The sequence below is a fragment of the Pseudomonas syringae pv. tagetis genome, from assembly GCF_022557255.1.
Taxonomy (GTDB): domain Bacteria; phylum Pseudomonadota; class Gammaproteobacteria; order Pseudomonadales; family Pseudomonadaceae; genus Aquipseudomonas; species Aquipseudomonas caricapapayae.
The window spans coordinates 4,822,746-4,880,416 of record NZ_CP092923.1 but is presented as its reverse complement, the minus strand read 5'-3'; the positions used below and the strand labels follow the sequence as shown (position 1 = coordinate 4,880,416).

Here is a 57,671-nt window from a genome sequence, read left to right as displayed (position 1 = left end):
CGACCAGCGTCAGCGGGACCGCGTGGGCGATTTCCGTGCCCACCAGACGCCGGGTCGGCAACAGCGGATAAAGAATGAACAAGGCCACGGTGCCGAGCGCGCCCGCACCAATGGAGGTCAGTGCGACCATGGTGCCGAGAATCAGGCCGGTGATGACCGTCAGAACTGTCAGGCTCGTACCGCTGAAAAATGAATGCCCGTCCCCGCGACCATGAGCGAAGACCAGCAGCCTTTTCTTGAACAGGACGGCCAAGGCAGTCAGCAGCAGTACATAGCCCAGTGCCTGCTTGATGATCGCGTTGAGAGCTTCAGGCGCAGCATGCAGCGTGCTCAGAAACCACAGCGTCAGCAGCACCGCCGGGACGCTGCCCAGGGTCAGCAGCCCTGTAACCTTCCAGTCGATGTTGTCATTCCTGCGATGTACCAGAACCCCACCGGACTTGGTGATCGCCGCATACAGCAGGTCCGTGCCGACTGCCGTGGCCGGGTTGATGCCGAACCACAACAGAATCGGCGTCATCAGCGAGCCGCCGCCGACCCCGGTCATGCCAACGATAAAACCGACTACCAGCCCTGCAACTACAAAACCCAGACCACCCGCTTCCATATCCAACCTTTTCAAGCAAACGCATCAGGCAAAAAGTGGCGGGCAGCATAACGGCTTGTGTTGCAAACGGTTATGAAGAAGTGTTCTAAGGTTATAACCGTTTGTCGCGCGCGACTGCGGCTTCAGCCGCTTCAGCCGCACTTTGCAGGCGCTGGGTCGGGCCCAGCCAGTTAAGCAGCGCTTCGGCTTCCATGGGCTTTGCGATCAGATAACCCTGACCTTCATCACAGCCCCACTGCTTGACCAGGCGGCGAATCTCGTCTGTCTCGATGCCCTCCGCCACCACGCAGTAGCCGAGCTTCTTGGCGAGACCGATCAATGCCTTGACCAGGCGCTGGTCGGTTTTGTCGGATGCCAGGTTGCGAATCAACGACTGGTCAAGCTTGACCGTCGTCGCGGGTAGTTGCCGCAAGTAATTCCAGTTGCTGTAGCCCGTACCGAAGTCGTCGATCGCCACGTCCATGCCCATTTGACGCATGCGTTCCAGTTGGTGACGCACTTCAGCCGGGTTGTGCATCAGCGCCCCCTCGGTGAACTCCAGCTCAAAGCGGGTGGGATCGATCTTGTGCTGACCCAGCAGGCGGATCATCCGGTCGGTGAAAGCAGGACCGGCGAGGTCCTCCGGAGTAACGTTGATCGCAATACGGAAGTCGAAGCCCTGTTGCTGCCAGCGGGCGGCCTGTTCGATGGCACTTGTCAGCACCCATATACTCAGCGGACGCATCAGCGCGGTTTTCTCGGCCAGCGGCACGAATTCGGCAGGTCCGATCGGGCCGAGTGTCGGATGATTCCAGCGCAGCAAGGCTTCCACCGACGTGCACAGGCCAGAGGCAAGGTCGATTCGCGGTTGATAGACCAGGCGCAGTTGATCGTGAGCGTGCACTGCGGCGGTCAGTGAGCTGAGCAGCTTGAAAGCACGCTGCTGGGCAGCATCGAAGTGCGGTTCATACATCGCCCAGCCCAGATCGCGGTCGCGGGCGTCGTCGGCAGCACTGATGACCATGCGCATCCAGTCCTGTTCTTCGGCGGGGTCGCGGTTCAGGGTCACAACCCCCAGGCCTACCTGCATCTGCACCGGAATACCCCGGCACTCCACGGGCGTCTCGAAGTCTTCGAGGATGGTGCGAAACAGATGCTCGGGTACGCGGTCTCCAGCCAGAAGAAAGCCGAAGCGGGTAGGACTGACCTTGTACAGCGAGCAGGTTGGCGGCAGCAGATGCTCCAGGCGGCCCTTGATCGCCGTCACCAGATCCTGGGAGAAGCTGTAGCCAAGTGCTTTGACGATGTCATTGAGGAAGGCGGAGGTGATCATGTCCACCGCCACCAACTGGTAATCAACGCTGGAGGCCAGTGCCTGATGGATGTCCTCCTGCAGGCGTGAGCGGTTGTACAGGCCTGTCGGCTGATCGATGAAGCAACTGAGGCGCAGGCCGACAATACGCTTCATGACCAGCGACGCGAACCGCTTGAGCATCTGCATCTGATGCTCGCTCATTGGCTCGCGCGGCTTGGTGTCGATCACGCACAGGCTGCCCAGGGCAATGCCGTCATCGGTGATCAGCGGGGCGCCTGCGTAGTAGCGGATATCAGGGTGGCCGGTCACCAGGCTGTTGTTCACGAAGCGTTCGTCCAAGGTCGCATCCGGTATTTCAAACAGCGTGTCGGAAAGAATCGTATAGGCACAGAAGGAAACGTTGCGTGGCGTTTCCCGGGCATTCAAGCCCACCCTGGCGCGAAACCACTGACGGTGCTCATCGACGATGGAGATCAAGGCAATCGGCGTCTGGAAGAACTCGGCGGTCATCGCCACGATTTCATCGAATACGTCGTCGGAGGTGTTTTCAAGTACGCACAGCTCCCGTATGCGCAACAGACGTTGCGTTTCATTCAGAGGAATGGGGGCACTGGCGTTCATAAAAATTCTCGGTGGGTGTTCAATGATGACTATATGACATCACGGAGCTCACTTTAACAGACCAAATCATTTCGGCCACAACCGTGAGTTAACGGTTAATCGGCCGCACGCTGTAATTTTTGAGCAACATCTGTCTTGTAGCCCTGAGAGATAAAGGCTCAGCGCCTTTGTTTGCAGCGTGTTACAAACATTGCCATTCGTCGTCTGATCGTAAATAAGCCTGACCGTCATAGTCCGTAACTATTCGCCTCTATAGCTTCTATCTATATAGATGTGTGGGCTTTGCATCGCGCTGCTGGTTTCCCGCTGCTGTGCGGTGAAACACGCTCATTCTTCAACGCAACGCAGGAACGACAACATGAACATCAAGATCCGGCCTGCCCGGACAGCAGACGCTGACAACATCAGTCGAGTGGTGTTGGCGGCCTTGCGCACCAGCAATGCCAGGGATTACCCGGTCAGTGTGATTGAGCGCGTGCAGTTGAGCTTCAGTCCGGCTGCCATTGAGCAACTCATGCAGCAGCGTTGGATGTTTGTGGCGGTCGCGGGGGAGGTTATTGTCGGCACTGCCAGCCTGGATAATCAGGTTGTGCGCTCGGTATTTGTAGACCCCGAAAAGCATCGGCAGGGGATCGGGAGTTTATTGATGGCAGAGCTGGAGCGTGTTGCCAGGGAGACCGGCGCAGGGCTGCTGGTTGTACCGTCATCCTTGACTGCGCAGGGGTTTTATACGGCGCTGGGTTTCAGGGTAGTGCGAGAGCATCGGGAAGGGGAGGAGCGCACATTGATCATGGAGCGGCAACTGCGCGCCTGAGGCAGTCCATGCCTATGCGGTGACTTCCTGCATTTCCTGCAGTTGATAGTGCGCGTACAGCGTGCTGGCGATCAGTGTGCAGAAGACTTTCAGCGTATCGAGGGTATCGGCATCGTCGAGAGGTGTAGGCAGATTGTCCAGACCGCACAGCGTGCCGAAGAAATCTCCGTTGGGGAAAATGATCGGCAACGAGAAATAGCTCTGAAAGCCATAGAGCTTCGGGATGGGGTGCTCTGCGTAGACCGCATCGGTCGCGACCTCGTTGATCACGATCGGACAATGGTGTTGACGCAACTCATTGCACAGCGTGGTTTCAAGCTTGAGCTCGTGGCCTGCCTCCAGCCCGAATCTGATTTCGTCATACACCGCGCATGCCGTCCAGCTGGTCTCGGTTACTTTGGCAATGGCTGCAAATCTCAGCCCGGTCAGCCGGGTTACCAGCCGTAGCAGGCTGGAAGTGGCTTCGATTTCACTGATGACTGCCAGCTCTGCTGAAGTCAGTTTGTTGTTCAAAATGCGTCACCCTGGTCATAAATGCACTGATGCGGCCTTGGCAGTACGCCTGGCGCTGCCGATCACGCGCAGGAAGTGATCCTGCCATACCTGATCGTGGCTTACATGAAATATCGTGTTCGTCGCCCTTAACTATTTAATGAGTTTAATGGCGCTGTCAATGTTGAGTACTTGCCCAGCGGCGTCTACTAGTACATGTGTACTATATGGATCCTATTTTTGCGTTGATAAAATCGCAGGTTTGCCAGCGCAAGGAATGCCTGAAACACCGTGCAGGTGTGTACAGGTCATTTCTTTTTCTGCCGGGCTGAATTCCATCACTGCGAGCATCGAACACCATGCACAAGACTACTCTGGGCTTCACGGTTGCCATGATTTCCACGCACTTGTACGCAGGTGGTTTTGCGCTCAACGAACAAGGCATAAGCGGCATGGGCACGGCATTCGCAGGTCGGGCATCCGCTGCCGAAGATGCCAGTACGGTGTATGGCAACCCGGCAGGTATGGCGCGTCTGGCAGGCCAGCAGATCACCGGAGGCGTCACCTTTATCGATGCCTCCACGGACATCAGTCAGGCAAGTGGACGTTCAAACGGTAACAATGACGGCGACATGGTGCCTTTCAAGGCCATCCCGTTCGGTTTTTATACACGCAGGCTGAACGAACACTGGGCCTTTGGCTTGGGCGCGTATGTGCCGTTCGGTCTGGCAACGGATTACGAGAGGGGCTTTCAGGGCCGCGCCTTTGCCAGCAAGAGCGATGCGAAAGTACTGACCCTGCAGCCAACATTGAGCTACGCCTTCAATGACCGGGTCTCGGTGGGCTTCGGGCCGACGATCAATCAGTTTGCCGGCTCGCTGGAGTCTGACCTCACACTTAACCCGGCCATCGCCGACAGTAATGTGAAAGTGAAGGGCAAGGATGTCGCGCTGGGCTTCACTGTCGGCGTTCTGGCCAGTCTGACCGATAGCACGCAGGCCGGTCTGACCTATCATTCCAGGGTGCGCTACGACCTTGATTGCCACACCGAGGTCGCCACAGGGGCAGGAACGCCCGCCCAGTTGCTCAGCAGCAATCGCTATGACTGTTCGCTACAGGTCGATACGCCTGAGTCCTACGAGCTGTCGGTCACTCAGAAGCTCACCAACGCCTGGACAGTTTATGCGGGGACAACCTGGACGCGCTGGAGCCGTCTGAAGGACCTGAGTTTCAGCACCGAGAACATCAGCCCTGCGCGCGGCGGCATACTGGCTGCGTCCCTCTCAGGCGCTATCGCTGGCGGACTGGACTGGCATGACACCTGGGCCTACGCGCTCGGTACATCGTATCGACTGGACTCGCACTGGTCGTTGCGCACCGGCATCCGACTGGACCAGTCACCGACCAGCAATACCAACCGTTCGCCGCGTACACCGACCGGTGACCGTACGATCTTCAGCGTGGGCGCGGGTTATGACGTCAGCAAGGAGCTGACACTTGATGTTGCCTACGCCTACCTCAAAGAAGAAAGCGTTGATGTCAGCCGCGCCAACGCGCTGGCCAGTTACAGCGCGCATTATCAGAACCGTGCCAGCTTTTTGGGCCTGGGGGCCACCTATCGTTTTTAACGCAGCCTCACCGAGTGCCGCCATGTTAAGTGCGAAGCCTAGTACATCCGTACTATGGTTTGCCTTTGGTTCGGCCACTTAAGCTATCCCGCTGAATAACACCTGACTTGTCGATGGCAGGCGACGTTGTACCACGTCGCTGGCCGCGTGCGCGTGACCGAAACAGGTCATGCAGCGGTGTAAACGGATCACTAACAACAGACTTGTTTTCAGAGGGAACGCGCATGGGTATTTCTCGCCATTCGGCAAATATAACAAGGTTGGCGGCGGTCATTATCGTCGCGGCGACCCTGGCGGCATGTTCAACGGGGGGCAGCAGCCCGCTCGATACAATTACCGGCGATTACAAATTTGCACCAGAGTATATAAAAGCCAACATCACACCTGACAAATCGACCAAAGAACAGATTCGGCAGGCGTTTGGCGCGCCCTACTCGGCGCAGGACAACGTTGCCAACAACAGCTCCGAGTGGTACTACGACCGTAGCGAATCCGGTCTTAATTCACTGACCAAGATGGCGGCCAAGTACTCCAATCGGTATGGGTCGGGGGACGCCGCATCAACCTTGTTTCAAGGGCAATCCCGTATAGGCGACGCCCAGGAAGTGATGGACGATGCCGGTACGCTTAGCGGTACGCAATCCACTGGAAGAAAAGCAAACATCACGCGAATCGTCATCAGGTTCAAAGGCAATGTGGTCGACTATTTCAGCACTTACTGACAACGGCCCTTTATTAGCAGGTACCTGAAAGCAATGTGTTTGGCCTCGCGGTCAGTGCGCCACCGGGCCGGCCTTGAAGCTCAATAGCAGCGAGCGCAGTTCGACGGGCCTGACCGGTTTCGACAGGACCGGGATGTCAGGATCGTTCAGCGTCTGCCGGACGTGCTGGAGTTCATGGCCGGTAATCACGATGGCCGGTATGCGCCGTCCCTGCAGCCCGCTCAGGTAGGCAATACAGTCGGCCCCCGATGCCGTACGGTCCAGGTCGAAGTCCGTCACCACCAGGTCACAGTCGACACTGATCTCGGGGATGGCGCTGAAGGTCTGTACCTCGCAGCCCCACCTGCGCAGCAACATGGCAGTGGCTTCAAGCACGTTGCGATTGTCTTCGATCAGCATGACTCGCAGCCCGGAAAGCAGGCGTGTGTTCCAGTTGATGTCGAGGCTGTTGACCGGCTGGCTGGCAGCCACGGCCTTCAGGCCGCTGACGATCACCGCGGTGCCGCGCTCCGGCACCGAACTGATATTGACCCGCAGGTTCATGAGCCTGGCAATGCGGCTGACAATACTGAGCCCCAGGCCAACGCCCTCAATGTCACGATCACGTTTCTCGCGGACGCGATAGAACTCGTTGCACAAGTGTGGCAAATGCTCGGCAGGAATGCCGCGTCCCTGATCATACACACCGATGCTGACGGTTCCTTTATGCCGACGACAGCCAATCAATATCGGCTTGCCCGGCGCATATTTGAACGCATTGGAGACAAGATTCTGCAGCAATGTGCGCAGTAACGCGGGGTCGGTCCATACATGACAGTGGCCGCTGTGCACGCGAATATCCACGCCAGCCCATGTAGCGGCTTCGCTGTTCTGAGTGGCCAGCCCGTTGAGCAGTGCATCCAGATCGACGGACTCCGGACGGGGAACGACTTCGCCCTGATTGAGGGTGTAGATGTCCAGCAGCGAGCGAAACAGTTGTTCTACCGCACTCAATGCCCGGTCGATGTTACTTACCAGGCGTTGTTCGTTATCCCCCAGAGGGGCATCGCGCAGGCAGGCGGTGAACAGGCTGATGGAGTGGATCGGCTGGCGCAGGTCATGGCTGGCCTGGGCCAGAAACCTTGATTTGGCCTGGTTGGCCTCCTGGGTTTCTTCAAGCGCCATGTGCAGTCGGCCCAGCAGGAAATAGACAAACAACGGCAGGACCAGCATGGTCAGGATCATCATGACGGCGACAGCATGGTGTTCACGCAGAAACGGCGTGAGCGCGATGATGATCATCAATGAAATCATGGCAAAACCGGTTGCCAGCAACAGGTAGTTGCGGCCATAACGCATGCCGTAGCCGACCGTCATGCTCAGCATCACCGAATACACAGGCAACATGGCTTCGCCACCAACGGAGATGGTCACGATCCCCGCCAGATTGTCGGTGACCAGTGCAAACAGGCGCCGTCTGCTCGAGGCTCCCGGTCGCTGGGCAATGCGGATGATCAAACCCACCGTGACAATGCCGAAGCCCATGCAATAAGCAACGATCACGAACAGCTTGTTCTCTGACATTTCTCCCAGCCCATACGCGATCAGAGCGTAAAGGAGCGAGGTGGCAATGACCGCCATGCGCAATAGCGCCTGAGTCATTTCCAGATCTATTCGCTGAGGCAGTAACGACATTGTGGCTCCCGGCTCAGTGCTGTTTGCCGGCCAGGCTTGAAAACTGTGCAGCGGCGGCCGATCGGGTGGACACGCCAAGTGCCTTCAGCAGGCTGGATACATGAATACGCACGGTAAAGGGTGAAATACCCAGGTCCCTGGCTATTTCCTTATTAGTCTTTCCGGACGCCACAAGCCCCAGCACTTCTCTTTGGCGTACGGTCAGATGGCTGATTGCGCTGGTGTCCAGATCGCTCAGGATCGAGCCTTCGGGCTTGTACTTGACCACCACTTCACCGTCGCGGATTGCGATGATGGATTCGGCAATTTCCAGAGGATCTATGTTTTTGCCAATGAAGCCATCCGCACCCTGAGACATGACCTGTGAAATGGTTTCCAGGTCATCGACCATCGATACCACAATGATCGACGTACGTTTGAACTCACTGCGCAGGCTGCCGATAGTCTGTATGGAAGTAAGCCCCGGAAAGCGCAGGTCGAGCACCAGCGTGTCGACTTCATCACCCTGGCGTGCAAGGGCGAGTACTTCATCCATATTGCCTGCTTCTTCCAGGGTTGCTTCAGGTATCAGCCGCTCGATAGTGCGCAGCATGCCCTCACGAAATAGCGGGTGATCGTCCGCCACGATGATTCTGCAAGGCATACCTCATACTTCCCGTATTCAAGTAGCGCGCATCATACCTGATCGGACGTATTTGTATCGTTAATGAAACAAGTGAAAAGCCACTTTAATCGCTGTCGGGTAGTGGCATTTTGTTATTGTCTTTTTGCCAAAAATGGCACTGGCGCTGTAAAAAGGTGCAGCCGACGAATCGGCTGCCCTGGCGTCACGCCTTTTTATGGATCCCGTTTTAAATCACGTCTTGAAACGCAGTACCAGATCATTCAAGTTGACCGCTAATTGCGAAAGTTCAGTACTGGCGATCAATGTTTGTCGGGTGCCTTCGCTGCTCTGTACTGCCAGGTCACGAATGCTGATCAGGCTTCTATCGACATCGCGCGCTACATGCGCCTGCTGTTCGGATGCGGCAGCGATTTGCAGGTTACGGTTATTGATCTCCAGTACCGAATCGGTGATCTGACGCAACGACTGCCCGGCGTCTTCCGCGGTCTTGCGAGTGCTGTGCACTTCCAGGGTACTTTTTTGCATGGATTCGACCGTGGCGGTAGAGCCGGCCTGAATCGCCGAGATCATCTGTTCGACTTCTTGAGTAGACGTTTGTGTGCGATGTGCCAGAGCGCGTACTTCATCAGCCACCACGGCAAAACCGCGGCCCTGTTCACCAGCGCGAGCGGCTTCGATAGCGGCGTTCAATGCCAGCAGATTGGTCTGTTCCGCAATCCCGCGAATCACGCCCAGCACCTTGCTGATGTCCTGAGCCTGGCCTGCCAGGGCGGTGACTTGGGCAGAAGAGCCTTCGACCAGGCCCGTCAGATTCTGCATGGCGTTCAGTGTTTCGGTAACGCGCTGGTTGCCCAGATCGGCGGAAATGCTCGACTGCTGGGCGGCCTGGGAGGTGGACGTAGCATTACGAGCGACCTCTTCTACGGCAGCACTCATTTCGGTTACTGCGGTGGCCGCCTGCTCGATTTCGCTGTTCTGTTGCTGCAGTGTGCGATCGGCGCTTTCGGTGATCGATGTCATCTCGACGGCGGCAGTGCTCAACTGGGCGGACGCGCCCGATATCTCCTGAATCGTGCTGCGCAGGTTGCCCGACATCGTGTTCAGTGCGTTCATCAAACGTGACGCTTCATCGCTGCCGGTGACGCCCAGTTGCCGGGTCAGGTCGCCTGCGGCGATGTCTTCTGCCAGTTTGAGGGAGATGCCGATCGGATCGACAATACTGCGTGTCAGGGTAACCGCCAGAACCACTGTCAGAAGGCACGCCACGACAACCACCGTCAGTAACACATTGACACTGTGGTTATAAACGGCGGTGGCATCTTTCCCGGAACTCACGGCTTCTTCAGCGTTGTGACCGCGCAGCGTGGAAAGTTTTTCCTGATAGGCGCTGGCCCGTTGAACCTGCTCTGCGTTCGCAAAGGAAACGGCTTTTTCATGATCGGAGCTGTCCATGGCGATGATCTGTTTTACACCGTCGATGTAGGCTCCCATCTTGCTGTTGGCGTCTTCGAATTGCGCACGGTCGGTTTCACCCGAAATCAGATTTTTCCGATAGAACTCGCTGTTCGACCGGAGCGCTTCGATAGCTTCCCGGACTTTGGCTTCCGCAGTGCTGTGTACGGCGGGATCGGTACTGGCCAGCATTCTGATGCTTTCCAGGCGGGCGTGAAGCAGGGCGATCTGAATGTCGTCGACCACCTGAATACTGGGCAGCGAGTTTTCTTCTATGTTCTGTTCGGCCGTGCGCAGATGGTCGATCTGCACGTAGGAGAATCCACCGAGACCAATCAGCAGCAAGGTAATAACGCCAAAAAACAGGGATGCCCTGCGTGAGATATTCAATGATCTGAGGTTCATGATTGCCTCCGGCGGCAAAAAACAGGCGAAAGGGGATACATTCCTTTCCAATAACTGTTTTTCTGCCGAAGCAGGGAGAGCTTTAATAAATAGCGATGAAAGTTATTTCATTATTGACTTGGCTGTATTGAGGGGCTGTTAAGTCATTGTGTGGACTGGAGAAAATCCCGTTGCGCAGTGAATAAAATAAACGGCTTGCCTTGCCCGCTGTCACTAAAGTATTAACTCTAATAATTCAGGTTTTGACGGGCATAACCGCCGGACTGACTGTTACGCCGCCGAGGCGTTACCCGTAACAACCAGTGTGTCCAGAAAACCTGCAACGCGGCCCATGCACGCCATGCGTTCTTCCACGTGAGGCATGTGACTGGACTCTTCGAAAATCGACCAGCAAATATTAGGAATATTATCCACATAGGGTTTTACGACTAGCCGTGTGGCCTCGTCATACTCTCCGGAAATCAGCAGCGTGGGGACCTCAATGGATGACAGGCGATCGACGATGGTCCAGTCCTTCATCGTACCGATGACGTGAAACTCGGTAGGGCCATTCATGGCGTGATACACCGTCGGGTCCGCGTCGATCTGGTCGAAGGTTCGTTTAACCTCCTCCGGCCAAGGGGTGATGCGACAGACATGACGGTCATAAAATGCCCGTGAGGCTTTCAGGTACTCAGGGTCAGTCAACGTTCCTGCCTGTTCGTGCTTGAGTAATGCAGCCTGCACCTCTGCCGGCAATGCCTCGCGCAGTCGATTGGCTTCGCTGACCCAGGTGCGCATGTCAGCAGGTGAGTTGGCAATAATCAGCGCCTTCAGCCCCGTGGGTTTGAGTACCGCATGCTCCGACGCCAGCATGCCACCCCAGGATTGGCCCAGCAGAGCGTAGTTATCCTTGAGGCCCAGATGCTCAAGCAGGTTGTCCAGCTCACGCAGGAACAGATCCACCGTCCAGAACTCATTGCCTTGTCCGGGAAGTCGCGTGGATTTTCCGTTACCCAGTTGATCATAGTGAATCACCGCCCGACCGGTACTGGCGAGGTCCTTGAACGAATCCACGTAATCATGGGTACAGCCGGGGCCGCCGTGCAGGATGACCAAGGGCGCGCGAGGGCCGTGCACATCGCCAGTGATGCGATACCACGTCTGATAGTTGCCAAAAGGGGCAAAACCTTCCTTGATCGTTATCTCTGCCATGTCGCCGGTCCCTGCTGGATAGTTCGGGGCACCATAGCGCGGCGTCTTGCGTCTCATAACTATAGAAAATGATAGGTTTTGGCCAATAAGCCGGTCAGTGGTCGAGTAACCGGTAATGAACCGCACGCACTACAGCCTGCACCCGGTTTTTCGCGCCCAGTTTCTGCATGGCCGAGTTCAGGTGCAGCGTCACCGTGGCGACCGAACGGTTGAGCTGATCGGCGATCTCCCTGGCTGTCAGGCCCTCGGCGGACCAGCTCAGGCATTCGCGCTCGCGCCGGGTAAGCCTGATGGCATTGCAGGAGCGCATCTTCTGGTCAAACAGCGGATAGGCAACTTCCTGAAAAGCGTGAGCGAGCAAGCCGAACTCGGCCAGGCTCTGGCGGGCATCTTCCAGCGCGACGTCGCTGCTGTCGGAGCACAGGCCGGTCAGGGTGGCGAAACCGCCTTTGGGCATGTGAATAGGCACCGTCACGCCACACGTCATGTGTGAATCGTGCAGGTAACGCACCACGGGTTTGTGCATATCGGTGATGAAGGTCTGCAGCACGGTCTCGGCCTTGGGCTGATATGACCATACGAACGGCGAGACGCTGGCAACGGCCAGGTGTTGCACCGGGTCGATCTGGTAATAGCCCTGACTGCACCAGAGTGCATGCCAGTCTGCGGGAGTGTTGCGCAATGAGAGCAGTGAAGGGGTGATCAGTGCTCCATCATGGGACACGGGCACCGGACTGTAATCGTAAATCACTGCATCGAATCCGAGATCCGATGCCAACAGCAGTGCGCAATCCATTTGCTGATCCAGCGTGGATGCAGATTGCAGCCGCGAATTGAAATCCGACAACCTGATATGCATGGCATGACCTCCTTTGTCATTGAGCCTGTGCGGGGTCTTAATATAGCAATTAGCAAGGACAGTGCCACGCCTGCGTCCAATTGATTGCCAGTCCTGTAAAACCTATAAGAATTGCTAGCTGTCTGTCGCCGCAACGCGCGTTAGGGTTGATGCCATAAGCGACGTCCGGAAAGGTGAAGTGCAATGGAGTATGAGATCAGGCCGGAGGCGCGAAAAATAATCGAAGTCGACGGATGGTCAATGTTCGACTACAACTCTGCCTTGCCCTTTTACGTTGAGGGGGTGGCGGCGTACTTTCCGGTCCTGCTGAATTTTCTGTCACAGCATCGGGGCGTCTGATGAATCTGGGTCGTTATCGTTTCATTCTCCAGCGTCCGTTGCAGTTGCTGCCGGTGCTGTTCGGCATCAGCCTGGTGACCTTCGTTCTGGTGCGTTCTATTCCTGGCGATCCGGCGCGCATTCTGCTGGGGGCCCGCTCCACGCCGCAGGCACTGGCCAATATCCGTGCTCAGTACGGGTTGGACGAGCCGTTGTGGACGCAATATGGGTACTTCATGAAAAACCTGTTGCAGGGCGATATGGGCAAGTCGCTGCTGTACAAGATCGACGTGCTCAAATTGATCGTTACCCGGCTCGAGCCCACCTTTTTTCTGGTCTTTGGCAGCGTTCTGCTGGCGCTGTTGATCGCCGTGCCGCTAGCCACGGTCGCGGCACGCAACAAAGGCAGTTGGGGCGATAACCTGATTCGTGTCTTCACCACCACGGGGCTGGGCATGCCGGCGTTCTGGCTGGGCATCATGCTGATCCTGATGTTCAGCGTGCAGCTCGGCTGGTTTCCGGTGTCGGGCTATGGCAGCGACTGGCTGGACAAGGCCCATCACATGGTGCTGCCATGCCTGACCATCGCGCTGGCCCTGTCGGCTGTACTGATTCGCAACCTGCGCGCCAGCATGCTCATGGAGTTGCAGGCCGATCACGTCACCGCGGCTCGGGCACGTGGCGTCAGTGAAGGCGCATTGTTTCGGCGCCACGTATTACCCAATTCGCTGGTGCCCTCGATCAACCTGCTGGCAGTTAACATCGGCTGGCTGATCAGTGGCACCGTGGTTATCGAGAGCCTGTTTGCAATCCCCGGTATTGGCCAGTTGCTGGTACGCGGCATCTTCAGTCGCGATTACATGGTGGTGCAGGGCGTGGCGATGGTGCTGGCCTGTGCCACGGTGATCGTGAACTTCCTCGCCGATGTGGCCACGGTAGCGATAGACCCCCGGGTGAACATCAAATGACCGTCGCCCACGCTCAACCGCGTCCACACTGGCGTTCCCGGTTGCGTCTGCGCTTGCGCAACGGCCGACTGGCGATAGTGCTGGGTGCTTCGTTGCTGGGGTTCTGGCTGATGCTGGCGCTCTTCGCGCCGTGGCTGGCACCTTACGATCCGATCTACCAGAACACGGAAATGCGCATGCTCGCGCCGCACCTGGCGCATCCGTTTGGCACCGACAATTTTGGTCGCGACATTCTGTCCCGAGTCATCTGGGCGGCACGCGTCGATCTGCAGATATGTGTGCTCGGGGTGGTCTTCCCGTTCATGATCGGGACCTTTGTCGGTGCCTTGTCAGGCTACATTGGCGGGCGCTTCGACAACCTGTGCATGCGCGTGATCGACATCGTTCTGGCCTTTCCGTTTCTGGTGCTGATGCTGGCGATTATCGCGATTCTCGGGCCGGGCCTGAGCAGCTTCTACATCGCTATGGCACTGGTGGGCTGGGTGTCTTACGCGCGGCTGATCCGCTCACAGATTCTGGTTCTCAAGGAAAGCGATTTCGCCCTGGCCGCCAAAAGTCTGGGGTTTGGTCATTTGCGTATCCTGTTCCGGCATCTGTTGCCTAACGCAATGTTTGGCTCGGTTGTGTTTTCCATGTCCGATGCGGTTCTGGTGCTGCTCAGTGGCGCTTCGGTCAGTTACCTGGGGCTGGGCGTGCAACCGCCTCTGGCAGAGTGGGGCACGATGGTCGCCGAGGGGCAGGCTTTCCTGACGTCCGCATGGTGGATCTGCACCTTTCCGGGCCTGGCCATCGTGACGCTGGCCATGGGCTTCAGCCTGTTGGCGGATGGCGTTGCCGAAACCCTGGGAGAGCGGCAATGAGTGCACCTGTGTTGCAGGTCAGCGAGATGAGTGTGGTGGCTGATAACCGCGGCCGCGAGGTGACACTGGTCGACCGGTTGTCATTCGATCTGCACCAGGGCGAGATTCTCGGTCTGGTTGGCGAAAGCGGCTCAGGCAAGACCATGGCTTGCCGGGCGCTGATGCAATTGATGCCATCGCCAGATCTGCACGTGCGCGGTGGTTCGGTGCTGCTCGATGATGTCGATCTGTTGCAGCTGGACGCGGCCGGCATGCGCGCCATGCGAGGGCGGCGGATCGGCATGATCTTCCAGAATCCCAGTAGTCATCTGGACCCGCTGATGCGCATCGGCGACCAGATCGCCGAAGGTTTCCGTCTGCATCAGGGCGCGTCGAAGCGTGAGGCGCGGGCGCAGTCGATTGATCTGCTGCGCCAGGTCGGCATTCCCGATCCGGCTTCCCGTGTGGACAACTATCCCCATGAGTTTTCCGGCGGCATGCGTCAGCGCGCCATGATTGCCGTAGCACTTGGCTGCGGGCCACAGGTATTGATCGCCGACGAGCCGACCACTGCACTGGACGTGACGGTGCAGGCACAGATCCTGCGTCTGTTACTCGACCTGCGCGACCGTCACGGGCTGTCGTTGATCATGATTACCCACGACCTGGGCGTGGTGGCGCAAACCTGCGACTCCATCGCGGTGATGTACGCCGGCCGTCTGTGTGAACACGGCAGCAAGCGCGACGTGCTGGCCCGCGCACGTCATCCCTATACTCATGGCCTTATCGACTGCCAGCCCGCCAGCAGTGCGGGCAACGGCATGTTGCGCACCATCCCCGGTCAGCCGCCTTTGCTCGACGCACTGCCAGACGGCTGCCGTTTTCATGCCCGTTGCAGTCACGCTGGGGCCGACTGTCCTGACAAGCTACCGCTGATGCGGCCGATGGGCGTGGCCCATGCAGCCGCCTGTCACTATCCGTTGGCGCAATCCCGGGAGGCCGTTTCATGAGCGGCACCACATTGCTGAACGTCAATGATCTGGTGGTGCGCTTTCCGGCCCCTGGCTCAGGCTTCATGGGCCTCGACAAACGTTGGGTGCATGCTGTCAACGGCGTATCACTGAGCATTTGCGCGGGCGAAACGCTGGGGCTGGTGGGCGAGTCCGGCAGCGGCAAAAGCACGCTGGGTCGCGCCATTCTGCGCCTCAATGACATAACTTCCGGGCAGATCGTCTTCGATGATGTCGACATGGCCCAAGGCAGCGGCATCAATCTGCAACGCCTGCGCAGCGAAACCGCGATGGTCTTTCAGGACCCGTCCTCTTCGCTCAATCCGCGCATGACCATTGGTGCCACACTGGCCGAAGTGCTGAAAGTGCAGCGCAAGGTCGCCCCATCCGAGATACCGGCGCGAGTTCTCGAACTGCTCGATATGGTCGGTCTGCGGCCCGAATTTGCCGAGCGCAAACCCGGCGGCTTGAGCGGGGGGCAATGTCAGCGTGTCGGCATTGCCCGTGCGCTGGCCATCGAGCCGCGGCTGATCATTGCCGACGAATGCGTAGCGGCGCTGGACGTATCGATTCAGGGGCAGATCATCAACCTGCTGCTGGAACTGCGCCAGCGCATGAACCTGGCGATTCTGTTCATTGCCCATGACCTGGCCATCGTACGTCGCCTGTGCGACCGGGTGGCGGTGATGTACCTGGGCAAAATCGTCGAAGAGGGCCCGGTCGAAGACGTTTTTCTCACGCCGCGCCATCCCTACACCGCCGCGCTGATTCAAGCGATCCCCGAAATCGATCCGGATCGTCCTTTGCCCGGCGAACCCTTGCAGGGCGAGCCTCCAAGCCCGCTGCACTTGCCCGACGGCTGCGCCTTTCACCCGCGCTGCCGGTTTGCCAGATCGACCTGTTCCAGTGTCGTACCGCCCACCCGCTACGTCGGCGAGCAGCGCTACGACTGTGTGCTTGATACCCCCGTCTTTTGATCCAGACCTATAACAACATCTGTCCCGACACCGGCAAGGAGTTCATGTGTATGAAAGCTCGACCAATGAAAATGCTGACCGTCGCCATGCTGGCGGCCTGTTCCCTGGCAGCGGGTGTGGCGGAAGCTGCGGGCGTGCTGACCATCGGCCGTCGTGAGGACGGCACCACCTTCGACCCGATCAAAAGTGCGCAGAACATCGACAACTGGGTATTTTCCAACGTCTACGATGTGCTGATCCGGGTTGACGACAAAGGCACGAAACTGGTCCCAGGGCTGGCAGAAAGCTGGTCGATCTCGCCCGACGGGCTGACCTATACACTCAAGATGCGCCCGGCCAGATTCTCCGATGGCTCGGACCTGACCGCCAGCGACGCCGTATTCAGCCTGCTGCGAATCCGTGACGACAAGGGCTCGCTATGGAGCGATTCCTACAAGATTATCGACAAGGCTGTCGCGACAGATCCGCATACGCTGGTCATCACGCTGAAGAATCCTTCGGCTTCATTCCTCTCGCAACTGGCACTGCCCAACGTTTCGATTCTCTCCGAGAAGGCCATGAAGAGCATGGGCGAAGAGGCATATGCCGAGCAGCCTGTGGGCTCCGGCGCGTTCACGGTAAAGGAATGGCGGCGCGGTGACCGGGTGATTCTGGCAAAGAACCCCAACTTCTGGGAGGCTCCGAGCGTGAACCTGGATGGCGTTGAGTGGATTTCGGTGCCGGACGACAATACTCGCACGCTCATGGTCCAGAAAGGCGAGCTGGACGCAGCCATTCTCGTGCCGTTCTCGCGAATCGAAAATCTGCAGAAGGACCCCAACCTCGTGGTCCATCTCGACCCCTCGACCCGTGAGGATCACCTGCTGATCAACCACGAGCACGGCGCATTGGCCAAACCTGAAGTGCGTCAGGCACTGGACATGGCCATCGACAAGAAATCGCTGGTCGAGGCCGCGACCTTCGGGCTGGGCACCGTGGCCAACTCCTACATTCCCAAGGGTGCGCTGTACCACTACGCCGACAACCTGCAGCGCCCGTATGATCCGGTCAAAGCCAGACAGATGCTGGCTGACGCCGGTGCCTCCGACCTGAAACTCGACTACATCGTCAACGCGGGCAATGAGGTCGACGAGCAAATCGCCGTCATGCTGCAACAGCAACTGGCCAAGGTCGGCGTCACCACAACGCTGCAGAAAGTCGACCCGAGCCAGAGCTGGGACATGTTGATCGCCGGTGACTACGACATCTCCGTGATGTACTGGACCAACGACATCCTCGACCCGGACCAGAAAACCACCTTTGTGCTCGGCCATGACACTAACAATAACTACATGACCCGTTACAAGAACGACAAGGTCAAGGCGCTGGTGGCCGCTGCACGGGTCGAAATGGACCCCAAAAAGCGTGAGCAGATGTACATCGACCTGCAGAAAATGGCCAAAGCGGACGTCAACTGGATCGACCTCTATTACAGCCCGTACATCAGTGTTTCGCGCAAGAACATCGAACACTTCGGTCAGAACCCATTGGGTCGCTTTACGCTGGAGGAGACGGTCAAGAAGTGACCTGAACGGGGCGCCTGCCTCACCGGCAGGCGTTCCCTCGCCAGCCTTTTCGCGCTTTGCAGACGTTAATTTGTATCCTCAGGTTTACCTGGCCTTTGACGGGCCTCGTGGGTGTTAAGGTTGCGGCCTTTTTTGCGCTGTACCCGCGGAGCCATCATGCACACACCCAATCCCCGTAGCGAATCCCCGAACGCGCTGGCGTTCATCACGCGTTTTTTCGCGGCTGAATCCGCTGGCGGGCTGGTGCTGATGGCGGCTGCGCTGGCTGCCTTGATCGTGGCTAACTCGCCGTTGGCCGACAGCTACTTTGCGGCGCTGCACGCGGTGTTCGCCGGGTTGTCGGTTGCACACTGGATCAACGACGGCCTGATGGCGATTTTCTTCATGCTGGTCGGGCTTGAAATCAAACGCGAAGTACTGGCCGGCCAGCTTGCGTCCTGGAGCCAAAGGGCCTTGCCGGGCTTTGCGGCTCTCGGCGGCATGGTGGTGCCGGCGTTGATCTATGTGGCTTTCAATCGGGACCAGCCAGAGACCATCGGCGGCTGGGCCATTCCTGCAGCCACGGACATCGCATTCGCCCTGGGCGTGCTGTCATTGCTGGGCAAGCGCGTGCCACTGTCGCTGAAGATCTTCCTGTCCGCACTGGCCATTCTCGATGACCTCGGCGCGGTGCTGATCATCGCGCTTTTCTATACCAGCGACTTGTCCGTTCCCATGTTGCTGGCCGCACTGGCTTCCGTTGCCGTGCTCGTCGCGCTCAATCGTCTGGGCGTGAAAAAGCTGCTGCCTTACCTCGTCGTCGGCGCGCTGTTGTGGTTCTTCATGCTCCAGTCCGGCATCCACGCCACCCTCGCGGGCGTCGCGCTGGCGCTGTGCATCCCGTTGGGCAAACCCGAGGAGGAGGCTCGCTCGCCACTGCTGCATCTGGAAGAGAAACTGCACCCGTGGGTCGCGTTCGTCGTCGTGCCGGTCTTCGGGTTTGCCAATGCCGGCGTCTCGTTGTCGGGCATTACCGCAGACACACTCATGGACCCGGTTCCGCTGGGTGTTGCACTGGGGCTGCTGGTCGGTAAGCAGGTGGGCATATTCGCCATGGCTGCACTGGCCATCCGCGCAGGGTTCGCCCGATTGCCCGAAGGCAGTAACTGGGGCCAGCTTTATGGTGTTGCAGCACTGTGCGGTATTGGTTTCACCATGAGCCTGTTCATTGGCGCACTGGCCTTTCCGGGTGCGCCGGAGCTGGTGGACGAGGTCAAGGTGGGCGTACTGATCGGGTCGGTGTTGTCGGCTTTGCTGGGGGTTGTGCTGTTGCGCAGGTTTGCGCAGCGGGAGTGAGCCGCATGCCGTCAGCAGGAAAGCAGCCTGTTGTTCAATGCAGGCCATGTGGTGTAAAAAGGCCGCCCGAAAAATAAGGGATTGAGCGCCGTGGCGTCACTGGATGAAAAGAAACTCGAGATCGAGCTGAAAAAACTTCAGCTCGAACAACGAAAACTGGACCTCGACGAACAGAGAACTTCTCTGGCATCCAAAGGCTACCGCATTGACCTGGTCGCCAAGCTGGCCATTCCTGCCGCTGTACTGGTGCTGGCGGCAGCCACGTATTACACAAACACCAACAACAATGATGCTCGAATGGCCTTTGATACGAGCCGTCAGAAAATGGAATTCATGCAAAAGCAGGAAGACCTCTTCATGAAGCGGAGCGATGCCGAGCGGAATCAAGAAGAAAACAAAGCGCGCTTCATCCAGAATAATCTGGAGCTTATTACCGATCATGCTCCGGAGGCTGAGCAAAAATTCACGCTGCTCGCAAAGGCCGTGCTGCCCGGAAAGGATGTCGAAGACGTTCTTGAAAAGGCGAGGGCCATCAGGGTCGGTAGTACCAGCAGCGAAATCGAGGCCGACAAGGCATCGCCTTTGAAAGCCGCCATCGAGTACATTGCCACCGGCAAGAAATTCGTCAAGGCTGGAAATTTCGAACAGGCACTGGTCAACTTTCAAATGGCCAACCTGCTGAATACGTCCAATCCCCTGGCCTGGAACTATCAAGCCTATGCGCAGATGCGGACAGATCGTAACGACGATGCGTTGAAAAGCATTAGCACCGCCATTAATTTAAAACCCACGGATGCTGGCGCGCAGAAAACAATCATGATCAATGCAACCAAGATACTGTGCTCTCTCGGCAGAACAGACGATGCGCTGTCGTATATAAACAAGAGCATTGCGCTTGCGCCCAGGCTGGTGGACGATCTTCGCAAGGATGAGGAGTTTAAAAATCGCTGCGGTTTTGTATTGCCGGGCTGACCGTTGTAGGGGGAGCCCCTATGTTAGCCTGCGCTCGTTATGCGGCAGCGATTTGATCACCCCTGTCAGACCTTTGAAGTGTCCATCTCACACTGTGTGCCTTATCCATAATCACCACGTAAAAGAACGCCTCCGCAAGGGAGGCGTTCTTTCAACTCAATGCATCAGACACATCACGCGAGGTCGAAGCGGTCCAGGTTCATCACTTTGGTCCATACGGCCACGAAGTCTTTGACGAACTTCTCGTTTGCGTCCGAACTGCCATACACCTCGGAAATGGCGCGCAGTTGAGCATGTGAGCCAAAGACCAGATCGACACGGGTGCCGGTCCATTTGACTGCACCGGTCTTGCGGTCACGGGCCTCGAAGGTATCAGTGCCACCCGCGGTCGCTTTCCACTCCACGCCCATGTCCAGCAGGTTCTTGAAGAAGTCGTTGGTCAGGGTGCCTGGCTGATCAGTGAACACGCCATGCTTGCTCTGTCCGACGTTGATATTCAAGACCCGCAGGCCGCCCAACAGTACCGTCATTTCCGGTGCTGTCAGGGTCAGCAGTTGCGCCTTGTCGACCAGCAACGATTCCGCCGAGACCTTGTAATGCCCCTTCTGATAGTTGCGGAAACCATCGGCGATTGGCTCGAGGAAGCTGAACGACTCAACATCGGTCTGCTCTTGAGACGCATCGGCGCGGCCCGGTGCGAACGGAACGCTGACGTGCTGGCCTGCATTTTTTGCAGCCTGCTCGACACCCGCGTTACCGGCCAGGACGATCAGATCGGCGATTGAAACCTTCTTGCCATTCGACTGAGCTGTGTTGAACTCGCTCTGAATGCCCTCGAGGGTCTTCAGCACGCCCGCCAGTTGCTCAGGCTGGTTGACCGCCCAATCCTTCTGCGGAGCCAGACGCAGACGGCCGCCGTTGGCACCACCGCGCTTGTCCGAGCCACGGAAGGTAGAGGCTGCCGCCCAAGCGGTCGACACCAGCTGCGAGACCGAAAGGCCGGAAGCGAGAATCTTGCCTTTGAGCGCGGCAACGTCCTGATCATCCACCAACGCATGATCAACGCTGGGGATCGGGTCCTGCCACAGCAACTCTTCGGTCGGTGTTTCCGGGCCGAGGTAGCGGGCGAGCGGACCCATGTCGCGGTGGGTCAGCTTGAACCAGGCGCGGGCGAACGCGTCGGCCAGTTGATCAGGGTTGTTCAGGAAGCGACGGGAGATCTGCTCGTAAGCTGGATCGAAGCGCAGCGCCAGGTCAGAGGTCAGCATGCTGGGTGCGTGACGTTTTGACGGATCGTGGGCATCCGGAATCTTGCCCGCGCCAGCGCCGTTCTTCGGCGTCCACTGATGCGCGCCTGCCGGGCTCTTGGTCAGTTCCCATTCGAAGCCAAAGAGGTTTTCGAGGTACTCGTTGCTCCATTTGGTTGGAGTCGAAGTCCAGGTCACTTCCAGGCCGCTGGTGATGGTGTCGCCACCCTTGCCGCTGCCGAATTTGTTTCTCCAGCCAAGACCCTGCTCTTCGAGGCCGGCTGCTTCAGGCTCCGGACCAACGTTGTCGGCAGGGCCGGCACCGTGGGTCTTGCCGAAGGCGTGACCACCGGCGATCAGCGCCACGGTCTCTTCGTCATTCATCGCCATACGACCGAAGGTTTCACGGATATCCCTTGCCGAAGCAACCGGATCCGGCACACCTTCAGGGCCTTCAGGGTTCACGTAGATCAAGCCCATCTGCACGGCGGCAAGCGGGTTTTCCAGATTGCGTTCGCCGTTCGCAGTGCGGCTTTCTTCGTTGGCATGGTTCTCCGGCTCGGCCACCAGCGTGCCGTCGCCCGGTTGCTGCATCTTCTTCTGTGCGCCATAGCGTTCTTCACCACCCAGCCAGGTGGTCTCGGAACCCCAGTACACGTCTTCTTCTGGTTCCCAGACATCCGCGCGACCACCGGAGAAACCGAAAGTCTTGAAGCCCATGGATTCGAGCGCGACGTTACCGGTCAGCACGATCAGGTCAGCCCAGGAAATCTTGCGGCCGTACTTCTGTTTGATCGGCCAGATCAGGCGACGTGCCTTGTCCAGGCTGACGTTGTCAGGCCAACTGTTGAGCGGCGCAAAACGTTGCTGACCGGCACCTGCACCGCCACGACCATCGCCTGTGCGGTAGGTACCGGCGCTGTGCCAGGCCATACGAATGAACAGCGGGCCATAGTGGCCGAAGTCTGCCGGCCACCAGTCCTGGGACTGGGTCATGACGTTGCGCAGATCCTGTTTGACCGCTTCGATGTCAAGGCTCTTGAATTCCTTGGCATAGTCGAAACTCTCGCCCATCGGGTCGGAGAGTGAGGAATGCTGATGCAGAATCTTCAGATTCAGCTGCTTGGGCCACCAGTCACGGTTGGTGGTGCCGCCGCCAGCAGCATGGTTGAAGGGGCATTTCGATTCAGTTGACATGTTTGATACACCTTTTTGTCATTTGCATCCGGCCATCCAGTCCACGCGTGGGACCTAAGACAGTGATGACGGAACTCAATAGCACGGGGTTCATACCGGCTCCTCGATCAACGATCAGGCCAGCTCTACCGATACGTTGCACAGCGATCATCAGATTGCTGCGATACCAGCCCATAACGTGCGCAATGAACTTGAGCTCATTCTTATCTCCTTATCAGGGTAAACCGTGCGGCCTTCGCCGACGCCTATTCAGATTAGCCTTCTTCAGGAAGATTTCTAATAGAAAGAACATTGCGGCGTGATAGGCAGACTCTGGCGGCGCTGTCATCAAGGCACCATGGTGCTCTGTTAACCTGTTCGGCTATCGCAATAACGGGGCGGGCTCAGCCAATGATTACAATCCGCAGCATGACGCTGGCTGACTATGAGCCGGTTGTCGAACTGATGCGCAACACACCGGGCATTTCAATCCGCGATGCAGACTCCCGCGAATCGACCGTGCGCTACCTCGAACGCAACCCCGGCTTAAGTTTTGTCGCTGAGGCGGACGGCGTTATCTACGGCTGCGTGATGTGTGGGCATGATGGCCGCCGTGGTTATCTGCAACATTTGATTGTGTCGCCTGAATACCGGCGACAGGGCATTGCTCGGGCGTTGGTCGAGCGATGCCTTGAATGTCTGGAGGGACTGGGAATTTACAAGTGCCATCTGGATGTATTGAAGGGTAATGAGGCGGCCGGGCAATACTGGCGAGGGCAGGGGTGGACATTACGCGAGGATATTGATCGTTATTCGAAAGTGCGGCGCGGAGGGGAAAATGCCTGAGAGAAAAACAAGCGCTATGCAGGCGTGGGCGTATTGACTGACGGTTGATTCTGATGTGCAGCAGTTAGCGCGGTTGCGGAAATTATCCGGCCTTCGAAGGCAATGCATTTTCTACCGTTGCGTTTGGCGTGATACAGGTTCTCATCGGCTTCTTTGAAAAGATCATTGATGTTTTCTGCGTGTTTCAGGCTGGCAATGCCGCCACTGAATGAGTAAGGCACGTCAGCGGTTTCATCGTGCTGAGCACGCATCAGTAAATGATCCAGTGCGTCTATCGCGTCTGCGGCGGTCGCCGCTGACAACAGTACGCCAAACTCCTCCCCGCCCAGGCGACCGAAGCTGTTCAGGCCCGGTGTGCTTTTTATGAGTGCCGCGAAACTTACAAGGACATTGTCGCCTGCATCGTGACCGTGAGTGTCGTTAATGTTTTTGAAGTTATCCAGATCAAGCATGGCGAACCACAGCGAGGGCTTGTCAGCTGACGCCAGTGCTTTATTCACGTTGGCGACCAGTGCGCGGCGGTTTGGCGCGTGCGTCAGTGTGTCGGTCTCGGACAGCTCCTGATAGCGGTCCCTGGCCGACATGGTCTGCATGACCAGGCTCAGGAACGTTGCATTCAGGCAGCCTCCCAACAAGGTTGAACTGATGAGAAACACATAGAACAAAGACGCATGGTTAACGCCGACCGCCGTCAGGTCCATTTGCCACATGATCAGCCAGATCAGAGCAGCCGCGACCATGTAATCAATAAACTTGACGAAGAATACGCTCATTCCTGTAATAAGCAGTGAGGTGACAACCAGCCCCCACATCGACGCTTCCACGCCCATGCGTTCGATCTGTACCTTGAACAGAAAGGTCAGGGATGTCATGTAAAGGATGCCGAACAGGCGCCACGTCGTCATGCTTCTGCTGTTGGAGGTGACAATTATCGACAGCGTCGCGCCGGCCAGTGCGCAATAGATAAATATATCCAGGGAGCGCTCAATGGAGGGATTGAGGCACCAGCTGATAACCCAACTGAGAATGCCGATCAGTTGAGACAGCTTCAACGGTAAGAAAATAGAGTTTTTCAGGTTTCTTATTTGTGGCATGTGCTGTTTTCCCTATTGATGCCAATCAACGCGTAATCGACGGCACACGCCTTGGTCGAGAGGGGTGATGATGGTGTATTGTCATTATATGTGATCTGTAATGAAGTGCGACGTCCGCCCGTCCCATGAGCGATTATCCTGGCTGTTGTAATGCCCGAGGCACTTCCAGGAAAAGCGCAGAGAGGGCAAACAGCCAGGCTGGAAGTCCTGCTGACGCCTTCAACGAGGATTAGCCGTTTTCGGCACAAATCCGTCGAAGTGCTTTTCATCGGAATGAAACTTGCGTTCACTTGACCTCGTGACCTTGAAACGTATCAAAGGGCAAGGCCGATGAATAACAGCAATCTGGCGATAAACGCTGCTTCGAACAAGACCGTACCAACGCCTCATCTGCAGCGCTTTCAAACCCGCGACATCGACGAGCACGGGCGCAACCTGGGCGGATGGCAGGTTCGTTACGATCAACTGACGCCCGGCAGCTTTGAGGGCGAACTGACGGAGTTTCGGTCCGACTGGTTGCAGCTGGTCCGCGACCGCTCTAATCAGGCCTTGAACAAGAGTGGCGTAGCCTGGAAAGGGGCGATTGTTTTTGCGTTGCCCTTGAGTGCTAACGGTCCAGCTTTCTGCGCAGGGCATGTGCTTCCGGCGTCCAGCATGATAGTCGCGCACGGCGACAACCTTCCGGAGTTGAGCACGCCGCCGCAGCTGGATGCACTGGGGGTGATTATTGAAGAGGGTGCTTTGGCTAACGCGCTGGAGCGTCAGGGCAGTCGTTTTGAAATTACCGATCTTCTCAAGTGTTACCGTTTGACCGATCCGACGGTCCGAACGAGGTTCGCTGCGCTGTTCGATAATCTGTTGAATGGTGAACAAGCGTGCCTGCAGAAGCTCGAGTACGCTTCGATCCGGCAGGGCATTCGCGATGCCGTGATGTTGCAGGTGCTCGAGCTGGTGACGCCTGACCAGGTGCCGCCTCTCAATCCCACGGCGCGCAAGAGGATGGTAGACCGGGCTCGTGATTACACCTTGGCGCATCTGGACGAGCCGTTGTCGATTCTGGATGTGTGCAACCACATCGGCACCAGCCGCCGCAAACTCCAATACTGCTTTCAAGAGACGCTGGGCATCAACCCTGTGGCGTTTCTGCGTACGTTGCGCCTCAACGCAGCGAGGCGCGAGTTGCGCGAAAGCCCCCGGACCGAGCTCGTGCAGACAATCGCTGCGCGCTGGGGCTTCTGGCACCTGAGCCGTTTTCCCAGTGACTACCGGACACTGTTCGGGGAAACACCGTCGCAGACGGTGCAGCGTACGCATCTTTGCTGAAAACGGATAACGGCAACACGCATGACTGAATAGCATGGCCCCACCACCTTCGTGGTCAGGGGCATGCGATGAGTCATAACAATAATTCCAATATCAAACGCTTCACCTTCTTGACGCTCGGCCTGATGAGCCTTGGTGCCACGGTTCAGGCCACTGAAAACGGCGCACCTACGACATCCTTCGGTGTTTACGATTTCGGTGCTGGCATACTGCCCGCGTCGACACCCGTGGGTACGCTGGGCGTGCGCGTGGCGTTCTATTCGGCCAACGTGCAGAAAGACCGGCATGGTCGATCGATGGGCAACAATTTTTCGCTGGACGTTCTGTCCATCGGCGTTGCGTACTTTCGCATGACCGATTACAGACTGCTGGGCGCACGCTATGGCTACAGCGTGGCAGTACCTTTCTTCCAGATGGATACCTCTGTCCGGGTCCAGACCCCCGGCGGCCCGCTGGACCTGCAGGCGGATCCGTTCAGGATGGCCGACATTTCAGTGACGCCGCTCATACTGCAATGGGATCTTTCTCCCAGCCTGTTCGTGAACGCACGGATGCAGATTCAGGCACCGACCGGTGACTACGACAAGAATCGTCTGATCTCGCCGGGAGTAAATCACTGGACGTTGTCTCCCACCGTCAACACGACCTACATCACCGACAGCGGTTTCGAAGTGTCCAGCAGCTTTCAGACTGACATCAACACCCGCAATCCCGCGACCGACTACAAGAGCGGCGTCGAATACCGACACGAGTTTGCCGTGGGCCAGCATGCAGGCCCGTTCACGCTGGGGCTGGGCGGGTTCTACTACCGGCAGCTCTCCGATGACGATGCGCCTGCGCTGGAAACGGGTAACCGCTCCCGGGTCATCGCAGCCGGTCCCGCGATCAGCTACTTCACGCCCGGCATGCCGGCGGCGTGGTTTCACCTCTACAAGGAGTTCGGCGCGCGTAACCGTCCGCAGGGTTACACCGTAGCATTACGCGTAGGCCACAGTTTCTAGAGCGATTGCCAGATTGGCGATCCTGTTTTCAGCCCGGATTCAGACCATCAGGAACCTTCGCATGACAGACATTCAGACGTTGTTGAACGAGGAAGACGCTACCGGCCTGGCCGAACGGGTCAGGCGCGGCGAGGTCCAGCCGATCGATTTGCTGGAGGCGGTAATTCTGCGCATCGAGCACGTCGAACCGCAGCTCAATGCCGTCGCCGAACGACTGTATGAATCGGCGCGCAGCGCTGCGCTGGACGCCGTAAAAAGCCAGGGCGTTTTCGCTGGCGTACCCATGTTGATCAAGGACCTGTTTACACCGGTCAATAGCGCGGTGATGAGCAACGGCTCTCTGGCCATGGGCGAGTTCCGTGCCACTTTCGACAGCGAAGTGGTCAGTCGCCTGAGACGTGCCGGTTGTGTCATTGCCGGGACGACCACCGCACCGGAATTCGGTACGTCCTATTCCACAGAGTCCACACGCTTCGGCGCGACCCGTAACCCCTGGAGCCTCGAGAATAGCGCCGGTGGTTCAAGTGGCGGAGCTGCTGCACTTGTGGCTGCACGGGTGGTGCCCTTCGCTCACGGCAACGACGGCGGTGGTTCGTTGAGGGTGCCTGCATCCTGCTGCGGCGTCTTCGGTTTCAAGCCCAGCCGCGGACTGATGCCTTCAGGGCCGATGGTAGGCGAGGGCTGGGCAGGGCTGAGCACCTCGCACGCCATCACCATGACCGTACGCGATAGCGCTGCCCTGCTGGACGCCACGGCGGGCATGGACCTTGGCGCACCTTACGCAGGGCCTGTTCAAAGCCTGTCTTATGCCAGCGCCGTTCAGCGTGACCCAGGAGCCCTGCGCATCGCGTTGATCGAGCAATCAGGTACTTGGCCAGCCTCTGTCGAAAGCCTGGCCGCCGTGCGTGAAGCCGCGCAGTTGTGCGAATCACTCGGGCACCGGGTCCAACCGGTCAGCCTGCCAGTGGCGTTGCCAGAATTCCTCGACCATGTCTTCACCATCATCGGCGCCAACACCCGCAACCACGTCGATATGCTCGGCCGCATGCGCGGCTTTGACGTGCAGGACGCCGAACTGGAAGCGCGCACACGCATCATCCTGCGCGACAAAGGCAGCGTCAGCGGCGCGCAATACACCGCCGCCGTCGAATGGATACACGCCCTAGGCCGCCAACTGGCGACGTTCATGCAGGATTACGACGTGATTCTTTCGCCCGTGCTGACACGCGAGCCGGCGCGCATCGGTGAGCTTGTAGTGCCGGACATGAGCCTGAGCCTTGAGGACATGATCGAGCGGTCGCATCGGTATTCACCGTTTGCAGCGTTGTTTAACGCGAGTGGGCAACCGGCGATGTCGGTGCCGCTCTCTTGGAGTACGGCGGGGCTGCCGATGGGGGCGCATTTTGCTGGGCGGTTTGGGGAAGAGCACGTGCTGCTGGCGCTGGCAGGACAGCTGGAGCGGGCACGACCTTGGCGGGGGCGGGTGCCCTCTATTTCAGGGAAGCACCTTGGCTAAACAGGCAGATTCTATGCGGTATAGCAAAGCCCCGTCACTGACGGAGCCTCACGCATAAAGTCGGGTACTGGAATCAGCGTGCTCGCAACTGCCAGGCCACTGCCTGCCTTAATGAGTCGCCTGCGTCGGCGATTTGCGACCCAGGCGTATCAGTTCGTTGGAGAAACACAAACCAACGATGATCAGGGCCGCTCCCAGGTAAACGCTTTCGCGCGGTACTTCGTTGAGGGCTACAAATGCCAGCAGTGCCGCAAATAGCGGTTCGGTGAGTTCAAGCGCTTGCACTTGGGATGGCTTGAGGTATTCGATGGCCTTGGTCGTGCAGAAAAAGCCGAGGATGGTCGGCAGCGCAGCCAGCGCCAGCAGTGCGGCAATAGTCATTGATGACAGCTCGCCTATCACGAAGCCATCGGCGGCGGCAGGCATCAGCAGGTACAGGCTGCCGAAGAAGAGCAGTTGACGAGTGAAATGCAGGCCTCCTGAAACGCCCATTTTTTTCATGGCAACTGAAAACGCTCCGTAGCCACAGCCTGCGATGGAGGCCAGCGCTGCGCCTTCCAGAGTGAAACCCTGTTGCAAATCAGCGCCGAAGATCACTGCAATCCCTGAGATGGCCAGTGTGGCGCCCACGGTTGCGTTTGCAGTGATGGCATCCTTCAGTAACAGACGTCCCAGAATGATCGACGAGATTGAGGCACTGGCCATAAGCACGACGACAACACCCGCTGCAGCGTAATATCGGTAGGCGGAAGTTTCAAAATGGAACAGCACGAAAATGCCAAGGAACGCGCAGATCGCTGCCTGGCTCCATTTGGCTGCTGATGTCGGACGCTTGAGGAAAAGCAGCACGATCGAGAGCAGGATGCACCCCAGTATCGTTTTGATGACGGCAACGCTGCTGGAAGTGAAGCCATTGCTCATGAGTACCTTGCTGAGCACACCAATGGTTGCGTTCAGTGCGGCGGCGGAGAGCGCAAAGATAATGCCTTTGCTGAAATTAGAGTGCATTGATGACGTTCCCTGTCGCTGGTTTGTCGTTCGAGAGGATGTTGGCCTACATTGACGGGGCGAAATTCGAGGATGTGAAGATCCCGCCAAAGCCCGCATTCACTGCCGCATAAGCTGGATCGCCCAGCAATATGCGGTGCGCTTTCTTGAGTTTCCAGTACGGAATGGCAGGAAAGAGATGGTGAATCAAATGAAAGTTCTCTCCGTGCATGGCCGTGAAAAAATGTTCGACGGGATGGCTGAAGCGGTTGCGGGTGGCCTGCAGATCCACGTTGGCCTTGGCGATCATCGGGTAATGTTCGGCGAGTTCGATGAACCAGGTCAAGGCCTGAAAAGTTGTCAAATACGGCAGCAACCAATAAAGCAGGTAGCCCTTGACGCCTGACACGAGCGTCAAAAGCAGTGCGAGCAGACTTTGGCACACGACCACTGAAAGCAGTTCCCGCTTGCTGGGACTGCGAATCAGCCGATTGACCAGCAGATACTTCAGGCTTGCCGGTGCGCTGATGAACAGCATCGGCTTTATCAGATGCGCGAGGGCGAACCTGAACGTCGATCGAGCTTCAAATACCCCGGATTGCCGATAATACTGATAGTCGGGATCGCGGTCCGGATCACCGAGTTTATGGTGGTGATCCACAGTATGAGAGCGTTTGTAGCTGACCCATCCCTGAAAGATCACATACCCGGAACACCAGGTGCCGAGAAATTTCTCCAGCCTTCTGTTGCGACATAGCGCACCGTGGGCGGCTTCGTGGAGTAGCGTGGCCAGCGCCCGCTGTCGTGAGCCGATCAGCAGGATTGCCAGTGGCAACAGCCAGGGCGCGGACTCGCCCAAGTAAATTGCCAAGCTGATCCAGAACAGATTCTGTAATAGCGCGAAGAGGCCGTGATAGTTGTCGTACATGTACAACGCTTTGATCTGTTCCTTGATCTCTTTCGAGAATCGGTGTCTGAGTAACATCGACAGTCCTGTTGATAATATTAAACATGGCAGTGTGCATTACATGCGGACATCCCGCACTCATACAAAATGAGTGAATGGCCGAAGGCGCGAACAGCCTCTCTTGTTCAGGACCGGACTTGGGCGCTGAGCGTTTTCTATTAATTATAAGTAACGAATAGCTCGCCAGCCCGACGGCAATCAGAGCACACCCTTGACACACAGGTGTACACACCAGGGCTTCTGGTCAGGCCTTGAACCCGCATCGCTGTCAAACAGAGTGCCGATTGCCGCAGGTACAGAGAAAGGGGTGCGATTGTCTCGGTCAATCAAGACTTTTTTGATACCTGTCCACTTAAGTCCTTTTATTGAAGCTTCATCCTTAAAAGCGAGGCAAGGCGATTGGAAGGAGTCAAACCATCGTGTGGCAGTCAACATCATCAGCAGGGGGCTTACTGATGTGTTGTTACACCTAGCGTAATGACGTCAATTCCGAGCTTTGTTTTGCTTTATCTAATAACGCGCCAAGGTTACCCGTAACAATATTCGAACGCAACTCGAACTCCATCATCTGTACATTTAATACATGGCATCGCTTTACCGAGAGAGCCGGGCCACAAGGCTCCGGCGCGTACTTGATGCCTTTGTGTCAGCGCAATGTGAGACCCAAAACGGGTCTCATGCGAATATCACACTGCCTTCAATGCCATCAGAGCATTCAATTCGCCATACGTATGGGCTTTCAGGGTGTGGGTATCCAGTTGGCCGTTGTCCAGAAAACTGCGGATCAATCCGCCCATGGCACCGAACAGGAATTCCGCAATGCTGGAGCCTGCGCTGAGTCGTCTGACACCCAGGCGTTTGAGTTCGTCGGGAGACGGCAGACCGTCTCTGGAAAGCAGGTTGACCGGCAGTTGAGTGTTTTGACAGAGGGTCGCAATTTCATTGGAATCCACCACGCCTGCTGCAAACAGGCCATCTGCGCCAGCACCGGCATACAGTGCTGCCCGCTTCAGAAGTTCTTCCAGGCGTTGTTCCGGGGCGAAAAGATTCTTCAAATAGACATCGCAACGCACGTTGATGAACAGATCGACTCCAGCCTGTTGCGCCATCTGTCTTGCGACATCGATTTTTCGAACCAGTAGCTCTGGAGCGCCAAGGCCATCTTCGATGTTGATGCCTACCGCCCCGGCGCCGACAACGGCGTTGATCACTTGGCCAACCTTCTCGAGTTCATCCGAATAACCGCTCTCGATATCCACGGTGAGTGGCACATTGAGTACGCGCACCATCGATTGGATGGTTGTGCTCAGCAGCTCCAGAGGAAGCTTGTTGCCATCCTGATAGCCATGAGACCAAGCCATGGCCGCGCTGCTGGTGGCCACCGCTTTGCCGCCCAGATGTTCCACCATGCGCGCCCCGCCGGCGTCGGCCACATTCGCCAGGACCAGCAGTCCATTTTGATGCAGGCTGTGAAAAGCGTGATCCAGTGTGGTCATAACGTATCAACTCCTTCGACGATGACAGGCAAAATGATGGAAGGTGTGGTTAATTCATCCGTACAGAAAATCTTCAGAGATACGCGGACAGTGGGACCCGTTTCGAGTCATACACTTCGCGCAAGGTGATCGATGTTTTTATTTGTGTGATGCATGGAATCTTTCGCAGGGTCTTTTCAATGAAGACGGTATATAAGGCGATGCTTTTGCAAACAATCTTCACGAGGAAATCATAATCCCCTGTCACATTGTAAAGCGCCACTACTTCGGGGCACAGGATGATTTTTTCTTCCAGTTTTCGAGTAACTTCTTCCGTGTGTAAGTCCACGGATAGATGCACGAAGGCAATGACCTCAAACCCCAGCGCTTCTTTGTTCAACATGGCTTGATAGCCTTCAATGAACCCTTCGTCTTCAAGGCGTTTGAGACGGCGCCAACACGGTGTCTCACTCATGGAAAGAGCTTCCGCAAGTTTTGAGGTGGTGGTAAGGCAATTAGCCTGCATGATGCTCAGGATTTTTAGATCTATTGCATCAAGTGCCGTAGAGTTTTTTTCAAAAACAGAATCCTTTCTGGAAGACAGCGTCAGTTACAGCTTGAGTTCGCGCATAGATACCATTTATTCCAAGGTGATGCAAATTTTTCAGCTACCGTACAGGCCATCATCCGGATCAAGAAAAATGTCGCTTATCTGCTACATGGTGCCGATCATACAATCGTTAATACCTGTGGCGATAAGGTACGACGCTAAGCAATTTCTCCGTTGCAGGTATACCGTGCAGGCAATGCCGAGGGGACCCTTGCGCTCTCGGCGACAGTATCGATACGTGTCGGTTTCTGTCAGGCCTGGGTGCTGTGGACGCTAATGTTTTCAGACCTGACTGCAACACCCTTGCGATTCGCGGATCGGACGAGAAGGGGAGTTGCGACACCGGCCAGGGCGAAGACAACAGCAAGGCCTATCCAGCCGGTTGAACCTGCCTCGACGACAGCGATGGGCAGGATCCCCGGAAAAATCACGGTCATGAGGTTGGCTCCCAAGGCATAGATGCTCAGGTAATAAGCGCGATTTTCGGCTGGAGACAAATAGTACGAGGTACCCCACGCACCCGCGCATTGCCAAAGCTCTCCAAACGTCATGACCACACAGGCGAACAGCAGGATACCTGCGACCAGGTAGGAGGGTTGTTCCGCCGTGGTGAAGGCAACCAATGCGCACGAAAGAGCCAGTGTTATCCCCGCGTACAAGTGTTTGCGGGCGGCAAAAAGCACCTCATTGCCACGCTTGCTGAACGACAGTTGCAGGGTAATCGCCATGATGCCGTTTATGACGATTCGAATAGCCGCTTCAGCGGCAGGCTGACCGAAAAGGTCTGCTGGACGCTGGCGAGAATCTGGGTTGCCAGCAGGGAGTGCCCGCCCAGTTCGAAGAAGCTGTCGTTGATGCCAACGCGGGGGACCTTCAGCGTCTCTTGCCAAAGGCTGACCAGGCTTTTTTCGGTTGCGGTGGTCGGCACCAGATAATCCCGGGCGAGCGACCGGGCAATTGGCTCGTGGGGCGGTAGCGCCTGTCGATCGATCTTTCCGTTGGCGCTCAGTGGCAACGCGGCAAGAACAACGTAAAAGCTCGGCTGCATATAGTCGGGCAGTATTTTTCCGAGCTGTTTACGCAGTTGCGCAGCGTCCGGCTCGCTGACACTGGATGCAATGTAGGCCACAAGGTATTGGCCACCAAACGCATCGTCCTTGGGGACAACTACGGCTTCACGCACCGTCGGGCACTGCAGCAAGGCATTCTCGATCTCGCCCAGTTCGATGCGGAAACCACGGATCTTGATCTGATGATCGATACGCCCCAGGTATTGAATATCACCTGATGGCAGATAACGGCCACGATCTCCGGTGAGGTACATCCGGCCACCGTGGTTGTCGTTCGGGTCCGGAATAAAACGTTCTGCGGTCAGATCGGGACGCCCGAAGTAGCCTCGGGCCAACTGCACCCCGGCGATATAAAGATCGCCGATGACCCCGATAGCGGCTGGCTGCAGAGTCTCGTCCAGAATGTACAAACGGGTGTTGGCCACTGGGCGGCCAATCGGTACGAGGGGATGGCGATAACCGGGTTGGCATTCCCAATAAGAGACGTCCACGGCCGCTTCGGTCGGTCCGTAGAGGTTGTGCAGACGCGTGTGCCGGTAGCGTTCCAGGAACTCGTTGGCCACCGCCACCGGGAGTGCTTCACCACTGCTGAATACGTGACGTAGTGAGTCGGCGGGTTGTGCTGGCCCGGTTTTGAGAAAGGCTTGCAACATTGAAGGCACGAAGTGCGCGGTTGTCACGCCCTGCTGGCCGATCAGGTTCCATAGATAGGACGGGTCTTTGTGCCCCTCGGGTTTGCAGATCACCAGCCGGGCGCCCTGGATCAGCGGCCAGAAGAACTCCCAGACCGAGACATCGAACGAGAAAGGCGTCTTTTGCAATACGCGGTCCTGGTTCGATAGGTCGTACTGCTCTTGCATCCATTGCAGCCGATTGACGACAGCGCCATGAGCGTTCATCACGCCTTTCGGGCGGCCTGTGGAACCTGAGGTATAAATACAGTAGGCCAAGCTATCGGTATCGCCGATTTTCAGGTTATGGGATGAGCATCCGGCGATCTCCTGCTCTTCGGTCTCCAGCCATAGAGTCGGTACTGAATGCTCTGGCAAACAGTCCCGCACGCTCTCTTGAGAGACCAGCACGTCAGGTTTGGAGTCATCGAGCATGTAGGCCAGACGCTCGGCGGGGTAGCCGGGATCAAGCGGCACGTAGGCGCCGCCTGCCTTGAGAATGGCCATTAGCGCGATGACCATCTGCGCGCTGCGTTCGATGCACAGAGCCACTCGTGAATCGAGCCCCACGCCATAGTCGAGCAGGCGGTGGGCCAACTGGTTGGCCCGTGTATTGAGTTGAGAGTAGCTCAGTTGCTCTGCCTCGAAGACCAGCGCGATAGCCTCGGGCGTGCGTTCGACCTGCTGCTCGAACAAGCCATGAAGCGTTTGCCCGAGCGGATAGTCCCGATCGGTGTCGTTCCACAGACTGGTAAGCTGTCGTCGCTCGTTCTCATGCAGCAGAGGCAGGGTGCTGACCGGCACCTGGGGCTGGCCAGTCGCACCGGTCAGCAGAACGAGGAAGTGATTCATCACGCGGTCGATGGTCGACGGTGCGTACAGTTCCTTGTTGTACTCAAACGCGATGGACAGGTTTCGTGGCGTTGAATGCACCTCCATTTTTAACTCGAACGCTGCGTGGTTCACAGTACTCGGGTGATGGCCAACCATGCTTATCCCACTGCTTCCATGCAGCCCTGGCCGCGGCGTGGGTTCGGCTATTTCGTTGTGGAAGTTCATCACGAATTGAGCGTAAGGCGTACCGCCGGTCTGTCTGGGTGGCGCCAGATGCTTGAGGATCAGCTCGAAAGGAATCTGCTGGTCATAGGCAGCTAGTAATTGCCGGGAGGTGGTTTTCAACAGGTTGCTGAACGCCTCGTCCCCGTTGATGTGACTGTGTAGAGGCACTACGTTGATGAAATTTCCGACCAACCCCTCGGTCCCTTCCGGGCGATTCGCCGACATCACGCCGATGCACAGATCTCTTTGTCCGGTCATGCGTTGCAACAGGACATTCATGGCAGTCACCATCACCATGAAGACTGTGGCGTTGTTCAGGCGGGCAAACGTTTCGAGTTGTCGCACCAATTCCTGCGGCACCTGAATCGTGCGCACATCGCCTTCCTGACGGGTGTTCTCATGGCGTGGAAAATCAGTCTGCAGATCCAGTGACGTCGGAGCATTGGCCAAGTACGCGCGCCAGAACGCCAGTCTCTCCTCAAGCCATGGGCCAGCGATGTGCTGCTGCTCCCACAGCGTGTAATCAGTGTAATCGAAGGGCAACGCAGGCAGCGCCGCAGGCTGGTCGTGCGCAAGCGCGTCATAGAGGGCCGAGAACTCATGTTGCAGCACATTGCTTGACCAGCCATCGCAACTGATGTGATGCAAGGTCAACAGCAGGACATGGCGCTGTGGGGAACTTTGCAACAGGCGGGCGCGAATCAGTGGGCCTTGTGCCAGATTGAACGGTTGATAAGCCTCTTGGCGAATAGCCTCGGCAATTGCGCAGGCCGCCTGGTCGCCCGATTGACTGAAGTCGACATGAGTTACCGGGACCTTAAGTACCGGCAGAATATGCTGCTGAAGCACACCGCCTTCGCGCTTGAACAGGGTTCTTAATGGCGTGTGGCGCATAACCAGCAGGTTCACGACCTGCTGGACGATTTTTGCGTCCAGCGGCCCGTCGATGGTCAGCGCCAGAGGCACCGAATAGAACGGGTTGTCGGGCTGGTACTGGTCGAGAAACCAGAAACGTTGCTGTGCATAGGACAGCGGTATAGGTACTTGGTGAGGCGCGCGGGCAATGGCTGGCAGAGATTGGCCAGATGGGGGCCGTGCGTTGGAGATTTCAGCTGCCAGTTGGTGGAGTGTCGGCGAATGGAAGAGCACACTGAGCGCCAGGTCGACATTGAAGCGCTTGCGAACCTCCATCATCATCTGTGTGGCCAGCAACGAATGGCCACCCAGCAAGAAGAAACTGTCAGTACTGGAAATATCCTGTCGATCCAGTGTCGTTTGCCAAATGGATAACAGCTGCGCCTCTATTTCTGTAAGGTGCGCGCTGCTCCGGGTGTCCGCCTGATGGCTTTCATCTTCCCGGCTCCATGACCATATCGGCTTCAGCTATGCAGTTTCGAACAGATCTCTGCAGCGAGCCCGCTGAATCTCGCCGCTGGAAGTTCTCGGGAGCGTACCCGTCTTGACCAGAAGCACTGCCGCCAGATCGAAGACTTCATGACGATCTGCCAGTTCGGCCCGCAGGCGGGGCATCACGCTGTCGAATTCAACATGTTGGCGTGACTCCAATTCCTGCACGACCACCAGTTGACTGACCTCGCCGTTCTCGATGGAGAAGGCCGCGCAGCCATTGGCGCGAAATGCCGGGTCGATGGCTTCGACCGTCATCTCGATGTCCTGAGGGTAAATATTTCGCCCACTAAAGATCATCACCTCCTTGAGGCGGCCAGTAATATAGAGATCGCCGTCATTGACGAAGCCCAAGTCCCCGGTACGGAACCAGCGGGTTTCATCGCCCTCTGCACGGGCATTGAAAACCTGGCTTTCAGCCTCTTGCCGCCAGTAACTGCGGGCGGTTGACGGACCGCTGATCCATATTTCACCCACCTGTTCCGCCGCGAGCCGTAACGCGTGCTGCGGATGGAAAATCCCGACCCGGTGATCGCCTGTGAGTTCAGTGCCCGTGGCCACCAACTCCACTGCGTCGGCGGCATGCCGTTCGGGCGTGACTTGGCCATTTTCCAGTGCACTTTTGCTGATAGTGCGCATACGCGGCAATTGCCCGATCGGGGTCTGCGTATTGGCCGTCACCAACAGTACGGACTCGGCCATGCCGTAAGCGGGAACCATGGCATGGGGTTTTAAACCACAGCCGGAAAACGCTTCTATAAACGACCTCAAAGTGCCCGGACGAATTCGCTCAGCCCCGTTGACCGCAATTTCCAGTGAACCAAGGTCAAGGCTTTGTTTTTGCTCTTCAGTGACGCGCTGGACGCAAAGCTGGAAGGCGAAGTTGGGGCCGCCGGTGATGCGTGCGCGGTAGTCTGAAATCAATTTCAACCAACGGTAGGGGCGCATGACAAATGCCGCAGGCGGGAACTGCACGCAATGGCTGGCCATGTAGACCGGAAGAATGATCGCACCGATCAGCCCGAAATCGTGATGGGGCGGCAGCCAGGAGACGAAGACATCCTGCTCGCGTACCCGGTAGGTCCGTTTTGACAGTTCCACATTGGCCAGCAGATTGGCGTGGCTGACCATCACCCCTTTGGGCGCTCCGGTCGACCCTGATGTGTACTGCAAAAATACGATGTCGCTCGCCACGGTCGGCGGGCATTGCCAGTCGGCGCTGGCATCCACGAGCAGGTTGCTGGACAGCCAGGTGATGTCCGTGAGCAGGTTGGGCGTGTTGTCGTCAGTGACTATGCGTTGCAGCCCAGTCAAAACCGCATCCATCGTCAAGGCAAGTGCCGGCTGTGAGTCCTGTGCAATCAGATGCAGGCGAGGCAACGTCTTGGCGTTGGCCGGCGACAGTGCTGGAACCGCAATAACGCCAGCGTAGATGCAGGCATAAAAGGCAATGGTGTATTCCATACACGGTGGGTACACCAGCAATACCCGATCGCCAGGTCGAGTGTGGAGTTGTAAGTGAGCCGCCAGGCTACGTGCTTTTTGATCCAGTTGAACATAGGTGAGACTATCACTGACTGACTCGCCGTCAGCCAGGTAAGTAAAGGCCAGACGCTCGGCATTGACTGAGTCATGCGTTGCTCGATACCGGACAACATCCAGAAAAGTGTTGAAATGGGGCGCAGTTGGTTTGTCCATTTGACGGCTCTAAAAAACGTGGTGATGTTGGCGGCAGTGCAACTTCTCTTCTCGGCAGTGTTTCAGGGTGATACGTCTGCCACGTTCTCCTTCCTCAATTGGCTTGCACGTTCTGGAAACATCAATGGCGAATTCAAGTAATGCGAATACGGCACGGTATGGCGGTCGCTGGGTAACTCTTTGGTGAGCTCCGGAAGTTTTAGCCAATGCAGGCCGGGCTTGTAGTGATGTTCCTGGTGATAGCCCAGATTGAACGTCAGCAGGTTGTAGAGCGTTGAGTAGCAACTCACCGAATCGCGCTTCGGGTCATTGGGGTCCGTTGCTCCCCAGTGTTGAAAGTAGTTCTCGCCTTGTCTCAGGGTATCGATGAGGTAGGTGACGGGAATGAAGTAAAAGAAGAAAAACTGCCAGTCAACCACGCACAGCGCGAGGCGAAACAGGAGCCATGCTGTCAGGTCGTATTTCGCCGCCTTCAGTTTTGCAGGTTCCAGCAGTTTCTTCAGCGCCCGGGCTGTCAGCGCAGGATCTTCCGGTGATGCCAGCACCGCCACGCGCTCGATGGGCCAGTATTTCAGCAGGACGAGCAAGGTGAGGTACTTCACGCCCAACGATTCGAAAATGAACAGGCCGAAGCTGATCAGTTGTTGGGCGATTGAACGCTTCAGTCCGAGAACGGCCAGGATTGATTTGTCATTTCATGACTGGTGCGTTGCGTGATGAATGCCGTGGCCGATGTTATAGGGCGTTTTGGGCGCTTCCGTCGCAGAAAAGCCCATTCGCGTCAGTGTATTCATCCACCGGATACGAAAGAACGGCGTGTGGTAATGGTTATGGTTGGCCCCGGCGTTTTGCAGGGACAAGGCAAACAGAACGGGGATCATGCCGAGCAGGGCGAGCAGCGACATGCTTTGATAGTAGTAGGCGAGTAAAGCGTACACGCTGATCTGAAAAGGAATTACCAGGCAGCATGCAATGTCCCAGCGGGAATACTTGAATACTTTGCTTTGAAGCATGTCCACTCCTTGTGTGACGTTCTTCAGCAGTGTGACACTCCTGCCAACTGACCGGATTAAGAGGAGGCGGTAGGTGCAATGGTATGTTTCAGCCCTGCACCGTTACGGTGGAGGTTGTCAGGCTTTTTATGGCTGTATCGACTAAGGCGGTTGTCTGTAGTGGTCTAATGAAACCGGACACCCATTTAGGCGAGAATGCTCGCCAGATAGAGGTGTCTGATGACCAAACAACGTCGTTCCTTTTCCGCTGAGTTCAAACGCGAGGCCGCAGGCCTCGTGCTCGATCAAGGCTATAGCCATATCGAAGCCAGCCGCTCGCTTGGTGTGGTTGAGTCCGCGTTGCGCCGCTGGGTTAATCAGCTTCAGCAGGAGCGCACCGGCGTTACTCCGCAGAGTAAAGCGCTGACGCCAGAGCAACAGAAAATCCAGGAATTGGAAGCTCGAATCGCTCGACTTGAGCGGGAGAAATCCATTTTAAAAAAGGCTACCGCGCTCTTGATGTCGGAAGAGCACGAGCGCACACGCTGATTGATCAGTTAAGTACCCAAGAGCCGGTCGATTGGCTTTGCGCAGTCTTTGATGTCACTCGTTCGTGTTACTACGCCCACCGCCTCAGGCGCCGAAATCCCGACGTTGAGCGGCTTCGGTTGCGCAGTCGGGTCAACGAACTTTTCACGCAAAGTCGAAGCGCTGCCGGTAGCCGCAGTATCGTGTCGATGATGCAGGAAGACGGCGAGCAGATCGGGCGGTTTAAGGTGCGAGGCCTGATGCGGGAACTGGCGCTAGTCAGCAAACAACCTGGATCACATGCCTACAAACAAGCGACGGTCGAGCGGCCTGACATTCCGAATATCTTGAATCGAGAGTTTGATGTTCCGGCACCCAACCAGGTCTGGTGTGGCGACATCACCTACATCTGGGCTCAAGGGAAATGGCATTACCTGGCAGTCGTTCTGGATCTCTACGCACGCCGGATTGTGGGCTGGGCGCTGTCAAACAAGCCGGATGCGGATCTGGTCATCAAGGTGTTGGACATGGCTTATGAGCAGCGTGGCAGGCCTCAAGGGCTAATGTTTCACTCGGATCAGGGCTCGCAATATGGCAGCCGTCAGTTTCGCCAACGGCTCTGGCGTTACCGCATGCGCCAAAGCATGAGCCGTCGTGGAAACTGTTGGGATAATGCGCCGATGGAGCGTGTGTTTCGCAGCTTGAAAACTGAGTGGATACCAACCGTGGGCTACATGACAGCTCAAGAAGCGCACCGCGACATCAGTCATTACCTGATGCATCGGTACAACTGGATTAGACCGCACCAATTCAACAACGGACTGGCCCCAGCTCAGGCCGAGAAAAAACTTAACGTCGTGTCCGGGATTAGTTGACCACTACAATTTTCAAAAAAGCCCTACCCTGGATGACGCCAGGGTGTTCAGGCTATTTCTGCTGATCTAAGGGTTTGACAACTGGCCGGTCACAGTCAGGTCAACTTCCGATCAGCTCTCTTCGATGATGTCGTCGTCGAGCTCCGGTTTGTTCAGCAGTCCGAGCTTATGTTGCCGCCAGATTTCATTTTGAATCTCATCTTCATTGAGCTCGCCATTCATCTCGGCGTCATACCTACGTTGCTCTGCTCGCATGTCCAGAACGTCCTGCTCTGTCATCACATGAATGATGAGCTCCGGTAGTTCGTCCGTCTCAAGTGCTTGTCCGAGCTTCTCAAGGGGAAGGGCTTTTCTTCCGACCTCCTGAGTTAAGCGGAGTGTCGTAGCGCATGCGGCAAGTGCCCGACAAGCGAGCGGCGCATTAGCACCGGTCGTATCCAGCGACTCTATGGCCTCTGTCAATCTCAAACGGATCAGGTCCAAAGCGGATAGCTCCCCTGCTGCCAGCGAAGCTGCAACAAGCTGGACGCTCTCTAAGCTAAATACTGAGTTGATGAGATCTTCCCGCGCTTTGGCGATTAGTGCTTGAGTCGTGGCACCTGCAACTGCGGGATGCTTTTTCAAAAGCCGCTGAGTTGTGCTCACGCTCATTTCCAACCTTGCGGCAATTACGGGCAGCGAATATCCCGCCTCCCTCAGAACGACCGCTTGAATGGCTTGCTCGGGAGTTTTCTTTGCGCCCGCCATTGCTCAGTCCTCCTCGATCATTGGAATCGTGGTCGGCCGTAGTGGCAAACCTGCGCATGCGAGTAGTTCATTCTCGAGACGATGCCAGTTGCTTAGAACGGTGACTCGCTGAAAACCTGAAAGATGGGCGATTTCACCCGGTTGAAAAGGGGCAAGGTCACAAAGGGAGCGGCTGCTGGCGCTGAGCGATTTTAGTGTCGCATCCAATATCGACTGTCTGATGCTACGGCGACGGGTGATGCCTGCTGCTGGCTGGCTCCTACACCGTCTCTTTGAAGCGATGCCGTTCGTTCGGCAGAGGTGATACGCAGAGTCCTTGGTCCAGAAATGACCATCAGGGCGGGGCGATACTTGATTCAAATATGTGGAGAGGCTGCTGTACGAGTTAAGTGGATTAGCTAAAAAATCACGTGCTTGGCTTTCTAGGCTGATTGGCATTTGCTTTATTCCGGGTGAGTTTGTGGGTACATCGGTTCATGACGTTTTCTCGCTGTTTGATGGTTTTGGTTAATGGGCTAGTGGAATCAGCCAGGCAGTAATTTACCGCCTTAGCATATCTCGCGTCTATAGATAAAACTTGACGTAGTCTTAATTTTGTGTGCAAGCGTTTTTTATGTTTTATTCCAGTGACGTTTAACAGTCGCGATGCCTAAGCCGGTTTTGGCTGCCACTTGCGATTGGGTGAACATCTGCGCTTTCAGCTCCTGGACGGCTGAGGTGGTTTGAGCTGCCTCTGGACGCCCTAGTTTCTTGCCCTCTGCCTTTGCGCGCATGAGGCCTGCTTGGGTACGTTCGATCAACAGGTCGCGCTCAAACTCCGCTACTGCTCCTAGCACCTGCATAGTCATCTTGCCTGCCGGAGATGTGAGGTCTACGCCTCCCAGTGCTAAGCAATGTACTCGAATCCCTGACTTCTCAAGACGTTCGATGGTGAGACGGACGTCCATTGCGTTACGACCAAGTCGGTCAAGCTTGCTCACCACTAAAACATCTCCACTCTCCATTTTCTGAAGCAGTTGGCCGAACCCCGGTCGCTCTGAAGCGGCGACAGATCCACTGATGGTTTCGGTGACGATGCGGTGAGGCTCGATGGCAAAGCCTGCCCCCTTGATCTCATGAATCTGATTCAATGTGGTTTGATCGGTGGTACTTACGCGGCAGTATGCGAACGGGCGGCTCATCTTTGTTTCCTGGTATCGTTTAACGTTCTGGTATCATACTTCGGCTGGTATCAAAAGCAAGGCTATTTTTATGATACCGATCATGGGCGAGTTTTGCTGGTATCGAAAAACGGTCGTTTAATGGTGCCGCGATGTGCTGAATAAATTCGAGCGATGCCCTACGAAGCAGGTAATGGCACAGCGCTACCGTTCGCAGTGAAACCCGTATAGGATTCGTGAATTGTTGGCGTCTCACGAAGGAATGTATGTCGCAGATATCAATCCCGCACGTTGCCTATTTTCCGCTAGAAATCCAGCCGCCGAAAATCGACCCTCCCGTTCTGAGTGACGCTCTACGTATCCCCCCAGAGCTCTATGTCGATGCTGAGCATCATGGGGCTGTGTATTGCCCTGACTGCGGAGTCATGTGCAGCAGAATGCCTAGGCTGCTAGCCAAGCGGAAAGACGACGTTGATGCATTCTTCTTTCATATGCCGGGTTACGACGATGTTCCTTGCCCGCATAGGAAGAGTGCCGCAGGTGGCGGCGACGATGGTGCCGGTAAGGAGAGAAAAGCGGTCAACTTAGTAACCTTCGCAGGATGGAAAAGCCTAGATGACGATGAGTTGCCAGAGGATGAAGACGAAATCGAAAAGTCTTCGAAAAGCAAAAGTGTTGTACAGAGAGGTTCCGCCCGAGGTGGAAGCGGCTTTGAGCTTGTGTACAACGAAAACGGGACTTTGCTGAATGCTGGTGAGTTTCGGACTGTAAAGCGACTAGTTTATCTTGCTCAGAAATCTCTGGAAATTTCAGTGCAGTTTGAAGGAGAGGATGCTATCAAACTGCGTGACCTTATTGTCCCCATCGAACGTATCCAAAAGAATCCCTCCAGATACATAGGTAAAAGCTTTCTCCTATTTGGGCAGCCGATCACAATTAAGGTCGGTACTCATCGGGTTTTTTTCAATTTCCCATCACCGGATCATAGCTTAAGCGGCCACTGCGCCCCAGCCATCTTTGAAAAGCGTCAATGGAAAACATATGAGCGGGGGCATTATTATATTTTCTATGGGGTAATTGAAGGGACTGAAACAAAAACCAGTGTCCGGATACTTGAGCCTGGCCAAATTGACCGCCTACCTTCTTCAGCGCATGACTTATTTAGGTCGCTACGCTAGAAGATTGCCAGTAACGGTAAGCTCACTACTGGTTGAGTTAGGGCGATCAGGGCTATCTGAAAGGGCTAAGCGAAGCTTTGCCGGTAATCTTGCCCTCAAAGTGTTCAGTCATAGTGCGGGCGAATACATCAGCTACCAATCGGGGGTCAAAATCATGTGAGTGTTCGAAGAGTATTGCATCATGCATAGGAACTTTTAAGCTTACGCCGGACTCTTGACGAAGCTTAATCAAGGATTTTTTAAAAATCAGCGACGCTGTTCCTTGGACTAATTGGCTGACAGCGGATCGTTTTTCTTTTTCAGTCAGGGGGCCTGCCCCGTCTCGTCTGAGATGGTTTCCTAAAGCCGTACCGATTCGCTGGTCCGTCTCAAATAATGCGTGCACGGAAATCTTCCACTTTTCGAATGTCTCGAATCTTTTGAAAAAGTCTTTAGTCAAGCGGCGGTCAGCGCCATAACCAAACGCTGCATCTATTAGATGTCGATTTTTCATGCCGTAGGCGTAGGAGAGAAAGAGTCGTTTGGCTTCTTTCCTCCGCTCTTCGTCCTGAAAGATACCGGACGCCACTTGCTTATATAGATCGCCATCTGCATACAGCGTTAGTAGAGTTTCGTCATTTGATAAAGCTGCCATGATTCCAGCTTCATACTGCTCATAATCTACATATGAAAAAACTTTACCATCATCTGGAATGAGTATGTCTCTATGGTGTTTTGCTAGGTTCTGTAGTGACGGGTCCTTGAAATATATCCTCGACGTAATTGAGCCAAAACAGTCGACTATTGGAAATATTCGCTTTTGGCTTAGCGGAATGGCATTAAGCACATTTCTAGATTTTGCAATTTTTCGCAGGTTCAGTAGGTCAATTGCAAAGTTGTCATTCATCGGTACGAAATTCAGTACGTAATCAACATCTACACCTGAAAAATCGTACCCCAGTGGTTCGAGCCGATGGACGATATCATCATTCGATGGGAGCTCCAGGGGTAGGTTGTATTCTGCTGAAAACTTTTTTAACGCCATGTAGTAATCGAATTCGATGTTTTCTTTATGAACTCTTAGTCTCGCTGAGTCGATGGCGATCCCCGCAGCTGCGGAGCTAATCAAGTATTCTGCTACAGGGCGTTCGATTTTAGTGAATCGCTCCCATTCGTTGTTTTCCTTAGCATCTGCTTCCAATTTCGATGACTGATTAAGCACAGCTTCCCCGATCGTTCGTAATACGTTCTCGTCAATTGGGGTTTTTTTGTTAAATATGTCGATGTAATGTTTAATAGTATCGCTGTCAGCGAAATTTTGAAGAGCACCAGAAATATCTGTTTTTTCCCGCGATTCACGATCTCGCTTAACTCCGGACGAAGAAATTCTAAGCTCCTCAATGTCAGTCACGGTTTTCGGAAGTTGCTGAGTGGAAGAAAATATTCTAGGAGCTATAAGCCAGTAGTCGTGGCAGATTATTTCTGCGGCCTCGCCGACTAATTGCTGAGCAGTCACGCTCGTAAGCGTGTTATCCCCCCAAAGAAAAAGCTTATCTTCTCCTAGATCGGCATAGTCTCGAATAAATATAAGAACTTTCTTTGTTTCAGTCATAGGGGCTGATTTCTTCATGTAAGTCTAATGGGCTTCGCGGCTCCCTCTCGGCAAGAGGAAAACCGTTGTTGTAGTGTGATCTAGCGCGGTCGGCTGTTCCCTTAATTTTTATTGAGAGCTCTGGAATAAGTGGTTTGAGAATTTCTCTATCTAAATCGCTAGTTGCTAGCAAAAAATTGCGCTGATGATAATACGGCCAATTAGATTTGAATCTAGTAATCGTTGGAGCTAATCTCGCGCTCTCATCTACACACCTAAGGTATATAAATAACGCTGGAATCTCAGGCTGGAGAACATCTAGCTCTATTCTATCTAGAGCAAGTGATATGATCTTGTCGGTTTTATAACGTTTTTTCGCAAGCAGAAGCCATAGATGAAAGTTTTGCCAGGAATGAATGGATTTTTCGTAATCGCTTAGGTGTTGAGCGATCTGATCCAGGTCTTGCTCGTCTAACGCTAGTACTCCAAGTATTCGACAGTACTGATCAGTTGATGCAGCGTGTTCCTCAAGCGTTTCGATGAGTAGAATCTTGAGGTCGTTCGCTATGGCAGTGTGAATATCGAACAAGTTCGATTCGGCGAGTTGTATGAGTCTATTAACTGCGAATCGAAACTGTCTAGACTGGGTCTGTTTCTGATCTACACATTCCTTTAGCAGTTGATAGATGTATTTTGCGGAACGTGCAATTACTCTGCGGCTTCTAGAGCGCCACATGCTATCAATGGTTAAGGTGCGATCATCTGATGTTGGGAAGTGTTCTGCGATTTCAGCTTCAGAGTTACTGCTTGTAAGTATTATTGTTTTGCCGGAGTTAATGTTCATCCCGACAGTTCGAAGTTGACTGATCAGTTCGGTCAAAACCTTTTTTGCTGCGCGAGGTGATGCGCAGATTATTCTGATGTCATCGACGTAGCGGTAATAGTCATGCCCTAGGTTAACCATAGTCTGGTCTACAGAGTTAAGCACGATGTTCGCGACAAAGGATGAAGCGTCCCTGTTTTGAGGGAGTCCGTGTAAATCGTTATAGCTCCATCTGGCTAATAGTTCACAAAGGGTCTGTATCGCATTTCGTATTAGCGATTTTTCTGGGCCGGTTGCATCAACTTTCTGAAGTAGGTTCTCGAAAGCATTTTTTATCGATGCTATCGATATGTTTTCAAAGTAATTTAGTAAGTCGGTGACTAACAGGCTTTGGTTATTTTTCAATGCTGTTTTTGTAACACCTTCAAATGTTTTCCAAAGGTCGATCCTGTTTTTAAATATGTATTTTTCAGATGTTCTGTTTTTATTATAGCGGTGCCCTAAAACCCTGTGGGAAAGTAAGGGGTCGAAGAATGGCATTAAATAGGAACAAATCGCTTGGTATATGAAACGGTCATAGAAGTCTGTTTCAAGAGAATATCGAATGCCAAGTCCTTTTTTTGGTATGTCGTATATTTTTCTTTCGCAACCCAGATATCGTCCGTTATCCGTTGAGAGTAGTGTTCTTAACGTTTCATATAATGCTGGTTTGTTGTGAAATAAGTCGCGATGCTGGATCGCATCCACAAACCAATCGTCTCTCATATCCTGGTTCAAATGCTGTAAAACAGCTTCTGTATTAATTGTGAACGCTAAAAGATCAGGATTTTCAGTTTTTGTTTCTTTTGTGATTTTTTGTGCTCGGCACTCCGCAACCAACTCTCGGAGTTTTCCGCGAACAGCTTTGTTGGTCGAAATAGCATCATTGTTTGTAATCGACGTTAGCAGAGACTCAATCTTCATTATTGCCGACTGAGCATCCTCTACAAGAGCGGCGTTGTCATCCATTTCACTTCTCCATAATGCTCGTCTGTAATAGAGATCGGTCCAGGTCTCTTTGTTGTCTAGAGCTCAGCAAGGCGGGGGTGCTTTCGACGATGAGCAGTGATGCTTTTAGTCAGAATGTTTGAAAAGCGTTTAACGAAATCATTCTGATAATTGTCGAGCTTCCGGATTGCTGTTGGTATTGGTAGTAGCTGTAACGCTGATAACTTGTGCGCAACTGTAGCTCCCCCGTCATAGTGCTTTGCGCCAATAGTATCGGGGGTATGTCCAATTATTGCATCGATAATTGATTGGTCTATGTTTTTATCATCGCGCTTGGCGTTGCATAGATTTGTTTCAAGTGTATGCCGAAATGAGTAGAGGCTTTTCCCATCGAAAGGTTTATGGACGCCAATACTCACTAGATAACCTTTAGGTTTCTCATTGAAAAATTTACCTGCGCTCTTGGCCCATCCCTCCTTGTTATGGTCTGTATCGCCACTTCGTGGAAGAAGGTATGTGAGGCCGTCCCCGAATAGCTTTTTTTGATCTGCTTGGCGCTGGCTACCCACGTAGTCAAGGAAGCCTAACTCGATCAGGCGGGGATGAATTGGCACCTGCCGGGCCTCACCTGTCTTTAGCCGCTTTGCTTCTGGAGCCTTAGCATCATCAGCGCAGGAGTCGAAGCAAGGATGCCCATCAATCACCTTAATATCGGCGGTGTCGAGCTGCGCTATCTCGTTGGTGCGGGCGCCTGTGAAGTAGCCTACCAGCGGCATCCAGAACCAATATGGATACGCTTTAGTTCGTTCTTTGGGCAGTGTACCTTGGTAGATAAAGCCAGAAAAAATAGCTTCGACATCTGCTGGTGAAAAAGGCACGCCCCCACGGTTGCTGTCATTCACCCTTTTCGACACTGGTTTGATGATTAATTCATCCACTCGAATGGACGTTAGATCTATGTGCCTAGCGTAGTTCTGGATCTGCTTCATCGATGCGATTAATGCAGCTACGCGTTCGTGACCTGTCATTTCCTTTAGGTCATGCGTCAGGATTTCACTGATCGGGGTGGGCGTTGGGGCTATAGCTGCTGTAGCCCCACTCTTTGTCGTGCGTGCCGCGTCATATGCTGCTTGCCAGTCCTGTTTGGTCAGTTGGACCACAGGTTTATGCTGCGTAAGAACGGTCATTACACGGGCGCGTCGCTCCCTCTCTTCCAGCGTACCCCCATGATGAGCTTGGCCACCTTTTGAGGAAGTATCGGCCCGGTCGCGCTCAAGCTGGTGTTGCCATACATGGTAGAGAGTCCAGTCAGCCATAGCAGGATCATGGTTGGGCAGCACCTCAGGCACTTCTAAGGCTGTCTCCGCTCGTTTGCCTGGATTTAGCTTGCGTAGCACCACCTCATCCCGAAGCCTTGGCAGAACCGCCCGTAGCTCGGTTGGCATGTACGAGCGAGAGAGTTCCAGCAACTCCAGCGCCAGCGATTCTTGCTCGCTTGGGATTGCTCGGCCATAAGCGCCCGTCAACAAACGTTCGACTTCTCGACGTCTTTGTCTGGCCTCGATCTCTTCGTCCGAAAGGATCGGTTCAAGCGCCGTGGTAGCGCTTGTCGGACTGGAAAAGTCCGGCATTAGATCCAGGAGCTCGGTGTAGTCATCCTCTGAAAGGCCCAACTCGTCCCGTTCGATCACTCTCGTCACTCTGTCAAAGGCTGCCTGGTAACGAGCAGCATACTGCCGCGCACGTCGGCGAGCCAACGTTAGGCTATCTGTTTTGAGAGTTCGCCTGATTTCACGTCGTCCGCTAACGAGAAAGCGCAGGTGCTGAGGGATAACGATACGGAAGTAGAAGGTTCTGTGGCGGTTCAGGGTCAGGTAAGAAGGGTTGCGCTGCATGGTAGGCACCGGAAATGCCTCACCTGAATGTCACACCTCAGTGGCGCACTAGCCGAAAACGCTAGCTCCAGATAGCACAACGCCCCACGAATGGGGCGCTGTGTAAGGATAGTGGTGGAGCCGGGGGGATTTGAACCCCCGTCCGCCAGTACTCCGCTGTCGGTACTACATGCTTAGCCGTGTCTATTAAGTTAACCCTTAGCGACCCGACGGGCAGGGTGCTTTGGGCGAGTTGTGTAAGTTTTAGTCGCTTCGTCCACAACATACTAGGCGACGATCCTGTTCTATATGACAATCATTTCGGGTTTACAGGCATCCCCTGATGATTGCTGGAGCCGAAGCTACCAGAAGGAAGGCTAGCACCGCTTACGCGGCGAGAGCGTATTCCCCGTAGGTTTCGTCATTGGCAACTATAGAAAGTTGCAACAGTGGATTTACGAGTTCTGTTACCAACTCGGCATGCACCTAAAGTTTCATCACCGGCGTCGAATCCAAATCGGCCCCGAGACTGCTTTCGCAATCGCTGGGGCGGAGTGTACGCCAATTGGCGTGGCACGTCGACCCGTCTGCTGCAATCGTTCAGGCCAGCCTGAGTGGCTGGCCTGCTCGAAGGTTTACTTGGTGCCTTCGCTGCCCGAACCGGTATTTTTCAGGGAGGTGATGGTCTTGGTGGTGATCTCGATGCATTTTTTCTCGTCGTTCTGCGCTTGGGCCGCTTTGGCGTTCTTCACAGTAGTCTCGAGCATTGCCTTGTTTTCGGTGCTCAGGTTGGTGCCGGACGAGGTGTGGGCGTTTTCGATGGTCTTGATGTTTGCGGCGCACAAATCATCGGCGGCAAAAACCGGCGAAGCCAACAGGGCGGCGCTGAGGAACAATCCAGTGAGGGCGGTACGCTTCATGTGTCTCTCCTTATAACCTGTGGACTCGGTATGGCCGGTATTTGAGGCCGTCGCCCGAGGGTTTGGAAAGCCCGTTTAGCAATTGGGCCTGAAGAGTTGACTGTTACGTAACGCAGGCGTTCTATTTTATTTTCGGAATAATGCGAAATAGCCACATTGGGCGTTCAAGCACCAAAATGAGGCGATCTTCGTTGAGGGGAAGCGAACAGGTTGATACGGGAAGAAGGCGGCGCTGAAAACATTAAGATGAATGTGAGTGCCAAATGTCAGGGGCAGGACATTTGGCACCTGCGAGGGCCTGGAGCTAGTCGTCCTTGCCCTTGGAGCGCACGGCACGCTGTAGCTCACGGTCCGAGTCGCGTTCGCGCTCGGTGTGGCGCTTGTCGTATTCCTTTTTACCTTTACCCAGCGCAATTTCGCACTTGATCAGGTGCTCCTTCCAGTAAACGGAAAGGGCCACGCAGGCGTAGCCTTTCTGTTGAACCGAGCTGGTGAGCTTTTCGAGCTCGCGCTTGTTCAGCAGCAGTTTTCGGGTGCGTGTCGGGTCAGCGATGACGTGCGTGCTGGCAGTCTTGAGCGGCGTGATGTGGCAACCCATCAGCCATGCCTCACCATCCTTGAGCAGCACGTAACTGTCGACCAGCTGTACCTTGGTGGCACGCAGGCTTTTTACTTCCCAGCCAGCCAGGACCAGACCGGCCTCGAACTTGTGTTCGATGAAGTAATCGTGACGCGCCTTTTTATTTTGCGCGATGGTCCCTGTAGGGTGTTTCTTGAGCTTAGCCATAGGGGGCGCATTATAGGGAGTTGCATCAATGTCGGCTACGGGAAAGCGCGTGCTTGAGCACAAAGGTTGAATCCCGGACAATGCGCGATCTTTTTTGGCTGGGCGTTTCGATAATGTCGACGGACAAGGTTTCGGTCCACGGTAGCTGGGCAAGTCGCTGGGTGTTCATCCTGGCTGCCACCGGTTCTGCCGTGGGGCTGGGCAGTATCTGGAAATTCCCGTACATGGTCGGTGCCTACGGTGGCGGTGCCTTTGTACTGGTGTTTCTGGCATGTATCGCGCTGATTGGTATTCCGGTCATGATCGCCGAGACGCTGATTGGCCGTCGTTCGCGGCTCAGTCCTGCGAATGCGCTCAAGACGCTGGCCCAGGAAGCGGGGCATTCGGCGCGTTGGTCCTGGGGTGCGTTCGCCGGAATGATCACGGCTCTGCTGATTCTCTCCTTTTATAGTGTGGTGGGCGGCTGGTCACTGGATTACATCATCGACATGGGGCGCGGCGATTTTCAGGGTGTGTCGCCGGATCAGGTAGGAGCCTACTTTGGTGCAGTGATTGCCGATCCCTGGCGTCTTATTCTGTGGCACACGATTTTCATGCTGCTTTCGGCGGTGGTGATCGGCAAGGGTGTGGAAGCCGGTCTGGAAAAAAGCCTGCGCATCATGATGCCGATGCTGTTCCTGCTGATGCTGGCGCTGTTGGGCTACAGCCTGACCACCGGGCACTTCATGGAAGGCGTGCATTTCATGTTCGACTTCAACCCCGACAAGGTGCTGGATGGCCTGCTGCCCGCGATGGGGCATGCATTCTTTTCTCTGAGCGTCGGTGTCGGCTCGATCATGGTGTATGGCGCGTACATGACCAAAGGCGCGTCAATCAGTACCACAGTGGTCGGCATTGCGCTGCTCGATACCTTCGTTTCGCTGTTGGCCGGCCTTGCGTTGTTCCCGATCGTGTTTGCTGCGGGTCTGAACCCGAGCGAGGGGCCGGGCCTGATGTTCGTTACGTTACCTTACGCGTTCGGCAACGTGGCATTCGGGCAGTTGATGGGCATCGTGTTCTTCGTGCTGGTAGCGGTCGCGGCCTGGAGTTCGGCGATTTCCTTGCTTGAGCCGATGGTTGCATACCTGGTCGAGCGCACTCGAATTCGCCGTGCCTGGGTGACATTCTGGCTGGCGTTTACGTGCTGGTTTGTGGGATTGGGGACGGTGTTCTCGTTCAATATCTGGCAAAAGGCCAAGTTTTTCGTGAACGATGGGGGCGTATTTCACCTCTACCAATGGGGCGCATCCACTGGCCTGGACTTCTTTGGAGTCATTGATTTCTTAACCTCGCGGATCATGTTGCCGCTGGGTGGGTTGTGTTTTGTGGTATTCGCTGGTTGGGTGATGGGCCGTGAGGCGGTGCGCGACGAACTGTCGATTCGCAGTCCGAGGCTCTTCAACCTGACGTTCTTTTTGATGCGCTACGTGGCGCCGCTCGGCATTCTTGTGGTGTTTGCCGCTCAGCTCTGGAAATGACGCTCACATGACTACGCATATACAACGTTCTGCTTTACTGCCGTACCCGGCCGGGTTTCTTTATGACCTGGTCAATGATGTGGCCCGTTATCCCGAGTTTCTGCCGTGGTGCTCCTCGGCTACCGTGCTTGAGGCCAGTGAGGCGCAGATGCGCGCCAGCCTGGAGATCGCCAAGGGCGGTCTGAGTCAGAAGTTCATGACGCGCAACACGCTCGTGCCTGGCGAGTCCATCGTGATGGACCTGGTTGAGGGGCCGTTCGAGCAATTTCATGGGGTCTGGACGTTCAAACCGCTAGGCGAAAAAGCCTGCAAGATCAGTCTGGATCTGTCCTTCGATTATGCGGGCACTATCGTTCGCGCCACGCTGGGGCCACTGTTCAATCAGGCGGCCAATACGCTGGTAGACGCATTCTGCCAGCGGGCGAAAGAGCTGCATGGCTGAAGCTACGATTCAGATCGAGGTGGTTTACGCCTCTGTACATCGCCAGGTGTTGATGGCGGTAGAGGTCCCGGCAGGGTCTTCGGTACGTCGGGCGCTTGAACTCAGCGGTATGGAGCGGGAGTTCCCCGAACTGGATCTGGCGCACTGTGCCGTGGGCGTCTTCGGCAAGGTGGTCGTCGATCCTTCTGCGCGGGTGTTGGAGGCGGGTGAGCGAATAGAGATTTATCGCCCGTTGCTGGCAGATCCTATGGAGATCCGGCGTTTGCGCGCCGCCAGAGCGCGAGAGAAACGGACGCTCCCCGGCTGAACGATGACTGAACGAAAGGTATAAAAAAACCCGGCATGCCGGGCTTTTTTTCGAGCGCTTGTGGACTAACGAGAGTTGGTGTCCAGAGGCTCTTGGGTCGGGACAGGTACGGTCTCGACGCTGTCCACGTCTTTCTGGATCTTGTCCAGCAACGAGCCTGGCTTGGCCGGTTCTTCAGGTTTCTGCTCAGGCTGATTCTCTACCGGGGCAGTGGTATCGCTGCCTTTGCCAAGAATGGCTTCATCGCGGCTGACGCCGGGCATGAAGTCGCCAGACAGGCTCACGAGCTGGTCATTGCCGTTGAATATTAGGCTGACACGCTCCTGCTGGCGTTCACCGCCACCTGGCTGCAGGCTGTACAGGTAATCCCACCGATCGGAGTGGAAAGTGTCGGTCAACAGGGGGTTACCCATGATAAACCGTACTTGCCGTCGGGTCATTCCGGGGCGTAACTGGTCTATCATGTCCTGCGTGACGACATTACCCTGCTGGATGTCGATTTTGTAAACCCCGGGGAATGAACAACCGGCGAGTGCGAGCAGTCCCACGAAGGTGAAACTGGTTAGCAAGAGCTTGGTGTTTTGCATCGGTGGGCGACTTCCACTATCTTGGCTGGGACAACGTAAACCCCGATCATACCTGCATTAAGAGAAGCTGCGAAGCAGCGTCTGCGAGAAAGCTGACCATGGTTGAAAATAGCGAACTACGTAAAGCAGGACTCAAGGTAACCCTACCGAGGGTTAAAATACTCCAAATGCTCGATTCTGCCGAGCAGCGCCACATGAGTGCCGAGGATGTCTACAAGGCGCTAATGGAGGCTAGCGAGGACGTCGGCCTGGCCACGGTTTACCGTGTCCTGACCCAGTTTGAAGCTGCTGGATTGGTGGTGCGCCACAATTTCGACGGCGGTCATGCTGTGTTTGAACTGGCTGATGGCGGCCATCACGACCACATGGTCAACGTGGAGTCAGGCGAGGTGATCGAGTTCTTCGACGAAGAGATCGAGAAGCTTCAAAAAGCCATTGTCGAAAGACACGGTTTCGACCTGGTGGACCACAATCTGGTGCTTTACGTCCGCAACAAGAAGGCGTAAGCCAGACGGCGTAAAACCAGCAACAAAGGCGACCCAGGGTCGCCTTTGTGCTTTCCATGACTCAGCTTTCTGGTCTGGACTCAGCTTTTGGCCGTAACAACCATCTTTTTGGCGTGCGCCAGAGATTCCTTGGTCAGGTCGATGCCGCCCAGCATTCGAGCCACTTCTTCTATGCGTTCGGTTTTGCTGAGTTTGGAGACTGCGGTGCGCGTTGCATCGTTGTCCCTTACCTTGTGCACAAACAGATGTTGATGACCCTGGGCCGCAACCTGTGGCAAGTGAGTGACGGTCATGACCTGGCCGCGCTCGCCCAGGCGACGTAGCAATTGCCCCACGATCTCGGCAGTCGGACCGCCGATACCCACATCGACTTCATCGAATACCAGCGTCGGCACTCGTGAGGTTTGTGCGGTGATGACCTGAATCGCAAGGCTGATACGCGACAGTTCGCCACCCGATGCGACTTTCGCCAGCGCCTTGAGGGGTTGGCCGGGGTTGGCACTGACCAGTAGCTCTACCTGCTCCAGGCCATGAGGTGATGGTTCTGCACTGGCGTTGGCTTTGAGGTCGATCTGGAAGCGACCACCGGGCATGCCCAGTCGATGGATTTCCTGCTCTACAGCGCTGGCCAGTGTCGTTGCCGAATTGCGGCGCAGGTCACTCAGCTCACGGGCCTTGTCCTGATAATGCCGGGCAAATGCCTGAACTTCGTGTTGCAGGCGCTCGATGGATTCGTCGTTGGCATTCAGGGTTTCTATTTCATCCAGCAGCTTTTGTTGCAGCGTCGCCACTTCGCCTGGCTGGATGCGGTGCTTGCGCGCCAGCGTGTAGATGGCATCAAGGCGCTCTTCGAGTTGTTGCAGCCTGGCCGGGTCGGCATCGAAGTGATCCAGAAAGCGGTTCAGCTCGCCTACGGCTTCTTCTACCTGGATTTGTGCGCTGGACAGCAAGCCGGTGGCCTCGCTCAGGGCGGATGGCGAGTGGTCTACGCTGCCGAGCCGATGCAGGCTGGCGGTCAGGGCATTGAGCACATTGCCGGAATCGCTTTCACTGCACTGCTCGACCACCTGTCGGCAAATGCTCAGGAGGCTTTCGGCGTTGGTCAGGTCCTTGTGTTCCTGTTCCAGCTGTTCAAGCTCGTTTTCGCCCAGGCTGAGGCTTTCAAGCTCTTCGAGCTGATAGCTCAACAGCTGATGACGTGCGCGCTGCTCGTCCCCTGAGTTGGAAAGGCGCTCAAGCTCCTGACGCGTTTGCCGCCAGCGCTGCGCGGCGAGGTGTACCTGTCGGGCCAGATCGGTCGCACCTGCGTATTCGTCCAGCAGGCGCCGGTGAGTATCGGTCTTGAGCAGCGACTGATGCTCATGCTGGCTGTGGATATCGATGAGCAGTTCGCCCAGCGCTTTCAGGTCACCCTGAGGGCAGGGCGAGCCATTGATATAAGAACGGGAACGACCTTCGGCAGTAATCACCCGGCGCAGGATGCAGGGGCCGTCGTTGTCCAGATCGCGCTCTTTCAGCCAGGTCTGTGCCTCGGGAATGTCGCCCAGGTCGAAGGTGGCCAGAATATCGGCCTTGTCGGCACCCGGCCTGACCACGCCACTGTCGGCACGGTCGCCCAGCGTCAGGCCCAGGGCGTCGAGCATGATCGACTTGCCGGCACCGGTTTCGCCAGTGATGACGCTCATGCCTCGATCCAGTTCAAGGTCAAGGTGTTCGACAATGGCGTAGTTGTGTACGGAAAGGTGCACCAGCATTGAGCGGCTCCCGGGCTGTTTGTCTGGTTATTTATACAGTGTTTTATTTGTCTCTGACAATGCCCTCGCTTAGCTCGATTTGATCGGTTTGCAGTAGTTTTTAGTCGCTATTGTGTCAGGTCGCAATTTTTCGCTGCCCTGGAATCCGGATTATTTGTCAGGGAATACGTATCTCGATCGCATGAAACCCTTGAAGCCGGAAATTCCGATCCCATATAGGTGGGCAGAAGCGCGAATCGGGATCGCGGACGTTTTTAGAGGAGAACATGTATGGCTGACGAACAGAATCTGGATGCGCAGGCTCAGGATCAGGCTGCCGAGGCGGGCGTGGGTGAAGATCTGACAACCCGCGTGCAGGTGCTCGAAGAGCAACTGGCTGCTGCGCAGGACCAATCCCTTCGCGTGGCTGCGGATCTGCAGAATGTCCGCCGCCGTGCCGAACAGGATGTTGAAAAAGCGCACAAGTTTGCGCTGGAAAAATTTGCCGGTGATCTGTTGCCGATCATCGACAGCCTGGAGCGAGGCCTTGATCTGTCCAGTCCGGACGATGAAAGCATTCGCCCCATGCGTGAAGGCATCGAGCTGACCTTGAAGATGTTCCAGGACACCCTCAAGCGTTATCAGCTGGAAGCCATCGATCCGCATGGCCAGCCGTTCAGTGCCGATCAGCACCAGGCGATGGCCATGCAGGAAAGTACCGACGTCGAGCCCAATACAGTGCTCAAGGTATTCCAGAAGGGTTATCAGCTTAATGGTCGTCTGCTGCGTCCGGCCATGGTCGTGGTCAGCAAGGCACCATCGCCTGCAACGCCGTCAATCAACGAGCAGGCTTGAAATCAGCTGTAAGGCCCCCATTTAAAGGTCAAGCGTTTAAGAGCTACCGCACGGTGTAAGCGCACCGGCGGCAACCACATCCAAGTTTTGCAAGTTTCGGGAGAGTCAAAGATGGGCAGAATTATCGGTATCGACCTGGGGACTACCAACTCCTGCGTCTCCATTCTGGAAAACGGTAACGTCAAGGTTATCGAGAACGCAGAAGGTACTCGTACCACACCTTCGATCATTGCTTATGCCAACGATGGCGAGATTCTGGTCGGTCAGTCCGCCAAGCGTCAGGCCGTTACCAACCCGCACAACACGCTGTATGCGGTTAAGCGTCTGATCGGTCGCAAGTTTGAAGAAGATGTCGTTCAGAAAGACATCCAGATGGTTCCTTACAAGATCGTCAAGGCTGACAACGGTGACGCCTGGGTTGAAGTGAATGGCCAGAAAATGGCGCCTCCTCAGATTTCCGCCGAAATCCTGAAGAAAATGAAAAAGACTGCCGAAGACTACCTCGGTGAAGCGGTTACCGAAGCGGTCATCACCGTTCCGGCCTACTTCAACGACAGTCAGCGTCAGGCTACCAAGGACGCTGGTCGTATCGCCGGTCTGGACGTCAAGCGCATCATCAACGAACCAACCGCGGCCGCTCTGGCTTACGGTATGGACAAGGCCAAGGGCGACCACACGGTCATCGTTTATGACCTGGGTGGCGGTACCTTCGACGTGTCGGTCATCGAGATTGCCGAAGTCGATGGCGAGCACCAGTTCGAAGTG

Annotated in this window: 50 protein-coding genes and 1 other RNA gene (2 of these 51 cut by a window edge); 22 read left to right on the top strand and 29 right to left on the bottom strand. The window is 55.7% G+C overall.

From position 1 onward, the window contains the following. A protein-coding gene (locus tag MME58_RS21695) for a sulfite exporter TauE/SafE family protein (RefSeq protein ID WP_054988563.1) crosses the window boundary here: on the bottom strand, window positions 1-607 show its 5' portion. 179 nt of this gene lie to the left of the window's left edge; the window shows 607 of its 786 coding nt (coding positions 1-607); its start codon is at window positions 605-607; its stop codon lies off the left edge, out of view. 91 nt (window positions 608-698) lie between these two features. Further along, window positions 699-2,522 (bottom strand): sensor domain-containing phosphodiesterase, encoded by a 1,824-nt coding sequence (locus MME58_RS21690; RefSeq protein WP_055006686.1) that lies wholly within the window; start codon window positions 2,520-2,522, stop codon window positions 699-701. 358 nt (window positions 2,523-2,880) lie between these two features. Between MME58_RS21690 and MME58_RS21685 the strand changes: the two genes are divergently transcribed. After that, window positions 2,881-3,336, top strand: coding sequence for a GNAT family N-acetyltransferase (locus MME58_RS21685; RefSeq protein WP_055006687.1), 456 nt, complete (start codon window positions 2,881-2,883; stop codon window positions 3,334-3,336). Between the two features lie 12 nt (window positions 3,337-3,348). Here MME58_RS21685 and MME58_RS21680 read toward each other — a convergent pair whose 3' ends face one another. After that, entirely contained in the window at window positions 3,349-3,849 is a 501-nt protein-coding gene (locus MME58_RS21680; RefSeq protein ID WP_054988566.1) for a GAF domain-containing protein, read from the bottom strand. A gap of 338 nt (window positions 3,850-4,187) precedes the next feature. Here MME58_RS21680 and MME58_RS21675 point away from each other — a divergent pair, with 338 nt between their 5' ends. Beyond that, window positions 4,188-5,456, top strand: a complete 1,269-nt coding sequence (locus MME58_RS21675; protein ID WP_055006688.1) for an OmpP1/FadL family transporter — start codon at window positions 4,188-4,190, stop codon at window positions 5,454-5,456. Between the two features lie 224 nt (window positions 5,457-5,680). Continuing rightward, a complete protein-coding gene (locus tag MME58_RS21670; RefSeq protein WP_055006689.1) occupies window positions 5,681-6,178 on the top strand; it encodes a hypothetical protein in 498 nt (165 codons plus the stop codon). A 51-nt stretch (window positions 6,179-6,229) separates the two neighbouring features. Here MME58_RS21670 and MME58_RS21665 read toward each other — a convergent pair whose 3' ends face one another. The 5 genes from MME58_RS21665 to MME58_RS21645 all read right to left on the bottom strand — a co-directional run bounded on the left by MME58_RS21665 (window position 6,230) and on the right by MME58_RS21645 (window position 12,387). Next, window positions 6,230-7,819, bottom strand: a complete 1,590-nt coding sequence (locus MME58_RS21665) for a hybrid sensor histidine kinase/response regulator (protein ID WP_054988585.1) — start codon at window positions 7,817-7,819, stop codon at window positions 6,230-6,232. Between the two features lie 46 nt (window positions 7,820-7,865). Then, window positions 7,866-8,495 (bottom strand): response regulator, encoded by a 630-nt coding sequence (locus MME58_RS21660; protein ID WP_054988569.1) that lies wholly within the window; start codon window positions 8,493-8,495, stop codon window positions 7,866-7,868. 213 nt (window positions 8,496-8,708) lie between these two features. Further along, on the bottom strand, window positions 8,709-10,334 hold the full coding sequence (locus tag MME58_RS21655; RefSeq protein WP_055006690.1) for a methyl-accepting chemotaxis protein: 1,626 nt from the start codon (window positions 10,332-10,334) through the stop codon (window positions 8,709-8,711). A gap of 270 nt (window positions 10,335-10,604) precedes the next feature. Further along, entirely contained in the window at window positions 10,605-11,528 is a 924-nt protein-coding gene (locus MME58_RS21650) for a proline iminopeptidase-family hydrolase (protein WP_055006691.1), read from the bottom strand. 94 nt (window positions 11,529-11,622) lie between these two features. Then, complete coding sequence (locus MME58_RS21645; RefSeq protein WP_054988572.1) at window positions 11,623-12,387, bottom strand: LuxR family transcriptional regulator; 765 nt, start codon at window positions 12,385-12,387, stop codon at window positions 11,623-11,625. Between the two features lie 338 nt (window positions 12,388-12,725). Here MME58_RS21645 and MME58_RS21640 point away from each other — a divergent pair, with 338 nt between their 5' ends. The 7 genes from MME58_RS21640 (at window position 12,726) to MME58_RS21610 (ending at window position 20,371) form a co-directional block, all read left to right on the top strand. Next, window positions 12,726-13,673, top strand: a complete 948-nt coding sequence (locus tag MME58_RS21640; protein ID WP_054988573.1) for an ABC transporter permease — start codon at window positions 12,726-12,728, stop codon at window positions 13,671-13,673. After that, window positions 13,670-14,533, top strand: a complete 864-nt coding sequence (locus MME58_RS21635) for an ABC transporter permease (protein WP_054988574.1) — start codon at window positions 13,670-13,672, stop codon at window positions 14,531-14,533. The genes MME58_RS21640 and MME58_RS21635 overlap by 4 nt, the downstream gene beginning before the upstream one ends. Beyond that, window positions 14,530-15,522 (top strand): ABC transporter ATP-binding protein, encoded by a 993-nt coding sequence (locus tag MME58_RS21630; RefSeq protein ID WP_054988575.1) that lies wholly within the window; start codon window positions 14,530-14,532, stop codon window positions 15,520-15,522. The genes MME58_RS21635 and MME58_RS21630 overlap by 4 nt, the downstream gene beginning before the upstream one ends. Next, window positions 15,519-16,499, top strand: a complete 981-nt coding sequence (locus tag MME58_RS21625; RefSeq protein ID WP_054988576.1) for an ABC transporter ATP-binding protein — start codon at window positions 15,519-15,521, stop codon at window positions 16,497-16,499. The genes MME58_RS21630 and MME58_RS21625 overlap by 4 nt, the downstream gene beginning before the upstream one ends. 50 nt (window positions 16,500-16,549) lie before the next feature. Next, a complete protein-coding gene (locus MME58_RS21620; protein WP_055006692.1) occupies window positions 16,550-18,064 on the top strand; it encodes an ABC transporter substrate-binding protein in 1,515 nt (504 codons plus the stop codon). Between the two features lie 156 nt (window positions 18,065-18,220). Beyond that, window positions 18,221-19,399, top strand: coding sequence for a Na+/H+ antiporter NhaA (gene nhaA / locus MME58_RS21615; protein ID WP_055006693.1), 1,179 nt, complete (start codon window positions 18,221-18,223; stop codon window positions 19,397-19,399). 90 nt (window positions 19,400-19,489) lie between these two features. Continuing rightward, window positions 19,490-20,371: a hypothetical protein gene (locus MME58_RS21610; RefSeq protein WP_054988579.1), complete on the top strand. Its 882-nt coding sequence runs from the start codon at window positions 19,490-19,492 to the stop codon at window positions 20,369-20,371. 173 nt (window positions 20,372-20,544) lie between these two features. On the opposite strand, the gene katG is transcribed toward MME58_RS21610, so the two are convergent. Then, window positions 20,545-22,815, bottom strand: coding sequence for a catalase/peroxidase HPI (katG, locus tag MME58_RS21605; RefSeq protein ID WP_054988580.1), 2,271 nt, complete (start codon window positions 22,813-22,815; stop codon window positions 20,545-20,547). Window positions 22,816-23,205: 390 nt separating this feature from the next. Between katG and MME58_RS21600 the strand changes: the two genes are divergently transcribed. Next, a complete protein-coding gene (locus MME58_RS21600; protein ID WP_054988582.1) occupies window positions 23,206-23,640 on the top strand; it encodes a GNAT family N-acetyltransferase in 435 nt (144 codons plus the stop codon). Window positions 23,641-23,654: 14 nt separating this feature from the next. On the opposite strand, the gene MME58_RS21595 is transcribed toward MME58_RS21600, so the two are convergent. Then, entirely contained in the window at window positions 23,655-24,734 is a 1,080-nt protein-coding gene (locus MME58_RS21595; RefSeq protein ID WP_054988583.1) for a GGDEF domain-containing protein, read from the bottom strand. Between the two features lie 330 nt (window positions 24,735-25,064). Between MME58_RS21595 and MME58_RS21590 the strand changes: the two genes are divergently transcribed. The 3 genes from MME58_RS21590 to MME58_RS21580 all read left to right on the top strand — a co-directional run bounded on the left by MME58_RS21590 (window position 25,065) and on the right by MME58_RS21580 (window position 28,574). Continuing rightward, the gene (locus MME58_RS21590; protein WP_055006694.1) at window positions 25,065-26,057 is read left to right on the top strand and encodes a helix-turn-helix domain-containing protein; all 993 of its coding nucleotides are present in this window, start codon (window positions 25,065-25,067) and stop codon (window positions 26,055-26,057) included. A gap of 68 nt (window positions 26,058-26,125) precedes the next feature. Further along, entirely contained in the window at window positions 26,126-27,058 is a 933-nt protein-coding gene (locus tag MME58_RS21585) for a SphA family protein (RefSeq protein ID WP_055006695.1), read from the top strand. Between the two features lie 61 nt (window positions 27,059-27,119). After that, entirely contained in the window at window positions 27,120-28,574 is a 1,455-nt protein-coding gene (locus MME58_RS21580) for an amidase (protein WP_055006696.1), read from the top strand. Window positions 28,575-28,682: 108 nt separating this feature from the next. Here the strand turns inward: MME58_RS21580 and MME58_RS21575 are convergent, their stop codons facing one another. The 9 genes from MME58_RS21575 to MME58_RS21535 form a co-directional block, all read right to left on the bottom strand. Continuing rightward, entirely contained in the window at window positions 28,683-29,582 is a 900-nt protein-coding gene (locus MME58_RS21575; RefSeq protein WP_055006697.1) for a DMT family transporter, read from the bottom strand. A gap of 46 nt (window positions 29,583-29,628) precedes the next feature. After that, on the bottom strand, window positions 29,629-30,546 hold the full coding sequence (gene gntB / locus MME58_RS21570) for a guanitoxin biosynthesis L-arginine gamma (S) hydroxylase (protein WP_055006698.1): 918 nt from the start codon (window positions 30,544-30,546) through the stop codon (window positions 29,629-29,631). A 668-nt stretch (window positions 30,547-31,214) separates the two neighbouring features. After that, window positions 31,215-32,024: an isocitrate lyase/PEP mutase family protein gene (locus tag MME58_RS21565; protein ID WP_054988755.1), complete on the bottom strand. Its 810-nt coding sequence runs from the start codon at window positions 32,022-32,024 to the stop codon at window positions 31,215-31,217. 73 nt (window positions 32,025-32,097) lie between these two features. Further along, window positions 32,098-32,553, bottom strand: coding sequence for an Lrp/AsnC family transcriptional regulator (locus MME58_RS21560; protein WP_259641624.1), 456 nt, complete (start codon window positions 32,551-32,553; stop codon window positions 32,098-32,100). 311 nt (window positions 32,554-32,864) lie between these two features. After that, entirely contained in the window at window positions 32,865-33,341 is a 477-nt protein-coding gene (locus tag MME58_RS21555) for a hypothetical protein (RefSeq protein ID WP_233590935.1), read from the bottom strand. 8 nt (window positions 33,342-33,349) lie between these two features. Then, window positions 33,350-36,697, bottom strand: a complete 3,348-nt coding sequence (locus tag MME58_RS21550; protein ID WP_267898491.1) for a non-ribosomal peptide synthetase — start codon at window positions 36,695-36,697, stop codon at window positions 33,350-33,352. Window positions 36,698-36,796: 99 nt separating this feature from the next. Further along, the gene (locus MME58_RS21545) at window positions 36,797-38,518 is read right to left on the bottom strand and encodes a fatty acyl-AMP ligase (RefSeq protein ID WP_055006700.1); all 1,722 of its coding nucleotides are present in this window, start codon (window positions 38,516-38,518) and stop codon (window positions 36,797-36,799) included. Between the two features lie 62 nt (window positions 38,519-38,580). Then, a complete protein-coding gene (locus MME58_RS21540; RefSeq protein ID WP_233590934.1) occupies window positions 38,581-39,120 on the bottom strand; it encodes a fatty acid desaturase in 540 nt (179 codons plus the stop codon). A 93-nt stretch (window positions 39,121-39,213) separates the two neighbouring features. Next, window positions 39,214-39,531 carry a hypothetical protein gene (locus tag MME58_RS21535; protein ID WP_233590933.1) on the bottom strand — a complete coding sequence of 106 codons (318 nt, stop codon included), beginning with the start codon at window positions 39,529-39,531 and terminating at the stop codon, window positions 39,214-39,216. Window positions 39,532-39,750: 219 nt separating this feature from the next. Here MME58_RS21535 and MME58_RS21530 point away from each other — a divergent pair. Next, a protein-coding gene (locus MME58_RS21530; protein ID WP_210071841.1) for an IS3 family transposase occupies window positions 39,751-40,913 on the top strand; the annotation gives its coding sequence in 2 pieces (ribosomal slippage) (window positions 39,751-40,006 and window positions 40,006-40,913; 1,164 coding nt in all). 111 nt (window positions 40,914-41,024) lie between these two features. On the opposite strand, the gene MME58_RS21525 is transcribed toward MME58_RS21530, so the two are convergent. Together MME58_RS21525 and MME58_RS21520 are read right to left on the bottom strand one after the other, a co-directional pair. After that, window positions 41,025-41,660 (bottom strand): hypothetical protein, encoded by a 636-nt coding sequence (locus MME58_RS21525; protein ID WP_055006620.1) that lies wholly within the window; start codon window positions 41,658-41,660, stop codon window positions 41,025-41,027. Window positions 41,661-42,271: 611 nt separating this feature from the next. After that, a complete protein-coding gene (locus MME58_RS21520; RefSeq protein WP_055006619.1) occupies window positions 42,272-42,841 on the bottom strand; it encodes a recombinase family protein in 570 nt (189 codons plus the stop codon). A 245-nt stretch (window positions 42,842-43,086) separates the two neighbouring features. Here MME58_RS21520 and MME58_RS21515 point away from each other — a divergent pair, with 245 nt between their 5' ends. Then, a complete protein-coding gene (locus tag MME58_RS21515; RefSeq protein WP_233591039.1) occupies window positions 43,087-43,998 on the top strand; it encodes a hypothetical protein in 912 nt (303 codons plus the stop codon). Between the two features lie 52 nt (window positions 43,999-44,050). Here MME58_RS21515 and MME58_RS21510 read toward each other — a convergent pair whose 3' ends face one another. The 6 genes from MME58_RS21510 to smpB all read right to left on the bottom strand — a co-directional run bounded on the left by MME58_RS21510 (window position 44,051) and on the right by smpB (window position 50,959). After that, window positions 44,051-45,589, bottom strand: coding sequence for a DNA polymerase (locus MME58_RS21510; protein ID WP_055006617.1), 1,539 nt, complete (start codon window positions 45,587-45,589; stop codon window positions 44,051-44,053). After that, on the bottom strand, window positions 45,582-47,399 hold the full coding sequence (locus MME58_RS21505; protein WP_055006616.1) for an RNA-directed DNA polymerase: 1,818 nt from the start codon (window positions 47,397-47,399) through the stop codon (window positions 45,582-45,584). The genes MME58_RS21510 and MME58_RS21505 overlap by 8 nt, the downstream gene beginning before the upstream one ends. Window positions 47,400-47,455: 56 nt before the next feature. Continuing rightward, entirely contained in the window at window positions 47,456-49,273 is a 1,818-nt protein-coding gene (locus MME58_RS21500; protein ID WP_055006615.1) for a site-specific integrase, read from the bottom strand. Between the two features lie 112 nt (window positions 49,274-49,385). Further along, window positions 49,386-49,777, bottom strand: a transfer-messenger RNA (tmRNA) gene (ssrA, locus tag MME58_RS21495). Between the two features lie 110 nt (window positions 49,778-49,887). Continuing rightward, the gene (locus MME58_RS21490; RefSeq protein ID WP_054987342.1) at window positions 49,888-50,172 is read right to left on the bottom strand and encodes a hypothetical protein; all 285 of its coding nucleotides are present in this window, start codon (window positions 50,170-50,172) and stop codon (window positions 49,888-49,890) included. Between the two features lie 304 nt (window positions 50,173-50,476). Further along, a complete protein-coding gene (gene smpB / locus MME58_RS21485; RefSeq protein ID WP_054987343.1) occupies window positions 50,477-50,959 on the bottom strand; it encodes an SsrA-binding protein SmpB in 483 nt (160 codons plus the stop codon). A gap of 113 nt (window positions 50,960-51,072) precedes the next feature. On the opposite strand from smpB, the gene MME58_RS21480 reads away from it, so the two are divergent. The 3 genes from MME58_RS21480 to MME58_RS21470 are packed head-to-tail and all read left to right on the top strand — an operon-like array spanning window position 51,073 to window position 53,225. Continuing rightward, on the top strand, window positions 51,073-52,476 hold the full coding sequence (locus tag MME58_RS21480; RefSeq protein ID WP_055006621.1) for a sodium-dependent transporter: 1,404 nt from the start codon (window positions 51,073-51,075) through the stop codon (window positions 52,474-52,476). A gap of 7 nt (window positions 52,477-52,483) precedes the next feature. Then, window positions 52,484-52,918 (top strand): type II toxin-antitoxin system RatA family toxin, encoded by a 435-nt coding sequence (locus MME58_RS21475; RefSeq protein ID WP_054987344.1) that lies wholly within the window; start codon window positions 52,484-52,486, stop codon window positions 52,916-52,918. Beyond that, the gene (locus MME58_RS21470; RefSeq protein WP_054987345.1) at window positions 52,911-53,225 is read left to right on the top strand and encodes an RnfH family protein; all 315 of its coding nucleotides are present in this window, start codon (window positions 52,911-52,913) and stop codon (window positions 53,223-53,225) included. Before MME58_RS21475 ends, MME58_RS21470 begins: the two co-directional genes overlap by 8 nt. A gap of 65 nt (window positions 53,226-53,290) precedes the next feature. Here MME58_RS21470 and MME58_RS21465 read toward each other — a convergent pair whose 3' ends face one another. Beyond that, the gene (locus tag MME58_RS21465; protein WP_054987346.1) at window positions 53,291-53,812 is read right to left on the bottom strand and encodes an outer membrane protein assembly factor BamE; all 522 of its coding nucleotides are present in this window, start codon (window positions 53,810-53,812) and stop codon (window positions 53,291-53,293) included. Between the two features lie 98 nt (window positions 53,813-53,910). Between MME58_RS21465 and fur the strand changes: the two genes are divergently transcribed. Next, window positions 53,911-54,318, top strand: a complete 408-nt coding sequence (gene fur, locus MME58_RS21460; protein WP_002555142.1) for a ferric iron uptake transcriptional regulator — start codon at window positions 53,911-53,913, stop codon at window positions 54,316-54,318. Window positions 54,319-54,398: 80 nt separating this feature from the next. On the opposite strand, the gene recN is transcribed toward fur, so the two are convergent. Then, window positions 54,399-56,072 carry a DNA repair protein RecN gene (gene recN, locus MME58_RS21455; RefSeq protein ID WP_054987347.1) on the bottom strand — a complete coding sequence of 558 codons (1,674 nt, stop codon included), beginning with the start codon at window positions 56,070-56,072 and terminating at the stop codon, window positions 54,399-54,401. Between the two features lie 270 nt (window positions 56,073-56,342). Between recN and grpE the strand changes: the two genes are divergently transcribed. Both grpE and dnaK read left to right on the top strand, forming a co-directional pair. Next, window positions 56,343-56,906 (top strand): nucleotide exchange factor GrpE, encoded by a 564-nt coding sequence (grpE, locus tag MME58_RS21450; protein WP_054987348.1) that lies wholly within the window; start codon window positions 56,343-56,345, stop codon window positions 56,904-56,906. Window positions 56,907-57,017: 111 nt separating this feature from the next. Further along, window positions 57,018-57,671: the beginning of a molecular chaperone DnaK gene (gene dnaK / locus MME58_RS21445; RefSeq protein WP_005733029.1), read on the top strand. 1,263 nt of this gene lie beyond the right edge of the window; 654 of the gene's 1,917 nt are visible here — the first part of the coding sequence; its start codon is at window positions 57,018-57,020; its stop codon lies off the right edge, out of view.

Excerpts from the sequence above, each read along its gene's own strand:
- MME58_RS21690 (WP_055006686.1), bottom strand. The coding sequence starts at position 2,522 with ATGAACGCCAGTGCCCCCATTCCTCTGAATGAAACGCAACGTCTGTTG.
- MME58_RS21500 (WP_055006615.1), bottom strand. The coding sequence starts at position 49,273 with ATGCAGCGCAACCCTTCTTACCTGACCCTGAACCGCCACAGAACCTTC.
- MME58_RS21585 (WP_055006695.1), top strand. The coding sequence starts at position 26,126 with ATGAGTCATAACAATAATTCCAATATCAAACGCTTCACCTTCTTGACG.
- MME58_RS21675 (WP_055006688.1), top strand. The coding sequence starts at position 4,188 with ATGCACAAGACTACTCTGGGCTTCACGGTTGCCATGATTTCCACGCAC.
- MME58_RS21665 (WP_054988585.1), bottom strand. The coding sequence starts at position 7,819 with ATGACTCAGGCGCTATTGCGCATGGCGGTCATTGCCACCTCGCTCCTT.
- nhaA (WP_055006693.1), top strand. The coding sequence starts at position 18,221 with ATGCACACACCCAATCCCCGTAGCGAATCCCCGAACGCGCTGGCGTTC.
- MME58_RS21595 (WP_054988583.1), bottom strand. The coding sequence starts at position 24,734 with ATGCCACAAATAAGAAACCTGAAAAACTCTATTTTCTTACCGTTGAAG.
- MME58_RS21590 (WP_055006694.1), top strand. The coding sequence starts at position 25,065 with ATGAATAACAGCAATCTGGCGATAAACGCTGCTTCGAACAAGACCGTA.
- MME58_RS21630 (WP_054988575.1), top strand. The coding sequence starts at position 14,530 with ATGAGTGCACCTGTGTTGCAGGTCAGCGAGATGAGTGTGGTGGCTGAT.
- MME58_RS21685 (WP_055006687.1), top strand. The coding sequence starts at position 2,881 with ATGAACATCAAGATCCGGCCTGCCCGGACAGCAGACGCTGACAACATC.
- MME58_RS21525 (WP_055006620.1), bottom strand. The coding sequence starts at position 41,660 with ATGGCGGGCGCAAAGAAAACTCCCGAGCAAGCCATTCAAGCGGTCGTT.
- MME58_RS21510 (WP_055006617.1), bottom strand. The coding sequence starts at position 45,589 with ATGACTGAAACAAAGAAAGTTCTTATATTTATTCGAGACTATGCCGAT.
- MME58_RS21645 (WP_054988572.1), bottom strand. The coding sequence starts at position 12,387 with ATGCATATCAGGTTGTCGGATTTCAATTCGCGGCTGCAATCTGCATCC.
- MME58_RS21515 (WP_233591039.1), top strand. The coding sequence starts at position 43,087 with ATGTCGCAGATATCAATCCCGCACGTTGCCTATTTTCCGCTAGAAATC.
- gntB (WP_055006698.1), bottom strand. The coding sequence starts at position 30,546 with ATGTTACTCAGACACCGATTCTCGAAAGAGATCAAGGAACAGATCAAA.
- MME58_RS21545 (WP_055006700.1), bottom strand. The coding sequence starts at position 38,518 with ATGGACAAACCAACTGCGCCCCATTTCAACACTTTTCTGGATGTTGTC.
- MME58_RS21470 (WP_054987345.1), top strand. The coding sequence starts at position 52,911 with ATGGCTGAAGCTACGATTCAGATCGAGGTGGTTTACGCCTCTGTACAT.
- MME58_RS21520 (WP_055006619.1), bottom strand. The coding sequence starts at position 42,841 with ATGAGCCGCCCGTTCGCATACTGCCGCGTAAGTACCACCGATCAAACC.
- MME58_RS21655 (WP_055006690.1), bottom strand. The coding sequence starts at position 10,334 with ATGAACCTCAGATCATTGAATATCTCACGCAGGGCATCCCTGTTTTTT.
- MME58_RS21480 (WP_055006621.1), top strand. The coding sequence starts at position 51,073 with ATGTCGACGGACAAGGTTTCGGTCCACGGTAGCTGGGCAAGTCGCTGG.
- MME58_RS21555 (WP_233590935.1), bottom strand. The coding sequence starts at position 33,341 with ATGGCGATTACCCTGCAACTGTCGTTCAGCAAGCGTGGCAATGAGGTG.
- MME58_RS21600 (WP_054988582.1), top strand. The coding sequence starts at position 23,206 with ATGATTACAATCCGCAGCATGACGCTGGCTGACTATGAGCCGGTTGTC.
- MME58_RS21650 (WP_055006691.1), bottom strand. The coding sequence starts at position 11,528 with ATGGCAGAGATAACGATCAAGGAAGGTTTTGCCCCTTTTGGCAACTAT.
- MME58_RS21475 (WP_054987344.1), top strand. The coding sequence starts at position 52,484 with ATGACTACGCATATACAACGTTCTGCTTTACTGCCGTACCCGGCCGGG.
- MME58_RS21620 (WP_055006692.1), top strand. The coding sequence starts at position 16,550 with ATGAAAGCTCGACCAATGAAAATGCTGACCGTCGCCATGCTGGCGGCC.
- MME58_RS21505 (WP_055006616.1), bottom strand. The coding sequence starts at position 47,399 with ATGGATGACAACGCCGCTCTTGTAGAGGATGCTCAGTCGGCAATAATG.
- grpE (WP_054987348.1), top strand. The coding sequence starts at position 56,343 with ATGGCTGACGAACAGAATCTGGATGCGCAGGCTCAGGATCAGGCTGCC.
- MME58_RS21575 (WP_055006697.1), bottom strand. The coding sequence starts at position 29,582 with ATGCACTCTAATTTCAGCAAAGGCATTATCTTTGCGCTCTCCGCCGCC.
- recN (WP_054987347.1), bottom strand. The coding sequence starts at position 56,072 with ATGCTGGTGCACCTTTCCGTACACAACTACGCCATTGTCGAACACCTT.
- MME58_RS21640 (WP_054988573.1), top strand. The coding sequence starts at position 12,726 with ATGAATCTGGGTCGTTATCGTTTCATTCTCCAGCGTCCGTTGCAGTTG.
- MME58_RS21580 (WP_055006696.1), top strand. The coding sequence starts at position 27,120 with ATGACAGACATTCAGACGTTGTTGAACGAGGAAGACGCTACCGGCCTG.
- smpB (WP_054987343.1), bottom strand. The coding sequence starts at position 50,959 with ATGGCTAAGCTCAAGAAACACCCTACAGGGACCATCGCGCAAAATAAA.
- fur (WP_002555142.1), top strand. The coding sequence starts at position 53,911 with ATGGTTGAAAATAGCGAACTACGTAAAGCAGGACTCAAGGTAACCCTA.
- MME58_RS21490 (WP_054987342.1), bottom strand. The coding sequence starts at position 50,172 with ATGAAGCGTACCGCCCTCACTGGATTGTTCCTCAGCGCCGCCCTGTTG.
- MME58_RS21660 (WP_054988569.1), bottom strand. The coding sequence starts at position 8,495 with ATGCCTTGCAGAATCATCGTGGCGGACGATCACCCGCTATTTCGTGAG.
- MME58_RS21635 (WP_054988574.1), top strand. The coding sequence starts at position 13,670 with ATGACCGTCGCCCACGCTCAACCGCGTCCACACTGGCGTTCCCGGTTG.
- MME58_RS21535 (WP_233590933.1), bottom strand. The coding sequence starts at position 39,531 with ATGCTTCAAAGCAAAGTATTCAAGTATTCCCGCTGGGACATTGCATGC.
- MME58_RS21565 (WP_054988755.1), bottom strand. The coding sequence starts at position 32,024 with ATGACCACACTGGATCACGCTTTTCACAGCCTGCATCAAAATGGACTG.
- MME58_RS21670 (WP_055006689.1), top strand. The coding sequence starts at position 5,681 with ATGGGTATTTCTCGCCATTCGGCAAATATAACAAGGTTGGCGGCGGTC.
- MME58_RS21625 (WP_054988576.1), top strand. The coding sequence starts at position 15,519 with ATGAGCGGCACCACATTGCTGAACGTCAATGATCTGGTGGTGCGCTTT.
- katG (WP_054988580.1), bottom strand. The coding sequence starts at position 22,815 with ATGTCAACTGAATCGAAATGCCCCTTCAACCATGCTGCTGGCGGCGGC.
- MME58_RS21465 (WP_054987346.1), bottom strand. The coding sequence starts at position 53,812 with ATGCAAAACACCAAGCTCTTGCTAACCAGTTTCACCTTCGTGGGACTG.